Below are 51,018 nucleotides of genomic sequence, written 5' to 3'. Positions count from 1 at the left end.
GGTGTCTCTCCTGGCGTTCGCTGCCCCGGTGTCGTACCCGGGCGCGGCCGCCCACAGGGGGGGGGGGGTGGGCCCGAGGTGGGGCGGCCGGATGGGGGGGCCGGCCCACCCCTCCCTGGTGGCCCTGCCAGCGGCTCACGCTGGCCTGAACGTCGGTCGTCAGCCTACTTCTGGTAGGCCACGACCTTCTCGCCCGCCTGCGCCGCGCCCTCGTGCACAAGCTCCACGGAGGCGAGGTCATCGGTGTTGGTGAGCGCCATGATGACCACGGTGTCGTGGCCTGCGGCGGCGATCTTGGCCTTGTCGAAGCTCAGCAGGGGCTCGCCGGCCGCGACGTGGGCGCCCTTGGTGCTAAAGACCTTGAAGCCGTCGCCGTGCATCTCTACGGTGTCAACGCCCACGTGGATGAGCACCTCGGCTCCGCTGTCATCCACGATGCCGAGCGCGTGGAAGTTTGGCGACCCGATGGCGCTCAGCGTGCCCGAGACGGGCGCGTAGACGACCGAGCCCGTGGGCTCGATGCCACAGCCCTTGCCCATGGCACCGCTGCTGAACACGACGTCGCTTACCTGCGCGAGCGGCACGACCGTGCCATCCACCGGGCAGAGGACCTCCCCCGGCTGCGCGCTCACGGCAAGCGCCTCGGGCTTCGCCGGCTTCCTGAACCTGTCGAACAGACCCATGTGCCCCTCCTTCTTCCTGTGACTGGGGATAGCGTTTCTCCTTGGTGGAACGACCTGTCCCCCAGTCTAGACGATGAGCGCCGGGGGAGCGCAGGGAACGGGTGGCCGGATGGGGCCATCTGTCCCCCTGAGAGCGGTCGGAAGCGTCGGCTCGCAGGCGCGCCCAGCGGCCTCCCTACGCGGGAAAGAACGTCGCCAGGACCTTCTCCATCGTGATGCCGCCAAACAGGCCCCCCCGATTGCATGCCGCTCCAGGACCTCGCGAACGGTATCCCTCCGGTAGGGGCAGCCGACGAGTTCGTCCGTCAGCGTCCCAAGGGGCACCAGGGAGAGGAAGTCGTCGAAGAACCGGATGTCGCCAATCCGCTCCCGTGTGATGGAGGCCTGCACCTCCAGCTCGCCGCCGTTCTGCCAGCTCCTGTTGCGCAGGCCATAGACTGGGGAGCGTCCAAAGACCTATTCCCAGGTGTCGTACTTCTCGGCCTTCAGGCGACGGACCAGGTCCAGCTCCCCATCGTCCAGCTCGTCGGGCACGAGGCCGCCCCCCGCCAGGGCATGTCTCACATAAGCACAGAGTTCGGGGAGGGCTATGTCGCAGCCCTTCCGCGCCAGGCACGCATGGATGTTGCCGATCCTGCCTCGGACGGACTAGGCGCGCTTTGCGCGGAACTTCTGGGGGTCCACCCCCAAGACGCCGGCGATGAGGGACGAATCCGAGTCGAAAAGAAGCGTCCCATGATGGAGGGCCCTTCCCCTAGCCAACCGCTGCGCCGTTCCCGACACCTTTCTCCCATCGACGATGATGTCGTTGCACCCGGAGGCGCATGTGTCGAGGTCCAGCCCGCACAGGGCATCGACGCTGGGCAGGGCGAAGCGCTCCAGCATCAGGTGGCTCGCGTCCCCCGCATCGGCTATGAACGGGTAGTTGAGGTTTCCGAGGTCATGGTAGACTGGCGCCGCTACCCGTCGTGTGACGGGCGATCCCGGTGTCGTGCTCGCGGACGAAGCGTTGGCCGATCTCTGCCTCCGCGCCCTGGTTCTGTTCCAGGACGATGGTGTTGTCGTTCTGCCAGGGCATCAGGTAGGTGGCATCGCGGCGGCTCAGGAGGACGTGCTCCTCAAACGCCAGGTTGAAGTTTGGGTCCACGGATCCCGTTTCGAGGTATCCGACGATGCCGGTCATGGCAGCTCCCCTCTCCTGGTCGTTGCATCCCCCTTCGGGTCCGCAGGCGGGGTCCGTCGAGGGGTGGTCGAGCGCTTCGCGAGACGCCCGTGCGTGGGTGGCACCTGTTCCCCGCAGACCCGCGCACGTTGTGGGGCGGGACCCTGGCGTGGCTAGTCGGCCTTCTGCAGGCGCGCCACGCTCAGGCGCTCCACGAGTTCGAGGTTCATTGAGATGCGTACCGTGTTGCCATCGGTCTTGCCCTTGATGATGTTCGAGAGGCGCTGTACCGCCGTCGCCCCCATGCATTCCTTTGGAACCCCCATCGTCGTGAGGGGAGGGTTGAAGAAGCTGCTTGTGTAGATGTTATCAAACCCCATGACCGATACGTCTTCGGGCACGCGGATGCCATGGTCCTGGAGGGCGCGGATGCAGCCCGATGCAATGAGGTCGTTATCGGCGAAGAACGCCGTGGGCAGCTTGGGGCTGGTGTCAAGGTAGGCAAGCATATCCATGCAGGCGGCATCCATCGTCGGGCCCACGCGCACGATGGTGTTCTGGGCGGGATCCGAGGAGCGCCCTATGTCTCCCATGGCGGAGAGGAATCCCTGCTGGCGCTCGAGAAAATTGCGGATGTCCACCTTCGAGTGGAGGTAGCCGATGTCGGTGTGCCCCATACCGTGAAGGTACCGCACGGCCTCCCAGGCACCACGGCTGTTGTCGATGACGACGGAGTCGAGGTTCTTGGTGGGAAACCAGCTGTCCAAAAGGACGATGGGCACGCCAAGGCGCTCGAACTGCGATACCTCGCGTGCGCGCATCTCGGTCGCAAGCAGCAGTATGCCTGCGCACTTGATGGATTGCAGCGCCTTGAGCTGCTCCGAGGCATGCTCATGCTCATAGAAGTATGAGATGGAGAGGCGGTGGTAGCCGTTGCGGTATGTGGCATCCGAGGCGCCCTTGATGAGGGCCTCGAAGAAGGGCGTCTCCCGCACCACCTTTCCGTGCTGCTTATAGATGATGAACAGGAGGGTGCTCGTCTTGCGATGAGCTCCCCCCGACGCGCGCTCGAGCCCCATCTCCTTCGCAATCCGGAGGACGCGCTCGCGTGTCTGTGCCCCGACGCCTGGCTTGTTTCTCAGTACGAGCGAGACGGTCGCAGGGGAGACGCCTGCCTCGCGTGCCACATCCCGTGATGTCACCCTTGCTGTGCCGGACATGCGCTTCCCTTCGTCGAGATACGGCGGCCAACTCCCGGCGGCACCTATAGTTTAGTACTAAATATTTAGTAAATATTTTTCACTTATTTACTAATCGTTCAAAGAGCATACCATGAATGCAAGCATACGATATCGTGCCGATTCAGTCGGAAGGGTCAGGGAGAGGCATGGACACCATTCGCATCGGATATGCGCCTACCCGCAGGAGCATCTTCTCCGCTCCGGACGCCAGACGGTATCGCACGATCATCGCGGACAGGCTGACCGAGCTAAACGTTGAGTTCGTGGACATCGACGACATCAATGATGAGGGACTCCTCTTCGACGAGGATGACCGCATCAGGGTGCTGGAGAAGTTCCGCGCCGCGGGGGTTGACGGCCTGTTCCTCCCGCACTGCAACTTCGGCACCGAGTTCATCTGCGCGCGCCTTGCCAAGGACCTCGGAAAGCCCGTCCTCCTGTGGGGCCCGCTTGACGAGCGGCCTGAGCCCAACGGCGTGCGCCTGCGTGACACCCAGTGCGGCCTCTTCGCCACGGGCAAGGTGCTTCGCCGCTTCCAGGTGCCCTTCACCTACCTGACCAACTGCCGGGTGGATGACCCCGTCTTCGAGCGAGGCCTGCGCGACTTCCTTGCCGTCTGCAACGTGGTGAGGGCCTTCCGGGCCGCCCGCATCCTGCAGATAGGTCCCAGGCCCTACGAGTTCTACTCCACCATGTGCAACGAGGGCGAGCTGCTGGAACGGTTCAATATCGAGTGCGTGCCTGTGCCCCTCGGCGAGCTCGCGCGTGGCGTGCGGCAGGCCACAGGCGAGGTCACGGGTGACGGCAGCTCTGACGTCGAGGCCCAGCTCGCGTGGATGGGGGAGCACTTCGACCGCGACTGCAGCAGCGAGCAGGCTCAGACCGTGGCCGCCATGGCCGTCGCCATCCGTCGTCTCCTCAAGAGCTACCACTGCACGGCCGGCTGCATCCAGTGCTGGAACGAGCTCCAGCATGAGCTGGGCATCATGCCCTGTGCGGCAAACTCCATCCTCAACGAGGAGGGCACGCCCATCACCTGCGAGACCGATGTGCACGGTGCCATCACCAGCCTGATGGTCGAGGCTGCTGACATGGGCCGCAAGCGCTCCTTCTTCGCTGACTGGACCATCCGTCACCCCGACGAGCCCAATGGCGAACTCCTGCAGCACTGTGGGCCGTGGCCCTGCAGCGTCGCTAGGGAGAGGCCCACGATCACCGTTCCCCTGGCGTTCGATTACAACGGCGCCCTCACGGCCGAGGCCAGGCACGGCAACCTCACGCTGGCGCGCTTCGATGGCGACAACGGCGTATACTCCCTGCTGCTAGGCAACGCCGAGGGCATCGACGGCCCCAAGGGCATGGGCACCTACCTGTGGGTGAGGGTGGACAACATCAAGCGCCTTGAGGCCAAGATCGTCGAAGGGCCCTACATCCATCACTGCGTGGGCATCCACGATGACGTCGTGCCGGTGCTGTACGAGGCCTGCAAGTACCTGGGCATCACACCCGACCTGTACGACCCGATCGAGGAAGACGTCAAGGCATACCTGAGGGGTGAGTAGGGTGGCGGACATTGCCGAGCTGGAACGCCTGCGCTGGGAGCTGCGCCAGGACTGTGTGGACATCATCATGGCGGGTGGCGGCGGCCACATCGGCGGTGACATGTCCATCATGGATGCGCTGCTGGTGCTCTACGCCAATCACCTCAACATCACGCCCGAGACGATGGACGATCCCAATCGCGATCGCTTCATCCTCTCCAAGGGCCATGCAATGGAGGCCTACTATGCGGTCCTCTGCAACCGTGGCTTCCTTGACCTCGAGGACGTCAAGGCCCGCTTCTCCACGTTCGGCTCGCCCTATATCGGTCACCCCAACAACAAGCTGCCAGGCATCGAGATGAACTCTGGATCGCTGGGCCATGGGCTGCCGGTTGCCGTGGGTATGGCGCTTGCCGCTCGGATGGACGGCCGCTCCTATCGCACGTATGTGTTCCTTGGTGACGGCGAGCTGGCCGAGGGTTCCGTGTGGGAGGGGGCCATGAGCGGCGGCAGCTATGCCCTCGACAACCTGTGTGCCCTGGTCGATCGCAACCGTCTGCAGATCTCTGGCTCCACTGAGGACGTCATGCGGCAGGACCCCCAACAGGAACGTTGGGCCGCCTTCGGGTGGAATGTGATCTCCATTCCCGGCAACGACCTCACCGCCCTCGACGCCGCTTTCACCCTGGCTCAGAAGGCCAAGGGCAAGCCGACCGTCATCATCGCGAACACCACCAAGGGCTACGGGAGTCCCGTGATGGAGGACAAGGCCGACTGGCACCACAAGCTGCCCAGCGCCGAGGAGTATGCCCACATATCCGCTGATTTCAAGGCCCGAAGGGAGGCTGAGCGTCATGCCTAACACCGTGCCCAACCGCAAGGTAATTTGTGACGTGCTCATGAGGCACGCAGCCACCGACAAGGACGTTGTGGTGCTCTGTTCCGATTCCCGCGGGTCGGCCTCGCTCACGCCCTTCTTCGAGCGGTATCCGGAGCAGTCTGTCGAGGTGGGCATTGCCGAGCAGGACCTCGTGGGCATCGCCGCGGGCCTCGCTGCGTGCGGCAAGAAGCCCTATGCCGCCAGCCCCGCCTCCTTCGTGAGCACCCGCTCCTACGAGCAGGCCAAGGTTGACTGTGCCTACTCCGACACCAACGTCAAGCTCATTGGCATCTCGGGGGGCGTGAGCTATGGTGCCCTGGGCATGAGCCACCACTCCACCCAGGACATCGCCGCCATGAGCGCCATCCCCAACATGCGCGTGTACCTCCCGAGCGACCGCTTCCAGACGGCACGGCTCTTCGACGCCCTGCTCGAGGACGAGCACCCAGCCTACATCCGCGTGGGCCGCAATCCCGTCGAGGACGTCTATGCCGAGGACTCCTGCCCCTTCCAGATGGATCGGGCCACGGTGGTTCGCGAGGGCACCGATGTGCTGCTTGTGGCCTGCGGTGAGATGGTCCGACCTGCGGTTGTGGCGGCCGATCTCTTGGCTGCGGATGGCGTGAGCGCCACCGTGCTCGACATGTACTGCGTCAAGCCCCTCGACCGCGAGGCCATCATCACGTATGCGCGGGATGCCAAGGTGGTCGTGAGCGTGGAGGAGCATGCGCCCTTCGGTGGCCTGGGCTCGATGGTAGCTCAGGTGGTGGGCGAGGAGTGCCCGAGGCCCTGCGTCACGATGGCACTTCCCGACGCACCGGTCATCACGGGTACCTCATGGGAGGTCTTCGCGCAGTACAACCTGGATGCGCATGGAATCGCCACGCGCGCGCGGGAGCTCCTCGTCAAGGGGGGCTAGTGCCTGGCATCCAGGCTCTTGGTGGGGTGTGAGGCAGGGATGGCCTGCCTGTACAACGAGTTCAGGGGAGGAGCAATCATGAAAGACATTTCGAGGCGCGACTTCTGTAGGGTCTCCGGTGTCATGGGCGCAGGCCTCGGCCTTGCCGCACTGCTTACCGCGTGTGGGGGTGGCTCATCGGACACCTCCCAGCCTGCAAGCTCCGGCTCCGGTGGCGAGCGGGAGGTACTGAAGGGAGGCGGCTCCAACATCATCTATGTCATCACGCCCTCCGTCTCCAACCCCGCCTTCAAGGCCGAGGCCGACGGTGCCACCGACGAGGCGCAGAAGCTGGGCTATGAGGTCAAGGCAAACTCCCACGATGACGACCTCAACAAGCAGTCCGAGCTCTTCGATTCCGCCATCGCCGACAAGGCGGCCGCCATCATCTGTGACAACGCCGGTGCCGATGCGACGGTCGCAGCCGTCCAGAAGGCGGCGGAGGCGGGCATCCCCACCTTCCTGATCGACCGTGAGATCTCCTCGACGGGCGATGCCATCGCCCAGATCATCGCCGACAACAACCAGGGCGCCTCGGACGTGGCCCAGGCCTTCGTGGACGCCATGGGCGAGAGGGGCAACTACGTCGAGCTCAAGGGCAAGGATTCCGACACCAACGCCCATGTGCGCTCCGACGCGTTCCATGCCGTCATCGACCAGTATCCGGACATGAGGATGCTCGATGCCCAGACGGCCAACTGGGAGAAGGATGAGGCCTACAACAAGATGGAGGCCCTCATCCAGACCTATGGCAGCGACATCAACGGCGTCATATCCGGCAACGACACCATGGTCCAGGGCGTCTGCGCGGCCCTCGACTCCGCGGGCATGAGCATCCCCGTCGTCGGTGTCGATGGGTCCGATGAGGTGCGTGACCTCATCAAGCAGGGCAAGGCCACGGCCACCGCGCTCCAGCAGTTCGACGTCATCGCCCGTACCGCCGTCCAGGAGGCCGACGCATACCTCAAGGAGGGTACGATGGGCAAGGATGAGAAGCAACTCATCCCCTGCATCGTCATCACCAAGGACAATGCCGACAAGCTCGACGGCTTCGTCTACACGGAGTAGCGCGACGTCTGCGGCGTCCCTCAGGCAGGTAAGCGGTGGGGACGGGCTCCGTCCGCGGTCCCATCGCCACGGAACCGCGCACGGTGGCTCGTCCCGGCGATGCGGCGTGTCGGCAGGAGAAGGAGAGAAAGATGAGAAGGAGCATGCTCCCGGTCATGGTGAGCGCATTTCTGGTGGGCTCGCTTGCCCTCTTTGGGTGTACGGTAGTGCCCATTGGCCAGGAGGGCACGTACACGGGTGAGTCCACCTTTGATGCCGCGAGCGACATCGACACCCTGTGGAGCGAGAACGTGCAGTCCGAGATTGGTGGCAACGCACAGGACCTCAACGGGCTGCTGAGCGCGAGCAGCTTGGTCGCCGATGACACGGCGAGCCAGTTCGCAGGCAAGAGCCTCTCCACCTCCTCGAGCGCAGCCGGCAATGCCGTGGTCTATGCGGTCAAGGGGACCGGCACCGTCACCGATGTCATCGCGAAGGCAGCCGATTCGGGGGCATCCTCCAAGGGCTACATCACCATCATGCTCGAAGGCTACGATGGGCCCACCGAGGTCGACATCAACGTCGGCCCCGTCATATCGGACACGTCGTTGCGTGACTACCTCAGCAGCATCAACCTCAACGATTACAGGGACACGACCGAGTGGTCACAGGTCTCCAAGGGCCTCAACGACAAGGCTCAGTCCGAGGTCATCGACCCTGCCGACATAGCCACCATCAAGGGCAGGAGGGTCACCTTCGTGGGCGCCTTCACGGCCAACTCGGCGACAATGAGCAAGATCACCATCACTCCTATCGAGATGGTAGTCGAGTAGGGGTCCACGGACGCTTGGGAAGGAAGTGCGTACGTATGTCAGGCTATAGCTGTCCGGATGATGTGTTCCTGCATGCCGATCGGATTTCAAAGGTGTACCCCGGTACCAAGGCGCTCGACAACGTCTCGTTCGACCTGCTCAAAGGTAAGGTCAATGTCCTGATTGGCGAAAATGGCGCCGGCAAGTCCACGCTGATGAAGATGATTGCCGGCATCGAGCAGCCGTCATCGGGCGCCCTGTACATTGGCGATGCCGAGGTGAGCTTCAAGGACACGACCGAGGCCCGCCGCCACGGCATCGGCATCATCCATCAGGAGCTCAGTCTCTTTCCCAATCTCAACGTGTACCAGAACATCTTCATGAACAGGGAGCATAAGCGGGGTCTCAGCCTTGATGACGCCTACCACATGAATGCGTCCAAGAAGGTCCTTGACCTCCTGGAGCATCCCATGGACCCCACCACTAGGGTCGGCAGCCTCCGCGTCGGCCAGCAGCAGATGATAGAGATTGCCCGCGAGCTGGTCGATGACGATCTCCAGGTGCTCATCATGGACGAGCCCACCTCGTCACTGTCGCAGCAAGAGGTGCAGGTCCTCTTCAAGATCATGCGCGGCCTCACGGCTGGCGGCCTCTCCATCGTCTACATCTCCCATCGTCTCGAGGAGGTCATGGAGATCGGCGATCACGTCACCATCCTGCGCGACGGCAGGTATGTGGACGACGCTGACGTCAAGGACATCAGCATCAGCTGGATCGTCCAGAAGATGACCGGTGGCGAGAAGCAGTACCCCAAGCGTGACCGCGTCGTCGATTGGGACGCGCAACCCAAGGTCCTCGAGGTCAGCGACCTCTGCCTGCCCAAGCCTGGCGGGGGGTACCTCGTCGACCACGTGAGCTTCGACCTCAGGAAGGGCGAGGTGCTGGGCATTTACGGCCTTTTGGGCGCCGGACGCACCGAGGTGTTCGAGTGCATCATGGGGCTGCGTCCCGAGCACACGGGAACGATCAGGCTCAACGGTAGGCCCATCACCATCGGTAGCGTCTCGCAGATGATCGACGCGGGCATCTCGCTCATCCCGGAGGATCGCCAGGGGGGCGGCCTGGTCCAGACCTTGGACATCGAGAAGAACGTGTCCCTTGCGGCACTCAAGCGCTACCGGAAGGGGCCGCTCATCGACTCCGTCACGGAGGGCAGGAGGGTCGACGAGGAGATCCGGGACATCCACATCAAGGTCGCCGACAAGCACCTGCCGATCCTGTCGCTCTCGGGCGGCAATCAGCAAAAGGTCGTCATCGCCAAGGGGCTGCTCACCGAGCCACAGATCCTGCTCATGGACGAGCCGTCCCGCGGCATCGACATCGGGGCCAAGACCGAGGTCTACGAGATAATTGACAAGTATGCCAGGCAGGGGCTCTCGATCATCGTCATCTCCTCTGAGCTCGAGGAGATCATAGCCATTTCCGACCGCATTCTCGTCCTCTCGAACGGCAGGCTCACGGGCGAGTTCGCGGGGGGCCACATTGACAAGGATGCGCTGGCGCTCGCTTCCTACAAGGGACACCATGCTGTGAAGGCAGAGAAGGAGAACTAGACATGGCAGCTGAAACTAAGAAGGCCTCGGGGGGTACCAACAACCTGCTGATGGTGCTGCTGAACGGCCGAACCCTCATCGTGCTGGTCGTTCTCATGATCTTCTTCAGCCTTGCCACTCCCAACTTCTTCACGGCAGGGTCGCTCCTCTCCGTGGCCAAGCACGTGGCACTCTATGGCATCCTCGCCATTGGCATGACGTTCGTCATCATCACGGGGGGCATTGACCTCTCGGTGGGAGCGGTGGTCGGCCTCGCCGGCATGGTCTCGGCGGGCTTCGTACAGGAGGGTCTGACCCTCACCTTTGCGGGTGTGACAATCTACTTCAGCGTGCCCGTTGTGGTGCTGCTCACCCTGCTCATGGGTGTCGTGCTGGGGATGCTGAACGGTCTCGTCATCACGAAGCTGGGCGTCGCCCCCTTCATCGCCACGCTGGGCACCATGTACGTCTGGCGGGGCTTCGCCAACATCCGCTCCAATGGGGCGACGTTCTCCAGCATCTCGGGACATGTCGGGCTCGGCAACACGGGATACGGCTTCTTTGCCTCGAGCGTCCTGGGCATCCCCATGGGCGTCATCATCTTTGCGATCTTTGCCGTCATTGCGGGCATCGTGCTCAAGAAGACGGCCTTTGGCTGGCACGTGCTGGCAATCGGTGGCAACCAGAACGCGGCGCGCCTTTCGGGCATCAAGGTCGACCGCAACCTCATCATCGTCTATGCCATCTCGGGCTTCTGCGCCGCCATGGTCGGCATCATCACCACCTCGCAGCTCATGGGCGCCAACCCCTCTACCGGCACCTCTTGGGAGATGAACGCCATCGCGGCGTCCGTCCTGGGTGGTACCTCCATGGCGGGTGGCGTAGGAACCATCCTTGGCACCGTCGAGGGTGCCTTCGTCATCGGCGTCATCAACGATGGTATGGCCATGTGTGGCGTCACGGAGTTCTGGCAGCAGGTCATACGTGGCATCGTGATCATCATTGCCGTCGTCATCGACCAGGTCCAGCGCAACCTTCAGGCGCGCATGGCCCTGCAGGCGCGCAACGAGGGCAAGGGCGACGCGGGTGACGATGGGGCCGTCGGACCCACATCGGCATAGCCACCAGACATCATGCCGCCATGTCCTAGGGGGCATGCGAGCTCCGGGCGGCGTCATGGCCCGCATGTGGCCTCGTGGCACGCCCCGCGTCAAAGGCGTCAAAGGAGGAAGAGCATGAAGAAGAGGGGCATTCTCAACGTCCAGCTTGCCGGTCTGCTGGCCGGCTTGGGGCACAAGGACACCTACATGATTGCCGACGCTGGCATGCCCATCCCGAGGGGGGTCGAGGTCGCAGACCTTGCCGTCATCGGCGGTGTGCCTACGTTTCAGCAGGTCATGGATGCCGTGATGGACGAGTGTGCGGTTGAGCGCTATGTCCTCGCCGAGGAGATCAGGGAGGCAAACCCCCATCTCCATGAGTACATACTCCGCAAGCTCGATGGGGTCGAGCACGACTACGTTGCGCACCGTGACCTCAAGGCAGCAGAGGTCACCTGTAAGTTTGTGATTCGTACCGGCGAGTTCTCCCCCTATCCCAACATCCTTCTGACGGCTGCCTGTGCGTTCTAGGACAGCGTGTCGATAGTGCATGACGCACGATTGGAGAGCCCATGAGGATTCTCGATTTTGGATCCCTCAACATAGACTACGTCTATGGCGTCGACCACATCGTCGCGCCGGGAGAGACGCTCGCCTCGACGCAGCGCAGCGTCTTCCCTGGCGGCAAGGGACTCAACCAGGCCGTGGCACTTGCCCGCGCGGGTGCGCGGGTATGGCAGGCGGGGATGGTGGGTCCCGAGGGGGGTCTGCTGCTGGACGTCTGCAGGGACGCAGGCGTCGACACGCACCTCGTCGGTCACAGCGACGTAGTCACGGGGCATACGGTCATACAGGTGGATGCGAAGGGGCAGAACTGCATCCTGCTCTATGGGGGCGCCAATCGGCAGGTGGACGAGGGTTACGTGGATCAGGTGCTCGCCCAGTTCTCGGCGGGGGACTACCTTGTCCTCCAGAACGAGATTTCATGCCTCGCCTACCTTGTTGATCGCGCGTGTGCCTTGGGCATGAAGGTCATCCTGAACCCCTCGCCGTACGATGACGCGCTACGTGCCATCGACCTGGGCAAGGTGTCACTGTTCGTCCTCAACGAGATTGAGGGGGCACAGATCTCGGGCGGCTCAACGGATCCGGCCGATGTGCTTTGGCGGCTGGGGGAGCAGTACCCCCAAGCCGAGGTGGTGCTCACCCTCGGTTCCAGGGGGTCGGTGTACCAGTGTGGCGGGCATCGCTATGAGCAGGGCATCTTCGAGGTTGAGGTCGTCGACACCACTGCTGCGGGGGATACGTTCACGGGCTACTTCGTGTGGGCGCGAAGCGTTGGCAAGCCGGTGCCGGAGGCCCTGGCGCTGGCCGCCAAGGCGTCTGCGATGGCGGTGTCGCGGCAGGGGGCGGCGCCGTCCATCCCCACGATGGCACAGGTCCGGGCAAGCTCGCTGGGCTAGTGCTTGTGCCTGCGGAGCGGTCTCGACGGGCGGGGGTTGTTGAGGCGTTCCGCCTTGGCGTTGGCGAGCCGTTGTCGGGCGATGCGAAACTTCTCTGCGGCCTCGGGATGCTCGGCGGCCGCCCTGAAGCAGATGACCAGGTAGACAAGGGCGAGTGCGAAGTTGAGGACGGAGAGGTACAGGGCGCCTCCCTCAAGGGAGAAGACGGCCGTGCTACCCGGGACCGTCATGAGCACGATGTCGAGGAAGGTGAAGAGAAGGGGGACGAACGCCCAGCCATGGGACACGCGGGGGAGTCGGCTCGCGTCGACGCCCGCACGGATGTCCTCGATGGCGGTTGCCAGAAACGCCACCAGGCGCACGAGGGACATGAGGGCGTCCGATTGACGGTAGCCAAAGAGGTTCCAGGCTCCATTGCCTGCAGCGAGGTACGCGAACGACCATGCGATCGACAGGGCCGAGGCGACGATCAGCACGTTTTGGAAGCGGGAGCGCGCCGTGTGGAAGAGCACAATGAACCTGCGGAACGACGAGCGGATGCTGGCTGACGAGCGCAGGCCGTTGTCAGTGGCCATGGGTGAGGAGGGAGGCTCAACGCCATCGCCCGTTGCCATGACCCGCTCCCGCTCGAGCGCTCTCGTGGCGCGCAGTCTCCGTCGATGCTTGCGTCTGCTCTGTCGTGACATGAAGGCTCCCTTGGGCGTGGGTCGTGACGCCCTGTGTGTCGGGCGCCGGAGCGGTTGGTTCGATTCTAGACAATTGTGGCACCATCGGGATGACGAACGCGCTCGGACAGGCATGCGCCATGCTGTGTGACAGGGAAGGGACAAGGGAGGGGAAGCCCCATGGCCTCGTACGTTCTTGGCATCGACCAGAGCACGCAGGGAACCAAGTCGCTGCTCTTTGACGAGAAGGGGTCGCTCGTGGCCCGCGCCGACCGGCCTCATCGACAGATCGTGAGCGACCGGGGATGGATCGAGCACGATGCGGAGGAGATCTACGCCAACGTGCTCGCTACCGTGGCCGACGTCGTGGCACGGGCCTCCATCGACAAGGGCGACATCCGTGGCGTGGGCATCTCCAACCAGCGCGAGACGTCGCTCGTGTGGGATGTCGGTGGCGCGCCACTTGCACGCGCCATCGTCTGGCAGGATGCGCGCGCCGAGAACGTGTGCGAACGGTTGCGTCGTCAGGGCATGGCCGAGCTCGTGCGCGTGCAGACAGGCATAGAGCTCTCGCCCTACTTTCCGGCCGCCAAACTCGCGTGGCTCATGAAGAACGTGCCCGCCGCCTCCCATGCGTTGGCCAGGGGGGAGCTACGCCTGGGCACCGTGGACACCTACCTCCTGTATCGCCTGACGGGAGGTGCCGCCTACAGGACGGATTACTCCAATGCCTCGCGCACCGAGCTCTTTGACATCTCCCGTCTGACATGGAGCGAGGAGCTGTGCGATGCCTTCGGTGTGCCTGTCTCCGTGCTGCCTGAGGTCTGTGACTCCGACGCCGCCTTCGGCATGACCGACTTCGAGGGCTACCTCGATGCGCCCATTCCCATCCATGGCATCCTGGGCGACTCGCACGCCGCCCTGTTCGCCCAGGGGTGCATGAGGGCGGGCATGGTCAAGGCCACCTATGGCACGGGCTCGTCCGTCATGATGAACGTGGGCGAGGACCTTGTACGCTCAGGGAGTGGGCTCGTGTCGTCCCTGGCCTGGAAGTTGAACGGTACGGTCAACTATGTGCTCGAGGGCAACGTCAACTACGCTGGTGCCGTCATCACCTGGCTCAAGGACGACTTGGGACTCGTTCGGTCTGCCGATGAGACGGAGGCGCTGGCCCGAGCGGCCACCGAAGGCGACCGTTCCTACCTGGTGCCGGCTTTCACGGGCCTGGGTGCCCCCTACTGGGACAGCGATGCCACGGGCGCGCTCGTGGGCATGACGCGCACTACGCGCAGGGCGGAGGTGGTTCGCGCCGCCCTCGACTGCATTGCCTACCAGATCACGGACGTCCTCAAGGCCATGGAGGCGGACGCCGGCCTGCGAATAGACGATCTGCGCGTGGATGGGGGCCCCACCCACAACGGGTACCTCATGCAATTCCAGAGCGACATTGCGCGCTGTCTCGTTGCCGTGTCACCTACCGAGGAGCTCTCTGGCATGGGGGCTGCCTACGCTGCGGGTTGTGGTATGGGGGTCTATGACGCGGCCACGCTCTTTCGGGGCGTCGAGCGCAGACGCTACGTGCCTCTGCGGGACGAGGAATGGGCACAGGGGCGATATGCGGGCTGGCGGCATGCGGTGTCGAAGGCGCTTTCGGACTCTTGAATTCCCATTGCTAGCGCAACGGCAAAAGGCAAGGCGGTGGTCCATGGGGACCTACAACGGCGCTTGCGGATGCGTTCGTCGGGAGGGGCTGGCATGGGTCGCCACAGCCACCTTGGCATCGCCGGACGGGAGGGCATCATGGCCCGCTGGGGGTATCCCTATAGCTTTGTCAAGCCGCAGCAGGCGGCTTTCCTACATCGCCTGACGGCGGCTCCACATAGGGGATTCCCTGTGCCTGTCGAACCCGCTGTACCGGCGGCCTCTGCCGTCGTCGATGTCGTCGCCCTCTGACTAGTAGCGCGCCACGGTGTGCCGGTTGGTCCCGTAGCGGCGCCCGATGCCGGTGAGGTTGGGCTCTATCCCGAGCTGCCGGTAGGCGTTGGGCTCTCCCACGATGCTCCTCCCTTCCAGTTCCTCGCTCCTTCCGCGTGTCGGCTGCACGTCCAGGAGCTGACTTTCGTTGACGAAACCGGCGGGAGTACGTTGGCGCGGATGGCGCCGCTGATTGGTCGGATTGGCCAAATATATGTGGCCACAATCCCCCCTTGCACAGTGCTGGTACCATGTGGCGTCCGTGGCGGCACGAGCCATGTGATCGGGGGCGGGGTTAGCCGCCAGCGAGAGCGCGCTGGCGGACGACGGGGCTCTCGCGACGTGGCGGTCCTCGGCCCCGCCTCCCGCCGGCGCGGCGAGGACCACCACCCATGGCCGGGGGATGGCATGCTCCCCCCGCGTCCGCGACCGTTGCTCGCGCCTGCCCGGCGGCTCGTCATGGGCGCGCGCAGGGAAGGCGTACGAGAGGCTGCGTCCCGGGGTCTGCGGGGACGCGGAGTTCTCCAACGGCTACGAGCGGGACGCGTGCCCGCTGTGCCGCAGCCCGGACCTGGCGCGCCGGGGGCACGACCGCAGCGGCGCCAGGCGGTGGTGACGCGGGGCGTGCGGGGCGACGCTCGCCCCGGCGACGGGCACGGTCCCCGAGGACCACAGGCTCCCAGTTGCGGCGTGGTCGGAGTTCCTGCTCGAGCCCTTCCCCCACGAGAGCCTGGCGGGCGTGACCCGGCAGAACCGCAGGTCGCCGACCACGCTGCCCCACTAGCTCGCGAGGCTGCTCATGGCCCTGGGCGGAGCCCAGGACGCCTCGGTCCTCTCCGGCAGGGTCCAGGCGGACGAGATGATGCACCCCGTGCCGGCGGTCGACAGGGAGAGCCCCCCACAACGCCGTGGCGGGGGGCGCCACCTCGTCAGCGAGGCCTACGACCTGAGACTCGTTAAAGGCCTGCCGGACAGGGAGGGCCCGTTCGCAAGGGTCAACCGGCTCTGCTTCCTCCTGAGGCTGTCTCTGAACTGCCGCATGGGCTTCGACCGCGCGAGCCTCCCCGGCTGGCTCGGCCTCTTCTCTGTGATGATGAACCCACCCGACAGCAAGATGGAGAAGGCCGAGATGGTCCTGGATTGGGCAATGGCCTTCCCGAACACGCTGAGGCATCGGGACTTCTATAGGGGGAGGCCCAGCTCAGAGGGCCGAGCCCTCCCTAAGCCACCAACACTGTGCAAGAGGGGATTGTGTTGGCATTAGCATCCACGGAATCCGGATGGCGCCGTTCGACTGGCTATTTGCTAGCGTATCCCGCGAGCTTGGAGGCGAGATCGACGAGGTCAAAATCGTTGGCTTTCTGGATTCTGGAGAGCAACCTCGTATATCGCTCGTCCTTCAGATTCGCGAAGGCTCCGACCATGGCGCCGGTGATGGCGGCGACGGTGTCCGTGTCATAGCCGATGTTTACGGCGTCTATAGTGGCCTGGAGCGCATCGTCCATGTTCAGGAGGGCAAGCCCATAGGCGCAGGGGACGGCCTCGGAGATCAGTAGGCCGCTGCCGACGACCTCCGATATCCTCCGGAGCTTCTCCTCCTTAGAGCCAGGGCCGCGGACGATCTCGTTGGCAAGGTGCATGCGCTCGACGACGCTGGCACCCGCCACGTCATGCGAGACGCGCTTGCCGATGGTCTCACCGCGCATTGCTCCGTAGACTGCCGCGCCAAGCGCGTCGCGCATTGTAGCGCCCTCCGCGAGGCCGGCGCTCACTGCGGCGGCCGTGGCGCAGGCGCCCGAAATCGCCAGTGAGTTGTCGTGCGTCACGCGGCAGATGGTGATGGCGTCACGGATAGCACCCTCGACATCGTCGGGGTTCATGATGCCGGCGGGAGAAATCTTCATAGCGGCGCCGTTGGTTGCCTTGCAGGCATAGTCTACGTGTACAGTCCCATACGGTGACTTGACCTCGTGCTTTGGGTCTTTGAGGCTGGCGATGGCACCGCGGGTGGTGGGTCCTGCGAAGCGGTCGTACCACCTGGGGATGTCGGACCACTTGAGGATGGCGCCAACGACGACGCCGCGCGTTATCTTGCCACCTGCCTCGACAATCGCCTGCGAGATGAGGTAGGTCTGCGAGAAGTCGTCGGTGACCTCGCCAGCCTCGTTGCCGAGTGCGAAGGCCGTCTCGCCGGGCTTGCGGAACTCCTGCAGCCCGCCTGGGAACGTCTCGCGGATTTGGTCGAAGGTGAGGTTCTCGGTCACGGAGCCCATCGCGTCGCCTATGGCGCAAGTCCCGAGAACGCCGAGAATCTTGTCGGCCAGTTCCTTGCTCATAATGCTTCCTTTCCTACTGATTTGACGGTGCTTGCTGATAGAGCCGATGGATAACAAGTACTACTTGGTGCGGCCGAACTCCGCCTCCGGATCCTTGATGCCAAACATGAACGTGAGAATCATGCCGACGAAGAAGGAAATCGCGAGGCCGACCACGTAGGCCCAGAGGGTCGGACCCGCGAAGGCGGGGATGGTGGTCAGGCCGCCAAACGCAAAGGAGTAGCCGACGGTCTGGAAGATGCCCATGAACGCCCCGCCGCAGGCGGCGCCGATGCATCCGGCCACGAGTGGGCTGTGGTACTTCACGCCAAGACCGTATATGCAGGGCTCGACGATGCCCGACAGGAAGACGGAGAACATGGCCGACAGTGAGAAGGACTTGAGTTCGCTGTTGCGGGACTTCAGGAAAATGGCGAATGCGGCGCCCGCCATGCCAAGGTTCGCGTTGGCCCCATAGGCGATAAGCTGGGACTTGCCCTCCGCGGCAATCTGCGGGATGATGACGATGGTGTTGGGCGCCCAATGCACGCCGAACATGATCAGTATGTTCCAGATGCCGCCGACCACGGCACCGGTGACAACGGAGTTGATGCCCGTGAGCCAGTTGACGAAGTTGGCGAGCAGGATGCTGATGTACTGGGAGATGGGGCCGATGATGCCGGCTGTCAGAAGAGCCATCACGAAGATGGTGATCATGGGCGTCACGGAGAGGTCGAGGGAGTGGGGCAGGTGCTTCCTGCACCAGTGGTCGAACTTCGAGAGGACCCAGGTGGCGAAGATTGGGGCGAGAACGGAGCTGCTGTAGCTGAACATGGTGATTGGCAGGCCGAACACGCTGATTGTGTTGCCGCCGTTGCCCTTCACGAGTGCAGAGAAGTCGGGCAGCAGCAGTGTGCCGACGATGACGAGTGCCATGATCGGGCTCGTGTCGAAGCGCTTTGCGGTGGTGAAGGCCACGGCGAGGGGAAGGAAGTAGAAGATCGCATTCGTCATCATGTAGAGCATCTCGTACGTCATGCTCTTGGAGGAGAGCCAACCGAGGTTGACAGCGAGGATTGCCAGGCCTCGGATCATGCCGCTTCCCGCGAGGGCTGGCAGCAGCGGTTGGAAGATGCTGACAACGAGTGCAACGAAGGCATCGAGGCCCCTGCTTTTGGGCTTGTCACCTTCGGCGGCCTCGATTGCGGAGCCATTCCCACCCTCTATTGCGGAAGAGCCGGTGGGGAAGAGCTTCACGACCTCGGTGTAGAGGTCGCCGACGCCCAGCCCAACCACCACCTGAAACTGGTTGCCCGACCACTGGCATCCGACGACGCCGGGAAGCTTCTCTGTGCCTTCCGTGTCGACGAGCCCTTTGTCCTTCACCGTGAAGCGAAGGCGGGTTGCGCAGTTCGTCACGAAGCTGACGTTATCGGTTCCGCCGACATGATCTAGAAGGCTGGTTGCCAGCTCTGCGCTACTCATCTTTGCTGACATGGTTATCCACCTTTGATTTGGTTTCTAATGATGGTCAATTACACAATCCTGCTCAGATGGACGAGCAGGTAGAGTTCCTCTGTCTCCGAGATTTCGAACCCCCAGGTCTCCTTGATATGGATGGCGATCTTCGTGACGCACTCGACGCCCCTCGGGAACTTCTCCCGAACGCCCTCGAATGCCTCGAGCTCACTCGATTTGAGACTCGTACCTGCGTGAATCCTCTGGAAGAGGTAGCCGAGGTGCGTGGTGAAGCGGGCGTAGCCGAAGGTGCTCCTGTCGATGGTAGTGTCGAAGACGTCCTCCACGATCTCGGTGATGTCCTCCAGCATCTCCCGCTCGCTATTGGCGAACTCGGTAGTCGAGTCCTCCTTCGGGGCAAGCCGCGAGTTGATGAAGTTCATTGCTATTCCGGCGATCTCGTCATCGTCGAGGATCACACCGAACTTCTTTTTTATCGCCCTGACGGCGTGTCTCCCAATGCGGCATTCGCTCGGGAAACTCTGCTCGATGTCGACAGCAAGGGGCATCGAGACGTGAATCCCTTTCTTGGTACGCTCTATCACGAAGGAGATATGGTCTGCCAGGGTGAACGGAAGATTCGGGCTCAGCTCGTACTTCAGCTCTTCAGCTGCCTGGTCGCTCAGTGAGACCGCAAAGGAGAGAATCTCAGGGGGGCAGTTCGCAATACCGTCAAGATAGCGTGCGTCGACCTCGTAGAAGGAACGCTCGATTGAGGACAGGGGTATGTCATCCGGAAGGACTCCGAACCCGATGCCCTTTCCAGTCGCGACAACCTCGCGGCCCTTGCTGTCGAGGCAGAGGACGACGTTGTTGTTGATTCTACGAAGGGTCTGCACCGTTCCCACCTCCATTCGCCTGCCGCTCGAGACTTTGGGTGGGGAATTCCGGCCGAAAAAAACTCCACCAAGAACTCTGAACAGCAACTACGACTATCCGTACTGCTGGTCATGCTTCGGAGGAGTAACATTCCAGTTCATACCATCGTTCGAGGTGCTATTGCGGTACCTCGAGCCGTTATTAACATACGGTTACGGTTGTGTGATACAGGTATCAAAGATGCGAGAGTGCCTAATTTTCCGGTGAGCGGTATTGAGTAGTCGAATACCATTAAATGTTTGTACCGTGCATCCGACTCTTAAAGTGGCACGTCACTGTTTGCTCACCTGTCATGTGCTTGTTGCCATAGCAATCGCGAATTACAAGCCTTGCCACTACATTGGCGTCACAGTCAGTAGGCCGGGAATGACCCGCTGAACCAGTTCCGATGGCGTGGAGGTGTGCCATAGACGCGCCTACCACACGGCTGCGAAAAGGCGCATCGTCCTTACTGTGTTTGAGACGGGGCGGCCCGGGGCGAGGTTGCGGAGGTACGGCGATGCCTGCTGTTTTACTGAGAACTGGTGCCTAGGGAAAGCAGACTCCCAAATTCAGCAGAGATCTTTCCACATCGGGCAACTTTTTCAAGGGGGCAAGGTCGTAGCCTAAAGATTGGCGCCAACAGATTCGAATGAACTACTCAATAGTTGGAAGCATCATATATCTCACCCCTTCTGGGCATGAATTCGTCCTGTGGCAGCCTTGTCGAGGAGCTCCTTCTGCACGGTCCTCCTGTTGACCCTGAGGAGCCCGCCGACGCGGATGTACGGGAGGGCGTTGATCAGCTGGGAGTTCCTCGTCCTCCCGACGCCGAACACCTCCTGGATGTCCCTCGGCCCGAGCCACTCGGGCCCGTCGCAGAGCGGTGACGTGTCCGAGAGCGACCTCTCGACGGGTCCTGCCGGCTTCCTGCTCATCTCGCGTCCCCCACCAGAAAGGGAGCACAAGCCCCGGGCGACTACACGACACGCAGCATCGCCCCATCCCCGTCTTCGTACCCGACGTCCCCGGGTCCCTCGCCGTCATCTGCTCGGCAATCGTCCTGGCGGCGGACCTCCTCGCGTGCGGGTCGGCGCTCGCGTAGATGTTGAGCGTCATCGCTGCGTTCGCGTGTCCCATGAGAGGGCTCACCGTCTTGATGCCGGCCCCCGCTGCGACGAGGTAGGTCGCGTGCGTGTGGCGGCGCATCGCCCCCCTGGCTGCCGACGCTGACCCAGACGACCGACAATCGTAGCCTCCGGACGTGCGCCACACCCATAAGCTGGCGCCATGTTGTTGCACTCAGAATGCTAATCTACCCCTTTAAAAAACCACTGTGCCACTCGCATTACGGACACCACCGCTTGCAGATTGGACGCCAAAGGGGGCTGGCTCCTCTGAAATACTCGCTCCTAAGGTGATTCCACGCGGAGGGCGTGGACGTCCTCAATGGGAGAGGGGCAGAAAATGAAGGTGACCAACAAGAACCTTTCACGTCGCATGTTCCTTGGAATGTCCGGTAGTGCTGCAGTGCTCGCCGGTCTTGCTCTTGCTGGCTGTGGCGGCTCACAGAGTACGACCGACAGCGGCTCCACCACCGCGACCTCCACCTCTGGCAGCGAGGGCGGCGGCACCATCTCTTACGGCTCGGCATACTCAACTCAGAACTACGATCCCTCCTCAACGTCCTCTGCGCTCGCCCTCTCGGCAAACTGGAATGTCGTCGAGGGGCTTTACGAGCTCGACTACCATGACTACTCCACCTACAACGGCCTTGCCGCGGGTGATCCCGTCAAGGTGGACGACACCACGTTCGAGGTCTCCCTTCGCGATGGGGCCAAGTTCTCGGATGGCAGCGACGTGACGCCGGAAGACGTCATCGAGTCCTTTAACCGGGCCACCGCCGAGGGCAACATCTACGTTTCCATGCTTGCTCCCATTTCTTCCGTCGAGAAGAAGGACGAGAGGACGGTTACCGTGAAGACGGCGGTCCCCAACTTCTCGCTGCTCAAGAACCGCCTTGCCATCGTCCGCGTCATCCCGGCCTCTATGTCCAAGGAAGACCTCACCCTGAAGCCGGTTGGCTCTGGCCCTTGGAAGTACGACGAGATTTCCGATTCGTCGCTCACCCTTTCGCCCAATGAGAGCTACAACGGGGACCACCCTGCAAAGGACAACCAGATTCGCATCGATATCCTGAAGGACGCCACGGCACGCGTGACCGCACAGCAGGAGGGCACGACGCTCATCTCCGAGTCCGTCCCCGCGGACTCCATCGACATGCTGAAGAGCGCTGGTTGCAACATTGATACCGTCCAGGGCTTTGGCACCCGCTTCATGATGTTCGACGTCGCCAAGGCCCCCTGGGACAACGTCAAGGTCCGTCAGGCCGTCATGTATGCCCTGAACTACGACCAGATGATCAACAATGCGCTTGCTGGCAAGGCCGCCGCGCCGACGAGCTATCTGCCCGAGACCTTCACGAACTACCACAAGGCAAGCACGGTCTACACCTATGACCAGGAGAAGGCAAAGTCCCTCATCAAGGAGGCCGGCATCACCCCGGGCGACATTGAGCTGCGCACCACCGACAACGACCAGGTCGTCGCGATGGCCACCCAGGTCAAGAACGACCTTGACGCCCTCGGCTTCAACGTCTCCATCAAGACCGACACCTCCGCTGCCACCTATGCTGCCATCGACCAGGGCGACAACACCTACGACCTGCTCCTTGCCCCTGGTGACCCGTCCTGCTTCGGTGCCGACCCCGACCTCCTGCTCAACTGGTGGTACGGCGACAACGTCTGGATGAAGACCCGCTGCCCCTGGAACGGGTCCGATGAGTACAAGCGGCTCCACGCGAAGATGGACGAGGCCCTCTCCGCATCGGGCGACGCCCAGCAGAGCGCATGGAACGACTGCTTTGACATCCTTGCCGAGAACGTCCCCCTGTATCCCGTGCTCCAGGTCCAGACATCAACTGCATCCTGGACAGATGCGGCAAACGCCGAGGGCGTCAAGGTCAAGGGCTTCTCGGGTATTGGCACCACCGGCGTATCCCTGACTGACGTCACTACGGTCAAGTAGCGCCACCTTCTTCGATGGCGTTACCGGTGAGCCCGTTCATGCGTGACTGGGTGATGGGGCCCGTACGTTGCTCCGCTACGTCCGGGCCCCCGGCATGCCACGTTCCTGTCGTCGATGAAAAGAGAGGAGAATGGCGGCGTGAATAACCTTCTGCGCCTTATCGGACGTCGTCTGATAGCCCTGCCAATCATGGCACTGGGCGTCACGATTCTCGTCTTCTTCCTCATGTCGTTTTCGAAGGTAGACCCTGCCTATAACGCCTTGGGCGAGAGTGCGACCCCCGAGGCTGTGGCCCAGTATCACGAGGAGCACGGCCTTGATGACCCCCTACCGGTCCGCTACGTGAGGTACATGGAAGGGCTCCTCCACGGCGACCTCGGGACCTACGGGGCCGCAAGCTACTCGGTAGGAGAGCGCGTGGCAAAGGCCCTGCCCGTCACGATGCAGCTGACCTTCATGGGCCTGCTCATAGGCGCGATACTCTCGTTTGCCCTGGGCGTCCTGGCGGCGCTATACCGTGACAGATGGCCCGACCAGGTTATTCGCGTCATCTCCATTGCGGGAATCGCGACTCCGTCCTTCTGGCTCGCTGTCCTCATGATTCTGGTCTTCTCGTCCTATTTGCATGTCCTGCCCGCCTCGGGTCCCCTGCCCAGTCCTGCCCAGAACTTTGGCGGGTACATGGCTCGCATGATCTTGCCTTCCGTCGCGCTTGCTTTCCCGCTTACGGGACAGATGACGCGCATCGTGCGCACTGCGATGGTCGAGGAACTCGATAAGGACTACGTCAGGACCGCCAAGGGAGCAGGGCTCCCCAACGCCGTTATCGTCGGGAAAAACGTCTTGCGCAACGCCCTCATCACACCGGTTACGACGCTGGGGCTGAAGATCGGCTACCTCATGGGAGGTGCCGTGGTCATCGAGACGATCTTCAACCTTCCTGGAATGGGCATGGCGATCCTCGAGGGGATCCAGGGAAACGAGACCATGCTCGTCCAAGGGGTAGTCATTGTTGTCGCACTGTCATTCATCGTGATCAACATCGTGGTCGACATGCTCTACCTCCTTATCAACCCCAGGATTAGGACGGTGTAGAGATGCTGACCCAAAGAAGAGGGCAGTCGCGTCAGCTTGAGGCTGCGGCATCCCGCGGGCTTCACCTAGGCGGGTGGAGAAAGATGAGCGCTGCGTCCAAGGCGGCCGTTGTCATCCTGGCCTTGGTCGCGCTATCCGCAATCCTTGCGTCTGTGATTGCACCCTACGATCCCGTTGAGATCTTCATGGCACGCCAGGCTCCGGGCAATGGGTTCTTGTTTGGCACCGATGACAAGGGGCGTGATATCCTCTCGCGCATGCTCTATGGCGGGCGCTACTCGCTGGTCATTGGCTTTGGCGCTACCGGCATGGCCCTCGTTTGCGGCTCCATCATCGGCGCGATAGCTGCGGTGTCGAGCAAGGAGGTCTCTGAGGTCATCATGCGCATCCTGGACATCATCATGTCCTTCCCAGGCATCGCGCTCGCGGCCGTGTTCGTGTCGATCCTCGGCAACTCCGTACCCGCCATCATCTTCTCGATCGGCTTCATGTACACGCCGCAGATTGCGCGCATCGTGCGCGCGAACGTTGTCTCCGAATACGGCGAAGACTATGTGCGGGCCGTCATTGTCTCTGGTGCCCGTGCCCCGTGGGTTCTCTGGCGGCATGTCCTCAGAAACTGCATCGCCCCAATCATGGTCTTTACGGTTACGCTTGTGGCCGACGCGATCATCTTCGAGGCCTCGCTGACGTTTCTGGGTGCCGGCATCACCGAGCCCACTCCAACTTGGGGAAACATCCTCGCCGACGCTCGTGCGGGCGTTCTGTCGGGCCGTTGGTGGCAAGCCCTTTATCCTGGCCTCGCCATCATGATTACCTGCCTTGCCCTGAACGTCCTCTCTGAGGGTCTGACTGATGCCATGGCGGCCGCACCGGGTGCCCCTGTTGAGTCCGAGAGTTCCGAATCCCGTCGACAAGACGACCTTCTCGCCACAGACCCTGTCCGCGCCTACAAAGAGCAGGCGGCACCTCTTGCCCGCAGGCTCGCGGAGCTGCGCAAGGTGGAACTTGTGCGTGGGGATCGACATGCCCCGGACTATTCGGCCCCTCCGCTGCTTGAGGTCAAGAATCTCTCCATCAGCTTCGAGTCTCATGGTGATGTGGCCGTGGTCGATAACGTCTCGTTCAGCGTACGTCCCGGTCAGTGCATGGCGCTTGTCGGCGAGTCTGGCTGCGGAAAGTCCATCACTACCAAGGTGATCATGAACCTCGTCGACCCCAAAGAGACGGTTGCAGGAGAGGTGGTCTACAAGGGGCAAGACCTGCTGAAGATGACCCCTGAGCAGCATCGCAAGCTCTTGGGGACCGAACTGGCCATGGTGTATCAAGATGCCCTCTCATCCCTCAACCCGTCCATGCTCATCTCCGCTCAGATGAGGCAGCTCACAGATCGCGGCGGCACACGCAGTGCCGAAGAGCTTCTCGAGCTCGTTGGCCTGGATTCCAGGCGCACGCTCGAATCCTATCCCCATGAGCTCTCCGGTGGACAGCGCCAGCGCGTGCTTATCGCCATGGCCCTCACCCGAGACCCGTCGCTCGTAATCTGCGACGAGCCCACCACGGCGCTCGACGTGACCGTCCAGAAGCAGGTCATAAAACTCCTGAATGACCTGCAGTCAAAGCTTGGCTTTGCCATGATCTTCGTGAGTCATGACCTGGCGCTCGTCGCCGAGGTGGCGAGTGAAATCACGGTCATGTACGCCGGCCAGGTTGTCGAGCAGGCTCCAACCAAGGAGCTGCTCACCAACCCAATCCACGAGTACACGAGGGGGCTGCTCGGCTCGGTGCTCTCGATCGAGGAGGGTGTGCGCGTGGGAAGCCGACTCCACCAGGTTCCCGGCACGGTCCCCTCACCGGAGGACTTCCCCAAGGGCGATCGCTTTGCTCCGCGCTCCAGCCACCCCGCGCTTGGCGCGGATGTGCACCCGCAGCTCAAGGGCCTGCCAGGTAACAGGCACCACCTTTTCTCAGAGCTTCCTGATGACTATCTCAGGGAAAATGGCATCACCCCATACCTGGGCACCATCAAGGAGGTGGGATAGATGGCTACCTGCGAGACACCAGCCACCGAGCCCATCATCTTTCTCGATGACATCTCGGTGACCTTCAAGACCCGAACCGGCTCCCTCCTCCATCCCAACATGGTCCAGGCCGTGAAGGACGTCACCATCAAGCTCATGCCGGGAGAAACGATCGGCATCGTAGGCGAGTCGGGCTGCGGCAAGTCAACGACAGCCAACGTTATGTGCGGCCTTCAGTCGCCAACGTCGGGAAGGGTCTTTTTCCAGGGAAAGGATGTGACCAAGCGGACGGCTGACATGCGCAAGCAGATCGGCCGCGTGGTCTCGGTTGTGTTCCAGGACCCTGCCACGGCCCTCAACCCGCGCATGGTTGTGCGCGATCAGCTTCTCGACCCGCTGCTTGTCCACAACGTTGGCAACATCGCCGAGCGAGAGGCGCGCATCAGGGAGCTGGTCGAGTTGGTGGGGCTCCCCAAGAGCACCCTGCGCGCGCTTCCGGGACAGCTTTCCGGTGGCCAGCGCCAGCGTGTCGCCATTGCTCGCGCGATGTCACTCAACCCGGCGGCAATCATCGCCGACGAACCTACGTCTGCCTTGGATGTCTCGGTCCGTGCCCAAATCCTCAACCTCCTCACGGACCTCAAGAACGAGATGGGCCTCTCGATGATCTTCATCAGCCATGACATCCAGACGGTCCGCTACATCTCCGATCGGATCATCGTCATGAACCATGGGAAGATCATGGAAGAAGGCCCGGCTCAGCAGGTCTTCAATGGGCCCCGCGATGACTACACCAAAACCCTGCTTGCCGCGGTCCCGTCGCTTCTTCACCCCGACCTTGGCAGATAGGGGAGACGCTTTCCGAGGCCCTCTGCATTCCGGGCGGTACGCCGCTCTGCGCCTAACGAGTAAAGGAGAAGACCACCTATGTCGTCGTTCAAGATCTCGGGTGTCGTGCCCCCCGTTGTCACGCCCGACAACCCCGACTTCAGCGTAGACGTCGCATCGTTTGAGCGCCTGATCAATCGCATGCTTGGCGCGGGTGTCGACGGCTTGTTCTTCCTGGGCTCAACTGGCGAGGTTGCGTTTGCCAACGATGCCCATAGGGGCCAGATTGTGCGAGAGGGGATCCGCATCACGGCCGGCCGCGTTCCCGTGCTGGTGGGCTGCATCGACACGGAGACGGACCGCGTGATCGAGCATGCCAAGCGCGCTCGTGAGCTTGGCGCGGATGCCATTGTGGCCACGGCCCCGTTCTATGCACTCGGTGGCCTGGCAGAGGTCGAGGAGCACTTCCGTATTCTGCATGAGGAGATTGACCTGCCAATCCTTGCGTATGACATCCCCGTCTGCGTACACACCAAGATTCCTTGGAGGCTTGCCCTTAAGCTTGGCGAGGACGGCGTTATTGCGGGCGTCAAGGACTCCTCGGGAGACGACGCCGGCTTCCGCTACCTCGTTCAGGAAAACGAGAAGGCCGGACACCCCCTGAGCCTGCTCACCGGTCACGAGATCGTGGTGGACGGTGCCTACCTGTCCGGTGCCGATGGCTCCGTCCCCGGGCTTGCCAACGTGATCCCAGAGCCTTACGTTGAGCAGTACAAGGCATATCGTGCCGGCAACTGGTCTCGCGTCAGGGAGCTCCAGAATCAGATTAACGAGGTCTCACATATCTTTGATGTCACTGCGGGTGTTCAGGGGTATGCGGGTGGCGTGGGAGCATTCAAGACCGCCCTCAACCTCATGGGCATCTTCGACCACGACACCATGCCACGGCCAGTGAAGTCGCTTGCGGGGGCCAACCGAGAGGCAATCAGGAAGGTCCTCGTCGATACCGGTGTCATAACCGAATAGGAGGCAGGCCATGACAGGCAGAGCGCTAAGGGTCGTTGCCATCGACATTGGTGGAACCAAGGTGGCGTCTGCCCTTGTGACCTTGGGAGATGGTCAGGTGCCCCGCGTGGAGGGCTACGGGAAGCTCCCTACCGAGGCAAAGCTGGGCGGCAAGCATGTTCTCGAGGTTGTCATCGAGTCTGTGAGGCGCATCGTAGAGGTCGCTGGTGGCAAGGTCGATGGCATTGGCGTCTCCACGGGAGGGGTCGTAGACCCCCTTACGGGTGACATCACCTATGCCAACGAGATGATGCCCGGCTGGGGAGGGACCCATCTTGGCGCTAAGCTTAACGCCGTGTTCGGCGTTCCCGTTCGCGTCATGAATGACGTCCACGCCCATGCCTTTGGCGAGGCGAGCTGGGGCGCCGGGCGCGGCATGGGCAGCGCATTCGTATGCGCGGTGGGAACCGGCATCGGCGGCGCATTCGTCGACCACGGGCGCCTCCTCCTGGGGGCCCATGGCGCAGCCACGAACATTGGGCACGTCACGTGTACCGATGCCGCAGGGGTGCCCTGCCAGTGTGGCGGCATGGGGCATGTGGAGACCATCGCATGCGGCCCAGGCATCCTCGCGCGATACATCGAGCTTGGGGGAGACCCGCTTCAGCCCGACGGCATGCCCACAGATGGTGCAGACATCAGTCGCCTTGCGGAGGAGGGTGACGAGGCCGCCAGGACAGCGGAGGCCCGCTCCGGCCATGCCTTGGGGGAGGTGCTTGGCTCTATGGTCAACATGTTTGACCCGGAGTGCGTGATCCTTTCGGGTTCGGTGGCAAAGTGCGGGCCCGTCTGGCATGCTGCGCTCAAGAGCGGTTGGGACGAGGCGGTGATGCCACCCCAGGCATCCACTCCCATTAGGGACGGATCCCTGGGTGACGATGCGCCGCTTATCGGTGCTGCACAGAATGTCGTGAGCTCGGCGTACGTCGGCCTGCAGGCTGTGTGCGCATCCCCCTCGACTGGTGCGCAACACCATTGATGCCCTAGCATAGGCATGCGAAGCAATGTCATCGACATGCGGAAAGGCTGAATGACATGGATATTTCCCCGCTTGTCCAGTCCCTCAGGGGAAGGCTCATCGTAAGCGTTCAGGCGTATCCTGGCGAGCCGATGCGCCATCCCGAGACCATGGCCCAGATTGCCCGTGCCTGCGAGCTGGGCGGCGCTGCGGCAATTCGCTGCCAGGGCCTCTCGGATATTGCGGCTGTCAAAGGTCGCGTCGAGATTCCCGTCATCGGCCTTTGGAAGGAGGGGCATGACGGCGTGTATATCACGCCCACGCTGCGCCATGCCATCGCGTGCGTCAACGCTGGCGCCGACGTGGTGGCCCTTGATGCGACCGCCCGCCCGCGTCCAGATGGTCGCACGTTCGAGGAGACCGTCCGCGAACTCCGTGCCCAATGCGACACGCTCGTCATGGCTGACTGCATGACCATTGGGGACATCCGCCGCGGTGTTGCCTGCGGCTGTGACATTGTGTCGACCACGCTCTCGCATAACAAGGCCGCCATCGATACCACCCTCGAAGATGGCCCCGATATCGCTTTGCTCGCGCAGGCGGCCAACGAGTTCCCTGGGTTCCCCATAGTATGCGAGGGTCACATCCACACGCCGGCCGACGCCCGCGCCGCCATTGACGCGGGCGCGTGGGCCGTGGTCTCAGGCACTGCGATTACTCACCCCACGAGTATCACGAGCTGGTTCAAGGCGGCACTTGAGGCGTAGCGACAAGAGAGGGGAAGCACATGGCAGAGGGCATTGTTCCCGAGAAGGCAGCGCCACTCGATGCGGCAGCGGCTGCAAAGGAGGCGCTCAACGAGGTCGAAGGCGAGCCCTTCCCCGCTGACATCTACGTCGCACCACGGCTCACCTGGGCGGTTATCGGCTGTGGCGCGATTGCTAACCAGATGGCAGCCTCGCTTGCGCTCTCGGGGCGCCACATCTACGGCGTGGCCAACCGGACACGCGAGAAGGCCGAGGCCTTCGCAGCCCGCTACGGTGTCGAGCGCGTGTATGGCACGGTCGAGGAGCTCTACCGGGACCCGCGCGTGGACGCCATCTACATCACCACGCCGCACAACACGCACATCCGCTATCTGCGCGGAGCGCTCGCGGCAGGCAAGCACGTCCTCTGTGAGAAGTCCATCACGCTCAACTCCGAGGAGCTCGACGAGGCACGCGCACTCGCCCACGAGAGCAGCGCAGTCCTCATGGATGCCACGACCATCCTGCACATGCCACTTTACCAGGAGCTTCTCCGCCGTGCCAACACGGGAGAGTTTGGCACCATGAACCTGGCCCAGCTCAACTTTGGCAGCTACAAGGAGTACGGCGACCTCACCAACCGCTTCTACAACATCGGCCTTGCGGGTGGTGCCATGCTCGACATCGGCGTCTACGCGCTCTCGCTCATGAGGCTCTTCATGGCAAGCCAGCCCACGGAGGTTGTTTCTCTCGCCAACCTCGCCTCGACCGGTGTCGACCAGACCTCGGGCATCGTGTGCAGAAACGATCGGGGCCAGATGGGCGTCCTGTCGCTCACGCTCCACTCCAAGCAGCCCAAACGCGCGGTTTTGAGCTTCGACAACTGCTACGTCGGGGTCACGGACTATCCGCGTGCGGACACCGCGACCATCGTATGGACGGCGGACGGACGCCGCGAGGAGGTGCATGCGGGCCGATCCGGGTACGCCCTTTGCTACGAGATTGCCGACCTCGAGCGCGCGGTTGCAGGGGATGCCCAGGCCGCCGGCCTTCTCGACTACGCGGCCGATGTCATGCAGATCATGACGCGCCTGCGCCGCGAGTGGGGCGTCGTCTATCCCGAGGAGCGTGCGTAGGGCGCCGCGACAGGTGCCACCTGCGCTCCGATTGTGTTGCGGCGCGCAACGCAATCGTCGGCGAATCTGTTGCGACCTGCGCGCGTCACACAATCGTTTCCGAATGTGTGACGCGCGTGGGGTGCTGCTCTGCGGCAATCCCTATACTTGAAGCGACTCGAAAGCAGAGGAGGGCCGAATGCCAGACGAGAGCACAGGACAGACCATGCGTGATGCCGAGAACCGCGACCGCGTCCCCGATATCGTGATCATTACGGGCATGTCGGGTTCGGGCCGCACGCAGGCACTCCATTGCTTCGAGGACATGGGCTACTTCTGCATCGACAACCTCCCCCCGCGCCTGGTCCCACAGCTTGCGGATCTTGTGGGCATCAACTCGGGCGTAGGCCGCCACCTGGCCGTCACCTGCGACCTGCGCAGCCAGGGCCTCTTTGACGAGCTTACGGACACCATCCGTCAGCTGGGCGAGCACGAGCTCTCCTGCAAGCTCCTCTTCCTGGACGCCTCCGACGAGGTTCTCGTGCGCCGCTACAACGAGAACCGCCGCCGCCACCCGCTTGCCGTTCACGGCGAGACCGTCGGGCATGCCATCAAGCGCGAGCGCCGGCAGCTCAAGGACGCACGCACAATGGCCGACCTCGTCATCGACACGAGTCGCATGCGCACCTCGACCCTAAGGACCCGCCTCAACACGGCCTTCTCGGAACTCACCGAGCAGCAGCTCCTCGACGTGAACGTCTTCTCGTTTGGCTTCAAGCACGGCATGCCCTCCGAAGCAGACCTCATGATCGACGTCCGCTTCCTGCCCAACCCCTTCTATGACCCTGAGATGCGCCACCTCACGGGCAATGACGAGAAGGTCGCCAACTTCGTGCTGGGCAACAAGATCGCACGCGACTTCATGGATGCCTGGCTGCGTCTTCTTGACGTGGCCATGCCGGGCTACGTCGCCGAGGGCAAGGCACGCCTTTCCATCGCCGTGGGTTGCACGGGCGGCCAGCACAGAAGCGTCGCCATCGCCAACGCGACGGCCGCCCACCTCAAGGCGCAGGGCTACCGCGTCAACCTCTTCCATCGCAACCTTCCCGAGGCGCTCTCCTCAGCCGCCTCGGATGTCGCGACGGACCAGAGGTAGCCCATGTCCTTTACGGCTCAGGTCAAAGACGAGCTTTCGCGTGTCGAGCCTACGATGCGCATGGCCGAGCTTGCCCAGCTCTCGGCTCTTGTCCGCGTTTGCGGCACCATGAGCTTCCACGGCTCGGGGCGCTACTCCATTCGCATTGCCACCGAGACGGGCGCCGTGGCGCGCACGGTCATCAAGCTTACGCATCGCGTGTTCGACCTCGAGACCTCGCTCACCGTGCGACGCTCGGTGCTCCACAAGACGAGAAACTACCTCATCGAGATGCCCGAGCAGGACCGTCTGGCAGATGACCTCGCGAGCCTGGGCATTCTCGTCCCTGGTCACGGCATTGCGCTCGGGGTGCCTGAAGGCCTCCTCAAGACGCAGGAGGCGCGGGCAGCCTTCGTGCGCGGCGCCTTTATGGCGGGTGGGTTTATCGCCGACCCGCGAGGTGACTTCCACCTGGAGATTGCGGTGACAGGGGAGGAGTTCGCCCACGGCCTAGCCGACGTGATTTCCACCCTTGGTGTCTCCGCGCGCATCAACAGACGCCGTGGGGCCTATGCGCTCTACCTCAAGAGCTTCGACGATGTGCTGCGTCTCCTGCGCGCGATGGGGGCCCAACGCATGGCGCGTGTGGTCGAGGTTGCGCGTGCGAGGAAGTCGGTCAAAAACGATGTGAACCGCCGCGTCAACGCAGAAGTCGCCAACCAGGCGCGCTCGTCCTCTGCCGCGGTGGCCCAGCTTGACCTCATCGACCGGGCAGACGAGCTCTTAGGCCTCAAGCATCTCCCGCCGGCCGTCCGCGAGTTCTGCGCGGCGCGCAGGGAGCACCCCGAGCTGTCGCTTGCGGCGCTGGGCGAGACCTTCGACCCTCCCGCCTCAAAGTCGGCCATGTACCACCGCCTGCTCAGACTGGAGCAGCTTGTGGGGGCCGAATCTGGGACTGAGAACGTTTCCACATCAGAAAATCGATGATATCTGACATAAACATGCAGGTAGGCTGTATCACATACTATATTTTGTGCAAAAATGCGTCCACAATTTTGCCAGCGTTGCGGATTGCTCGCTTTAGAACGGCAAACGTGCGGTAGAATAGCCCTAGCAATGGCGTTTCGGCGTTGTTACAAGGTCCGCCGGGGGGAGGCCCCGTCGGCCACTCGAAAGGAGATAGCATGGCAGTTAAGGTTGCAATCAACGGCTTCGGTCGCATCGGTCGCCTGGCGTTCCGCCAGATGTTCGGTCATGAGGGCTCCGAGATCGTCGCCATCAACGATCTCACCTCTCCCGAGATGCTTGCCTACCTGCTGAAGTATGACTCCACGCAGGGCAACTACTCCCGCGATCACGAGGTCACCGCTGGCGAGGACTCCATCACCGTCGATGGCAAGACCATCAAGATCTACAAGGAGGCCGACGCCAACAACCTGCCTTGGGGCAAGCTCGGCGTCGACGTCGTCCTCGAGTGCACCGGCTTCTACACCTCCAAGGCCAAGTCTCAGGCCCACCTCAACGCTGGCGCCAAGAAGGTCGTCATCTCCGCTCCTGCGGGCTCTGACCTCAAGACCATCGTCTACAACGTCAACCACGAGACGCTGACCGCCGCCGACGACATCATCTCCGCCGCCTCCTGCACCACGAACTGCCTCGCTCCCATGGCCAAGGGCCTGAACGACTACGCCCCCGTCGTCTCCGGCATCATGACGACCATCCACGCCTACACCGGCGACCAGATGATTCTCGACGGCCCGCAGCGCAAGGGCAACTTCCGTCGTAGCCGTGCTGGCGCAGAGAACATCGTCCCCAACACCACCGGTGCTGCCAAGGCTATCGGCCTCGTGCTTCCCGAGCTCAACGGCAAGCTCATCGGCGCTGCCCAGCGTGTCCCTACGCCCACCGGCTCCCTCACCAACCTCTACGCGGTTGTTAACAAGGAGGTCACCGTCGAGGGCGTCAACGCTGCGATGAAGGCCTTCTCCGAGAGGATTCCCGAGACCTTTGGCTACAACGAGGACCAGATCGTGTCCCGCGACATCGTCGGCATGACCTACGGCTCGCTCTTCGACGCCACCCAGACCATGGTCAACCCGCTCGGCAACGGCCAGAGCCTCGTCCAGGTCACCTCTTGGTACGACAACGAGAACTCCTTCACCTCTCAGATGGTCCGCACCATCAAGTACTTCGAGAAGTTCGTTGCCTAGTTCGACGCTTCGGTGAGGTGACTATGGGGCGCGGTTTGCAGCTTTCGGGCCGCGGCCGCGCCCCTGTTTTCTGCACGCATCGACAATAAGGAGTGAGCATGGCTTTCACCAAGAAGACCGTTCGCGACATCGACGTCGAGGGCAAGCGCGTCCTCGAGCGCGTCGACTTCAACGTGCCTCTGAAGGATGGCGTCGTCACCGACGACACGCGCATCCGCGCTGCCATCCCCACCATCAAGTACCTCAAGGAGCACGGCGCTGGCATCGTGCTCATGAGCCACCTCGGCCGCCCCAAGGGCGACGGCCCCGAGCCCGAGCTCTCGCTCAAGCCTGCTGCCGAGAAGCTCGCCGAGCTCACCGGCTACGATGTCAAGTTCGTGGACGACACCTACGGCGAGAAGGCCACCGAGGCCGTCAACGCCGTCAAGCCGGGTGACATCCTCGTCCTCGAGAACGTCCGCTTCGACAAGCGCGAGAAGAAGAACGATCCCGAGATTGCGAAGAAGCTCGCTTCCTACGGCGACATCTTCGTGCTCGACGCCTTCGGTACCGCTCACCGTGCGCAGGGCTCCGTCGTTGGCCCCACCGCCTATATCCCCGCCGTGGCCGGCTTCCTGCTCGAGAAGGAGGTCGACACCCTCACGTCGATCTTCGCCGAGCCTGAGCGTCCCTTCGTCGCAATCGTTGGCGGCTCCAAGGTCTCCAGCAAGATTGGCGTCCTCGACCACCTCATCGATTCTGCCGACACCCTGATCATCGGTGGTGGCATGGCCTATACGTTCTTCCTTGCCAAGGGCTACACCGTTGGTACCTCCCTCAAGGAGGAGGACTGGGTCGAGCGGGCTGGCGAGATGCTCAAGAAGGCCGAGGAGAAGGGCGTCAAGGTCCTGCTCCCGATCGACAACATTGTCGCTGACCACTTTGGCGAGGACGCCAAGGGCGAGTCCGTGAACTCCGACAACATCCCCGACGATCGCATGGGCATGGACATTGGTCCCAGGACCGAGGCCCTCTTTGCGGACGCCATCAAGGGTGCCAAGACCGTCTTCTGGAATGGTCCCATGGGCGTCTTCGAGTTCGACCAGTTCGCGCACGGCACTGAGGCCGTTGCGCGTGCGGTTGCCGAGGTCAAGGCCAACGGCGGAACCTCCATCATCGGTGGTGGCGACTCCGTGGCCGCAATCAACAAGTTTGACCTTGCCGACAAGATGAGCTGGATTTCCACGGGCGGCGGCGCCTCGATGGAGCTTGTTGAGGGCAAGGCCCTTCCTGGAGTGGAGGCGCTGCTCGATGCGTAACAGGATGATCGCTGGCAACTGGAAGATGAACAAGACCTATGACGAGGGCGTTGTTCTCGCACAGGGTCTGGTCGACGAGCTCAAGGACGGCACTGGTTCGGTGGACGTCGTTGTCTGCCCGCCCGCCATCGATGTCAAGGGCGTGGCCGAGGTCATCCAGCAGGCCAACGCTCCCATCGCCGTGGGCGTCCAGAACGTCTACTGGGAGGATAAGGGCGCCTACACGGGCGAGACCGCTCCCGACATGATCACCGCCGTGGGTGCCACCTACTGCATCATCGGCCACTCCGAGCGTCGCGGCTACTTTGGCGAGACTGACGAGGATGTGAACAAGAAGGCCAAGGCCCTCATGGCTCACAGCATTGTCCCCATCTCCTGCTGCGGCGAGTCCCTCGAGGTCCGCGAGGCCGGCAAGCACGTCGAGTTCGTGGTCGACCAGATCAAGAAGGACACCGAGGGCCTCGTGATCGACGACCCCTCCAAGTACGTCATTGCCTACGAGCCCATCTGGGCCATCGGTACCGGCAAGACCGCTACTGCCGATGACGCCGAGGAGGTCTGCGGCGCCATCCGCAAGACCCTGGCCGAGGTCTTCGGTCAGGAGACGGCCGACGGCATCCGCATCCTCTACGGTGGCTCCGCCAAGCCCGAGAACGTCGGTGGCTTCCTCGAGAAGGAGGACGTCGACGGCGCGCTCGTCGGTGGCGCCTCGCTCAAGGCCGACAGCTTTGCCGCCATGGTGAGGAGCGCCATGACGTAGGGCCTGCCCATATCGTTGTCCGCTGGGAATGCGCGACTCGTGGTCCCGCACCCGCTTGGGTGCGGGACCATGTCTTGGGGTTCCGAGCACGGACCTCCTGTCACGGATTGACGGTTGGTGGCAGTTTGCGGCAAATTCTTTATGTGAAACCGCTGCAGTCGTAAATCCCTGACCTGCGGTTGATCAATGTTCGAACCGGTTGATACTTGGGGCGACCCTGTAAAACTGCCACCAACCGCAAGAACGCGCCATCCGGCGCCCCCCATGCGCAGCAAGGCCCCATCCAGGCGGCACCTGGGATCCTCCGGTTCCCGCCGAATGGCACAGATTTGCGGTTGGTGGCAGTTTTTGGTGGCATCCCCGAGTAGCAAGTCATTCGAGTTTTGATGGTTCGCAGGTCAGCGAATTGGCACCAGGCAAACCACACATCAAGAATTTGCCGCAAACTGCCACCAACCGTCAATTTGGTGTTTGGGATTGGACTCCTGGATGGGACCCAATCCGCAGGGCCTATGTAGACGGGTAGAGCGGGGTGCCCAATCCGTGCGCCTATGCTATCCTACATTCTGACTGTATCTGCGATCTCTGTACTTAAAGGAGCCCCTGTCCCATGACCGTCCTCAACGTCATCCTCCTTGTCCTGCTCTTCCTATCCGGCATCCTCACGGTAGCGCTGGTGCTCATGCACTCCGGCAAGGGGACGGGTGTCTCGGATATGATCGCATCGTCTCTCTACAACGCTTCGGCAGGGTCCGGCATCTGGGAGAAAAACCTCGACCGGCTGACCGTCATCACCACCGCAGTCTTTATCGTGTGCGTCATTGTCATGGCCATCACGTTCCCCACGGCCACGCTGGGCGTTTCGGTAGGATAGAACTGCAGAGCACATATCGTATTTTCTGGCAGCGGGGTGCCTTGGCATCCCGCCTTCTCTATGGGCTTGCAGCACGTTCATTAGTACAAATGCCCATTAATAACGTAGCAATGGTTTGTTACTGTTTGTTTCAGATTGTGACGAAAGCTTTCCATACGGTTACAACAGCTAGCAAGCTTTGGTTCTTCACTAGTATCCATCCGATTCAAAGCCTAATGTTTACAGTGAAGAGGTAGGGGATGGGACCTTACCACAAAGGACGGTGGCCGCGCATGCTGCCGCCGTTGGGGACTTAGGAGGAGACGTATGACTCAGTCAAGTGTGACAAGGCGCGGCTTCGTGAAGGGCGGCCTTGCCGCAAGCGCGCTCGTTGCCCTCGCGGGCTGCGGCAAGAAGGGCGACTCCGGCTCTGCCGGGACGGACTCTTCGCCGAACAGCGGCTCGGCTGCGTATGATGACAGCGCAACCGTCAAGTACTACATCAGCAATCCCGATTGCATCGACCACTACAACCTGAACGAGGACCAGGGCACGCAGGTCGGCTACATGGTGTTCGACTCGCTAACCGACTACGACTTCAAGGCCAAGTCGCTCGTCCCCAAGGCGGCCGAGTCCTGGGAGTCCAACGATGATGCCACCGAGTTCACGTTCCACCTGCGCCAGGGTGCCACGTTCCACAACGGCGACCCCGTCACCTCGAAGGACTTCAAGCGCGGCTGGACCCGTGTTGTGAGCCCCAGCTTTGCCGTCAAGTCCGCGGGCACGCTCGACTACCACCTGGGCCTCGTGAAGGGCCATGACGAGGTGCTCGCTGGCACCACGAACGACTTCTCCGGCCTTGAGTGCCCCGACGACTATACCCTTGTCGTCAACCTGACCTCGTCCTATGCAGACTTCCCCTATGTCTGCTCCCACCCTGCATTGGCCCCTGCCCCCAAGGCAGCCGAGGATGACCCCGACTCCTTCTACACGGCCCCCATCGGCAACGGCCCCTTCCAGATGGACGGCTCCTGGGCCGACGGCCAGTACATCAACCTGAAGCGCTTCGACAACTACTACGGCGACAAGCCGACGGTTGCTGCCATCCAGTACAACATCCAGAAGGATGTCGCGACCGCGTACCGCGAGTACCAGGCCGGCAACTATGACATCTGCACGGTGCCCTCCGCCCAGATCTCGGACGCAATCAGCCAGTACGGCCAATCCGACGACGGCTACACCGCAACACCCAACAAGCAGATCATGACCGGTGCCGAGCTTGCCACCTACTACATCGTCTTCAACGTCAATGACGAGGTCCTTCAGGACGCCGACGTCCGTCGTGCCATCTCGCTTGCCATCAACCGCCAGGCCATCGTCGATACCCTCTTCAGCGGTATCCGCCAGACTGCCTCCGACATCCTTCCTCCCGCAATGGACGGCTATGTCGAGAACTCCTGGCCTTACGCGCACTATGACAAGGACGCCGCGACCGCGCTCCTCGACAAGAACCACCCTGCCGACGCCTCTGGTAGCCGTGGCATCTCCATCCAGCTCTCCTACAACCCCGAGGGTGACCACAAGTCCATCATGGAGATGGTCCAGGCCGACCTCCAGGCTGTGGGCATCGACGCCACCTCCGACACCCGCGAGTGGTCGACGATTCTCGACGACTACCGCAAGGGCAACTACCAGTCCGGCCGCCTCGGCTGGACGGCCGACTACCCCATCCCCGACAACTTCCTGTACTCGCTCTTCCGCTCTGGCTCGGGCGACAACATGTCGGGCTTCTCCGATGCGGACGTCGACGCCAAGCTTGATGCCGCCCGCACCACGGTCGATGACGACAAGCGCATCACGGCGATGAAGGAGGTCGACGCCATCATCGGCGAGGCGTGTCCGTGCGCGCCGATCATGTACTACTCGCACCTCACCGCCACGTCGAGCAGCATGCTCTCCTACTACTTCGATGCTGGCCGCCGCAACCACGTCGAGAGTGCCCAGAAGTCGAAGTAGCGCTCTTTAGCGCTCCTCCCGCATGGTGCATCCCACATGCTCCAAACAGGGCGGGACGTCCGGAAGGGCGTCCCGCCGTCGGTGGGGGAGAGCGCTCGGCGCAAGCGAGGGAATCTGGCAGGTAGACAACGGGAGTCCAAACATGGGCAAGTACATAGTCAAGCGAGTGCTTCAGTTCATCCCCGTCTTCCTGGGCGTCACCATCATCATGTTCCTGCTCCAAAACGTCGTCCCTGGCGATCCCATCAAGCTCATCGCTGGCGACAGGGCCATGTCTCCCGAGACAGAGCTGGCCATCAAGGCGCAGCATGGCCTCATTCTCACCAACGATGACGGGACGCCCAAGCTAGACGAGAACGGCGAGGCAACCCCCACGCCGCTCATCCAGCAGTACGGCACCTACCTCTGGGACCTTCTCCACGGCGACCTGGGCACGTCGTACAAGCGCTCCCTTGCGGTGAGCGACATTCTCTCCCAGAGGTACCCATACACGGTGAGGCTCGCCATCGTGGCAATCATCCTCGAGGCGGTGGTGGGCATAGGCGCGGGCATGATATCCGCAATCAAGCGCTACACGTTCTGGGACGTGTTCGTGACGCTCTTTACCTCGATAATGGTCGCCATGCCGGCATTCTGGCTCGGCATGCTCCTGCAGCTCCTCTTTGGCATCTGGATGAAGGGGTGGACGGGCGGAGCGTGGTATCTGCCCATCTCCGGCGCTGGTGGCGTCAACGGGGAGTTCGAGGACTGGGTGTACTACATCCTGCCTGCCATCACGCTCGCCTCGGTCTCCACGGCATACGCCGCGCGCATCATGCGTTCGCAGCTGCTCGAGGTCATGAGCCAGGACTACATTCGCACGGCGCGTGCCAAGGGTTGCTCGCGTAGGCATGTCATCTTCCACCATGCCCTCAAGAACGCGCTCATACCTGTCGTGACCTACATCGGCATCGACTTTGGCACCATGCTCTCCGGTGCCATCCTCACCGAGACGGTCTTCAACTGGCCGGGCGTTGGCAACGAGATATACCAGGCGATCACGCAGCGAGACTGGCCCATCGTCATGGGCGGCGTCACCGTCATCGTGATCGTCGTCATGGTCATCAACCTCGTGGTCGACATCAGCTACGCCTTCCTGGACCCCCGGATCAGGTTTGGCGCACCCAAGGACAGGGCGTAGGGAGGTGGGTGACATGGAGAGCAAGGATATGGAGCCTGAGAAGGTCGTTGACAAGGATGCCGCCGGCGAGGGCACAGGGACGGACGCGCCGTCCCGCACGCTCTGGAGCGATGCCTGGCACCGTCTGCGCAGGAACAGGCTCGCCGTCATCGCCATCATATGGATATCCATTATCGTGGCCATAGCCATCACAGCAGACCTCTGGGTCCCGCAGTGGCTCGGCTCGCCCACCGACACCGATACCACGATGAGCTCTACGATGTCCAAGCTTCCCCCCTCGGCTGAGCATCCCTTTGGTACGGACGCCCTTGGCCGTGACGTCTTGTGCCGCGTCATCTACGGATCGAGGATCTCCCTCGCCGTCGGCGTGCTCGCAACGGCCATCTCGACGGTGCTGGGGCTTATCATGGGCGCCCTGGCTGCGTATTATGGCGGCATATGGGACACCATCATCATGCGCCTGGCCGATATCTTCCTCGCCTTCCCGTACACGCTCTTCGTCATCGTGCTTCTGGCGGTCATAGGTCAGGGCATCCAGAACGTGTTCATAGCCATTGGCATCCTGGGGTGGCCCTCCATCGCCCGCGTGTTCCGCTCGGCAATCCTCTCGGTCAAGGAGAACGACTACGTCGACGCCGCGCGGGCCATGGGCGCCTCTGACGCCCGCATCATCGCACGGCACATCTTCCCCAACTCGGTAGCGTCCATCGTCGTCTACGCCACGATGAACATCGGCGGCGCCATCCTCACCGAGGCGGCGCTCTCGTACCTGGGCATGGGCGTCACGCCCCCCAACCCTTCGTGGGGCATCATGATTCAGGATGGCCAGCAGTACCTCGCCACCCAGCCTTGGCTCATGCTCATGCCGGGTCTTGCGATCCTCACAACGGTGCTCGCCTTCACCCTCCTGGGCGACGGCCTGCGCGATGCCCTCGACGTCAAGATGAAGGACGCATAGCCATGTTCAAGAAGAAGACGCGGGTGCAGATGCACCTCAAGGAGCAGCCGGTCCCCGAGGGAGAGCACCTCCTTGAGGTCGATGACCTCAAGATGTACTTCCACACCCAAGATGGCGTGGTCAAGGCCGTCGATGGCGTTTCCTACACGCTCGATAGGGGCGAGACCCTCGGCGTGGTGGGGGAGTCTGGCTCGGGAAAGTCCGTCACGCACCTCACCATCATGGGCCTTGTCGACATGCCCCCAGGACGCATCGAGGGCGGCGACGTGCGCTACCGCGGCCAGTCGCTCCTCAAGATGAGCGAGGAGCAGATGCAGGACATCCGCGGCAACGACATCGCCATGATCTTCCAGGACCCCATGACGTCGCTCAACCCGGTCTACACCATTGGCCGGCAGCTGGGCGAGGGACTGCGCCTGCATCGCGGCTACTCAAAGGAGGAGGCCCTCAGGCGCTCCGTCGAGCTGCTTGACATGGTGGGCATCCCCAACCCCGAGCAGCGCGTGAAGGACTACCCGCACCAGTTCTCAGGCGGCATGCGCCAGCGCGTCATAATCGCCATGGCCCTTGCCTGCGACCCCGACATCCTCATCGCCGACGAGCCCACCACGGCCCTCGACGTGACCATCCAGGCGCAGATCATCGAGCTCATGCGCGAGGCGCAGGAGAAGAACGGCAACGCCATCGTCATGATTACGCATGACTTGGGCGTGGTGGCCGACGTTGCCGACAAGATCATGGTCATGTACGCAGGCCATCCCGTTGAGTTTGGTCCCGCCGACCAGATCTTCTATCACTCCTCGCACCCCTATACCTGGGGTCTCATCCGCTCGATCCCCGACCCGGTCATGACCGAGAAGCACCCGCTCACCCCCATCAAGGGCAACCCGCCCTCGCTCGTGAGGCTCCCCTCCGGCTGTGCCTTCTCTCCGCGCTGCCCCTATGCCACGGAGCGCTGTCGCACCGAGAGGCCTGGGCGCATCGAAGTGGCGCCGGGACATTATGCGAGCTGCCACTTTGCTGCCGACCCAGGCTTCGTAGCGAGAAATGCGCCCAAGACGGGCCATGCCGCAGCTGGCAATGCCGTTGGTCCGAAGGGAGGCGAGGCCTGATGGCAGAGCCGCTTCTCAAGGTCGAGCACCTTACCAAGGAGTTCCCGGTGGACTCAAGCGTCTTCTCCCGTGAGAGGCGCAAGGTCTCTGCCGTTAGCGACGTGAGCTTCGAGATCTATCCCGGCCAGACCCTTGGCCTTGTCGGCGAGTCTGGCTGCGGCAAGTCCACAACCGGTCGCTGCATCATGCGCCTCATCGAGCCAACCCTTGGCTCGATCACCTTTGACGGCCAAGACGTCATGAAGATGGGCCGCAAAGGGCTCAAGGCCATGCGGCGCAACATGCAGTACATCTTCCAGGACCCCTACGCCAGCCTCAACCCGCGTATGACCATCGGCGAGATCGTGTCGGAGCCGCTCCAGATCCACGGCCTCATGCCCGACAAGGCCGAGCGAACCAAGTATGTGGCGTCCCTTCTCGACATGGTGGGCCTCAACCCGGAGCACATCAACCGCTACCCGCACGAGTTCTCGGGCGGCCAGCGCCAGCGCGTGGGGATTGCGCGCGCCTTCGCCATGAAGCCCAAGCTCATCATCTGTGACGAGCCGGTCTCGGCACTCGACGTCTCCATCCAGGCCCAGGTGCTCAACCTCCTGGCCGAACTCCAACAGGAGTTTGGGACTGCCTATCTCTTCATCGCGCACGACCTCTCGGTAGTCCAGCACGTCTCCAACCACGTGGCCGTGATGTACCTGGGCAACCTCATGGAGTACGCAGACTGGAAGGGGCTCTACGAGAAGCCCTGCCATCCCTATACGCAGTCGCTCCTCTCGGCCGTCCCCGTGCCCGACCCCGACATCCAGCACTCGCGCAGGCGCGTCATCCTTGCCGGAGACCCGCCGTCGCCCATCGACCCGCCCACGGGCTGCCGCTTCCATACCCGCTGCCCCCTTGCTACGGAGAAGTGTTCACAAGAGCATCCGAAGCTGGCGGACCTCGGGGAGGGGCACCTCTGCGCCTGCCACTACGGCAGGCCGTTCCCCATCAAGGATTCGTCGATCGAACTCTGAGGGAGCATCAAAGCTCAAGGCCCTCTGCCCCGCGGCGCCACCGGGTGCGCGCCGCGGGGCGTTTTGGTCGTTTGGTTTACACCTCGTTTTCCATTGTGTAACCAGACCGAGGTGCTAGACTACCTCATATTGTGTCGTGCCGCGTCAGACCCATGTGGCGTTGCGTGGCACGCGGCACATGGGTGGCTGTTCGGTGGCTTTTGCGTCCCCCTTTGTTGTGCCAGGGGGACATTCGCTCCGTATGGCCCGGGCGAGCGGAACCCCCAAGGGGGACGCGTGGGCCTTGCGCCCTGCTTCCCTGCGGTTGCGCGAACGGCACAAAGGAGTCTCGATGGCACGATTTCTAGGGTACCTGGCCAAGAGGGTCGTCAACTACATTGTGATGATCTTCGTTGCGACCTCGCTTACCTACTTCCTCGCGTGCGCCTTCATGAGCCCGCGCTCGAATTTCGAGTCGCGCACGCCCCGGCCGTCCCAGGAGTCCATCGAGGCCTCCCTGGACAAGGCCAACTTGAACGACAGGACCCCTGTCACGGAGCGCTACCAGCGCTGGCTCTCCGGCATCGTGACCGATTGGAACTGGGGCCTCTCTCCTGTGGGCGGCTCGGTGAACAACGAGATTGCAGGCCGCATCGGTGCCTCGGTCAAGCTCATGCTTCTCTCCACGATCCTTTCGATCGCGATCGGCGTGAGCCTGGGCGTCTACACGGCGCAGCGTCAGTACCAATGGCAGGACCGCTTTTGGAGCGGCCTGGCGTCAGTGTTTCTCGTCATCCCTACGGTCGTTCTGGCCATCCTTATCGTGTTCTTTGCCATCGAGATAAACCAACAGACGGGACAGCGCATCTTTTACGTCACGGGCCTCTCGAGCTATGACGGACCCAACGTCTTCGTCGCGCTCATCGACTTCCTGCAGCACATCCTTCTGCCCACGATCGTCCTTACCATCATCAGCGCCGTGGGCTACCACCTCAACCAGCGCACCTACCTCCTGGACGAGATGCACGCGGACTACGTGCGCACGGCGCGCGCCAAGGGCCTCACCAAGAAGCAGGCCATCCGCAAGCACGCCCTGCGTGCCAGCCTTATCCCCACCTCGGTGAACGTGGCCTTCTCCATTGCGAGCATCTTCACCGGTGCCGTCATGACGGAGAAGATCTTTGCCATCCATGGCATGGGCGAGTACTTCATCAACTGCATCAATAACAACAACATCAACGGTGCCGTCGCGGTCGCCGCCTTCTCTGGCGCCTGCACGCTCGTGGGAGCCCTTCTCGCGGACCTCTTTGCCGCGGCCCTGGACCCCCGCATCAAGATGGGCTAGGGGGATGGCAATGGAAGAGCAGGACAGCAAGGACACGCAGCTCACCAATGCCCAGCTCGAGCTCCAGGCCGGCGCTGCCGGTCCAGGCGAGGTCAGGCGCATTAGCTATGCGGGCCTTATCGCACGCAGGTTCTTTAGGCAGAAGAGCGCCGTGGTTGGCCTTACCATCCTGGGCATCCTCGTGCTTCTGGCCGTCTTTGGCCCGCTCATCTGCAAGTACGACTACACCGACCCAGACTTCACGGCCATCAACGTGGCGCCCAACGCAAGGCACTGGTTTGGTACCGACGGAGGCGGCTTTGACCTCTTCGCCTGCGTGGTTCACGGCCTGGGCCGCTCGCTCGTGATTGGTCTTACCTACGCCATCCTCACGACCGCCATCTCGGCTATCGTGGGCACGGCCATCGCTTACGCGCGCGGCTGGGGCGAGAAGATCGGCATGTGGTTTCTCGACATGCTTCTCGTCATCCCGAGCTTCCTCTTGGTGGCCATGATCGTGCGCGCCGCCTCGGGCACGCAGGGTTGGCTCATGCTCATCCTAGGCCTTACGGCCTTTGGCTGGATTGGCTATGCGAGGACGCTGCGCACCATGGCGCTCTCGCTGCGCGAGCGTGACTACGTTCGCGCTGCCAAGTACATGGGCGTACCCTCCTTCAAGATCATCATCCGCCACCTGATTCCCAACCTGGGTTCGATCCTGATCATCGATACGGTCCTCGGCGTCATCAGCGGCATCAACTCCGAGACGGCCTACAGCTTCCTGGGCCTAGGCATCAAGGCGCCTGACACCTCGCTGGGCTACATCCTCTCCCAGGGCTCTTCGGCCATGCTCTCTGCCCCGTGGATCGTCCTCATCCCCTCGGTCGTCCTCATCATCCTGTGCGTGAGCATGCAGCTCATTGGCGACGGGCTGAGGGACGCCTTCGACCCCTACTCCCGCGCCGCGGGCGAGGTGGCCGACGAGGAATCCAAGAAGGACGAGGCCAAGAGGGCCGCCGCGACCGCCGCTGGCGTCACGGCTGGGTCCGACCACGAGTAGACGGAGACGTACGCATGTCTGACACCAACAGCACGAAGACCATGGACGACACGCTCCGCTACGAGCTGCTCGAGGCCAACGGCCCCAAGGGCGCGCCCATCGGTGACCCCATCATGGGCGTCCGCAACCTGCACGTCTCCTTCAACACCGAGGCAGGTGTGGTCCACGCCGTGCGCGACGTGAGCTTTGACCTCTGGGGCGGGCGCACGCTGGGCATCGTAGGCGAGTCCGGCTCGGGCAAGTCTGTCACGGCCCTCTCGCTCATTGGGCTTCTCGACGACAACGCGCATGTCACAGGCTCGGTCAAGCTCAATGGCGAGGAGCTCATCGGCAAGAGCGACGAGGAGATGTCCAAGATTCGTGGCGCGCGCATCTCGATGATCTTCCAGGACCCGCTCTCGGCGCTCACGCCCATGTTCTCGGTTGGCGACCAGCTTGCCGAGGCACTGCTCATCCACGATCCCGACATGCACAAGGATGAGGTGCGCAAGCGCTGCATCGAGCTGCTCGCCCTCGTGGGCATCACCGACCCCGAGAGGCGCCTTGACGCCTATCCGCACGAGTTCTCCGGTGGCATGCGCCAGCGTGTGGTCATCGCCATCGCCATTGCGAACGACCCCGACATCATCATTGCCGACGAGCCCACCACAGCCCTCGACGTGACCATCCAGGCGCAGATCCTGGACATCTTGAAGGTTGCCCAGAAGGAGACCGGTGCCGCCGTGGTGCTCATCACCCACGACCTTGGCGTTGTTGCCGGCACGGCAGATGACGTGATGGTCATGTATGCAGGCCGCGCAGTCGAGCGCGCGAGCATCGACACCCTGTTCGACCGCCCCTCCCAGCCCTATACCATGGGCCTTCTCGGTGCCGTTCCCAAGCCGCACATGCCGGCCGAGCATCGCCTGGTGCCCATCAAGGGCAACCCGCCCTCGCTCGCTGCCATCCCGGCAGGATGCCCCTTCTCGCCGCGCTGTCCCATGGCAACCGACGAGTGCCGCGTGACCGAGCCTGACCTCCTCCCCATCGAGGCAGGGGAGGGCCACCTGGTCTCCTGCCATCACATGGACAAGATCCACGACGGCAACCTCACCTACGTAGACGTCTACCCCGCGCTTGAGCCCCTGGTGCCCAAGTGGGCCGACGTCCCCCGCGACCAGCGTCCCGTGGTGCTCGAGGTGAAGGACCTGGTGAAGACCTTCCCCATCCAGAGCAAGGGCCTCATCCGCAGGAACAGGGGGACCATGACGGCCGTCGACCACGCCTCCTTTGCCATTCATGAGGGAGAGACGCTGGCCCTGGTAGGCGAGTCCGGCTCGGGCAAGTCCACCACGCTCATGCAGATCATGGACCTCGTGGTGCCCGAGGGGGGCTCGATTACCGTCCTTGGCAAGGAGACCTCTGGGCTGAGAAGCGCTCGCGACCGTCGCGAGCTGCGCCGCAACCTCCAGATCATCTTCCAGGACCCCATGAGTTCGCTTGACCCCCGTATGCCCATCTACGACGTGCTGGCAGAGCCCCTCGAGGCCCAGGGCTGGGACAAGTCCAAGATCAACAAGCGCATCGGCCAGCTCATGTACCTCGTGGGCATCAACCCCGATTACGTCGACCGCTTCCCGTCGCAGTTCTCGGGCGGCCAGCGCCAGCGCATCGCCATTGCCCGTGCCCTCGCCACGAGCCCCAAGCTGCTCCTTCTCGACGAGCCCATCGCGTCGCTTGACGTCTCGATCCAGGCCGGCATCATTAACCTCCTCGAGGACCTCCAGGTCCAGCTCAAGATCTCCTACCTCTTCGTTGCCCACGACCTCGCCGTGATTCGCCACATCTCCGACACCGTGGCCGTCATGCACCTGGGCAAGATCGTGGAGTACGGCGATACCGAGGAGGTCTTCACCAACCCCCAGGACCCCTACACCAAGGCGCTCCTCTCGGCCATTCCCATCCCTGACCCCAAGGTCGAGCGCACGCGCGAGCGCCTCGTCTACAGCGACGGCAAGCTCATCCCCGCCTCGAGCCTCATCCCCACGTCACTGAGGTAGCGTCCGGGGGCCGTCCCGGCCACAGCTGGTGCAGATCGAGACGGGCCTGGATGACCGGGCCCGTCCCCATGCCTGGTGGCCGAGCAATTGTGTTGGAACGATTACACCAAGGTTTCCAAAGGCCCCGCAGGATCATTTCGATTCAATTACACAGCACCGGTCTGATACCATCCTTAATGGTTCGCCATGAACCGGTATCAGCCGAGAGAATGGGAGAGAACATGTCCGTTTCCAACCTTTCGCGTCGTGCCTTCCTGGGCATGAGCGGAAGCGCCGTCGCGCTCGCGGGGCTGGGACTCGCTGCTTGTGGGTCCGACTCCTCGTCCAGCCCTGACGCCAACGCCACCGGCACCGCCAACAGCACCGACGTCACCGGCGTCGAGCCCCAGAACGGCTCGCCCGCGACCACGCCGCTTGACCAGCTGCCGCTTCCCGAGAAGGGCAAAGTCTACAACAACCCGCTCGACCGCGACCAGATCCAGGACGGCGGTACCCTCACGCTCCCCTCTGGCGAGATTGGACCCAACTGGAACTACCTCTCCGTCGAGGGCAACACCACGGAGATGCACAACATGTGGGACTGGTACATGCCCACCAACCTCTTCATCTCCGACGCCACCGCCTCGAAGTTCGAGCCCAACCCCAACTTCGTGGCCAAGGCCGAGACCACCGACCAGGGAGGCAAGCAGGTCCTGACCCTCGACCTCAACCCCGACGCCAAGTTCAACGACGGCACCCCCATCGACTACCGTGCCTTCCAGGCCGTGTGGACCGTCATGAACGGCACCAACCCCGACTACACCCCTGCTGTCACCGACGGCTACGACCGCATCGAGTCCGTCGAGAGGGGCACCTCTGACAAGCAGGTCGTGATCACCACCTCCAACCCGGTCTATCCTGCCGAGGCCCTCTTCGACCTCGTCATTCACCCCGATGCCGCCGACCCCGAGGTCTTCAATAACGGCTGGAACAACAACCCCCACGCCAGTGACTGGGGCTATGGCCCCTACACCGTGGACTCCGTCGATACCACACAGGTCACCTTCGTCCCCAATCCCAACTGGTGGGGCGACGCCCCCAAGCTCGAGTCCGTCACCTACAAGCAGATGGACTCGCAGGCGCTCTTCAACGCCTTCAAGAACGGCGAGATTGATGCCACCGGCCGGCCGCAGAACGGCTCCCAGGAGATGCTCTCGAACTTCTCCAGCATGGACAACGCCGAGATCCGTCGTGCCAACGGCATCGCCATCGCCAACATCGAGATCAACGCCACACGCGGCGTCCTTGCTGACATCGCGGTACGCAAGGCCTTCACGCAGTGCCTCGACATCCCGACGCTGCGCTCCGTCGTGTTCCAGGGCGTGAACTGGGAGGAGGAGATTCCAGGCTCGCTTCTCACCCCCGTGTGGGCCGATGGCTACGAGAACAACATGCCGGGCGACATCACCAGTCTCACCACTGCCGACGAGCGTACCGCTGCGGCCAAGAAGACCCTCGAGGACGCGGGCTACGCGCTTGACTCCGACGGCTACTACGCCAAGGACGGCACCGAGGTTGCGTTCTCCTTCACCACGTTTGGTGACTCCAATACGGTGAAGAACCGTGCCGCCGCCATCATCAAGATGGCCAAGGACGCCGGCATCAAGATCGACCAGGACGCCAAGCCCTCCTCGGAGTTCTCCACGACGCTCAGCAGCGGCTCTTGGGACATCTGTCTGTTTGGTTGGGTCTCCACACCCACGTCGATCTGGAACGGGCCCCAGATCTACGGTTCTGACTCCGCTTCCAACTTCACGCACCTCGGCAGCGCCGACCTTGACGCCGAGCTGGCCAAGGTCATCTCGATCGAGGACCACACCGAGCAGATGAAGGCCCTGAACGCGGCCGAGAAGAAGGCGCTCGAGTCCTATGGCTTCATCCCCCTGTACGCTGGCCCCGACGTTGTCGTGACCAAGCAGGGCCTCGCCAACTACGGCCCCTGCCTGTTCCTCACCGTCTCCAACGAGAGCATTGGCTGGGCAAAGTAGGGTAGAGCCTCTCTCATCCTAGGTTTTGGCGGACGCCGCCGTTCGGGTGACCAGGGTGGCGGCGTTTCGCGTGCAGGGGGCGGGTTCTCAGCTTCTGCGCGAGTTGTGCGCGCTGGCGAGAAAAACTTGCAATTCGTGCTTGCCACCGTGCGGCTGTGTGATAAGATACTCCTCGCGTTCAAGGCGCATGTCGGAGTGGCGGAATTGGCAGACGCGCTAGCTTGAGGTGCTAGTGACTGACTAAAAGGTCGTGCGGGTTCAAGTCCCGCCTCCGACACCACGAGCGTTCGCGGGTCCCCGGAGACGGGGACCCGCTTTTTGTCAACGGAGGGCCTGCGCAAACGGGCCTTGCTACGATGCCGCACTCGCTCGGGCCGCGGGCACGGAAGGCTCTGGTCTGCCCTATGGGTTGTCAATCAACCTCCATCAAAGGGCTTGATGGCAAGCAGAAGACGCGCCAGCAGAAAAACACCCTTTGAAAAAGGGCCCTTCGAGACTTCTGGTGGGTAACACGCCGAGGGGCTAGGCCGCCACGGCTCCGCCGAACGGTACGATTGTCGCATCTGACGGACGACGGCGATCGGAGCCGAGGGTGGACGCACAAGCCGGGATGCTCGCACGGCTCTTCGAGAGGTCGATGGGGCTCGGGCCCGAGTGGAGAGTCGAGGACGTCTGGTTCGAGGAGCGCGACGGCGCCCCGGACGAGCTCCACGTGAGGGTCGGGCGCGTCCCCGGGCAGGCCGTGGGGTGCCCGGTCTGCGGCAGGCCCTGCGGCGCCTGCGACACGCGCGGGCGCACCTGGCGCCACCCCGGCATCTGGCAGTGCGAGACGATCGTGCACTGCGCCGTGCCCAGGGCCGACTGCGGGGAGCACGGCAGGAGGACGGTGCCCATGCCCTGGGAGGTGCGCCCCAACTCCCACCTCGCCGCGCCCTTCGGGGCGCAGGCCCTCGTGATGGCCCTCTCCGGCATGGCCGTCACCTCGATCGCGCGCTGGGTCCGCGTCTCCGGCCGCAGGGTCTGGTACATGCTGAACAGAGCCGTCGGCGGGGCCAGGGGGGAGGCGGACTGCTCCGGCACCGCCCGCGTCGGGGCCGACGACACCGCCAGGAGGCGCGGCCAGGACTACATGTCGACCATGGCCGGCCTCGACGGCAGACGCGTCGTCGCCGTCACCGAGGGCAGGGACAGGGGTGCGATCTCGGAGCCCTGCGACCAGCCCGAGGGGCACGGCGGGAGCCGCGGGGCCATCGCCGAGGCCGCCTGCGACATGTCCGAGTGTTAAAGTCAACCCTAAATCTGCCAATCAGGGCAATACATCTGCACCGACCGG

44 protein-coding genes, 1 tRNA gene and 2 pseudogenes are annotated in these 51,018 nt (G+C 62.9%); 36 read left to right on the top strand and 11 right to left on the bottom strand.

All coding sequences use genetic code 11. The features are described from left to right. Positions 1-164: 164 nt before the first annotated feature. The 5 genes and pseudogenes from ACO59D_RS07455 to ACO59D_RS07435 form a co-directional block, all read right to left on the bottom strand. Entirely contained in the window at positions 165-683 is a 519-nt protein-coding gene (locus ACO59D_RS07455; protein WP_485126450.1) for a PTS sugar transporter subunit IIA, read from the bottom strand. 66 nt (positions 684-749) lie between these two features. Beyond that, a pseudogene (locus ACO59D_RS07450) lies at positions 750-1,115 on the bottom strand (lipoate protein ligase C-terminal domain-containing protein); the annotation flags it as partial. Between the two features lie 216 nt (positions 1,116-1,331). After that, on the bottom strand, positions 1,332-1,598 hold the full coding sequence (locus ACO59D_RS07445; RefSeq protein ID WP_485126454.1) for a lipoate--protein ligase family protein: 267 nt from the start codon (positions 1,596-1,598) through the stop codon (positions 1,332-1,334). 25 nt (positions 1,599-1,623) lie between these two features. Then, positions 1,624-1,866 carry a lipoate--protein ligase family protein gene (locus ACO59D_RS07440; RefSeq protein ID WP_165443661.1) on the bottom strand — a complete coding sequence of 81 codons (243 nt, stop codon included), beginning with the start codon at positions 1,864-1,866 and terminating at the stop codon, positions 1,624-1,626. 152 nt (positions 1,867-2,018) lie between these two features. Further along, complete coding sequence (locus ACO59D_RS07435) at positions 2,019-3,065, bottom strand: substrate-binding domain-containing protein (RefSeq protein WP_485126449.1); 1,047 nt, start codon at positions 3,063-3,065, stop codon at positions 2,019-2,021. A 167-nt stretch (positions 3,066-3,232) separates the two neighbouring features. Here ACO59D_RS07435 and ACO59D_RS07430 point away from each other — a divergent pair, with 167 nt between their 5' ends. The 9 genes from ACO59D_RS07430 to ACO59D_RS07390 all read left to right on the top strand — a co-directional run bounded on the left by ACO59D_RS07430 (position 3,233) and on the right by ACO59D_RS07390 (position 12,479). Beyond that, complete coding sequence (locus ACO59D_RS07430; protein ID WP_485126448.1) at positions 3,233-4,648, top strand: L-fucose/L-arabinose isomerase family protein; 1,416 nt, start codon at positions 3,233-3,235, stop codon at positions 4,646-4,648. Then, the gene (locus tag ACO59D_RS07425) at positions 4,641-5,489 is read left to right on the top strand and encodes a transketolase (protein ID WP_485126447.1); all 849 of its coding nucleotides are present in this window, start codon (positions 4,641-4,643) and stop codon (positions 5,487-5,489) included. The genes ACO59D_RS07430 and ACO59D_RS07425 overlap by 8 nt, the downstream gene beginning before the upstream one ends. After that, positions 5,482-6,426: a transketolase family protein gene (locus tag ACO59D_RS07420; protein ID WP_485126446.1), complete on the top strand. Its 945-nt coding sequence runs from the start codon at positions 5,482-5,484 to the stop codon at positions 6,424-6,426. Before ACO59D_RS07425 ends, ACO59D_RS07420 begins: the two co-directional genes overlap by 8 nt. A 78-nt stretch (positions 6,427-6,504) precedes the next feature. Further along, entirely contained in the window at positions 6,505-7,533 is a 1,029-nt protein-coding gene (locus ACO59D_RS07415; RefSeq protein WP_130812425.1) for a D-ribose ABC transporter substrate-binding protein, read from the top strand. 131 nt (positions 7,534-7,664) lie between these two features. After that, the gene (locus tag ACO59D_RS07410) at positions 7,665-8,345 is read left to right on the top strand and encodes a DUF2291 domain-containing protein (protein ID WP_485126445.1); all 681 of its coding nucleotides are present in this window, start codon (positions 7,665-7,667) and stop codon (positions 8,343-8,345) included. A gap of 35 nt (positions 8,346-8,380) precedes the next feature. Beyond that, positions 8,381-9,937 (top strand): sugar ABC transporter ATP-binding protein, encoded by a 1,557-nt coding sequence (locus ACO59D_RS07405; protein WP_485126444.1) that lies wholly within the window; start codon positions 8,381-8,383, stop codon positions 9,935-9,937. Between the two features lie 2 nt (positions 9,938-9,939). After that, positions 9,940-11,037 (top strand): ABC transporter permease, encoded by a 1,098-nt coding sequence (locus ACO59D_RS07400; protein ID WP_485126443.1) that lies wholly within the window; start codon positions 9,940-9,942, stop codon positions 11,035-11,037. Positions 11,038-11,151: 114 nt separating this feature from the next. Then, positions 11,152-11,547 carry a D-ribose pyranase gene (gene rbsD, locus ACO59D_RS07395; protein ID WP_130812421.1) on the top strand — a complete coding sequence of 132 codons (396 nt, stop codon included), beginning with the start codon at positions 11,152-11,154 and terminating at the stop codon, positions 11,545-11,547. Positions 11,548-11,588: 41 nt separating this feature from the next. Next, positions 11,589-12,479 carry a ribokinase gene (locus tag ACO59D_RS07390; RefSeq protein WP_485126442.1) on the top strand — a complete coding sequence of 297 codons (891 nt, stop codon included), beginning with the start codon at positions 11,589-11,591 and terminating at the stop codon, positions 12,477-12,479. Here ACO59D_RS07390 and ACO59D_RS07385 read toward each other — a convergent pair. Beyond that, positions 12,476-13,093 carry a hypothetical protein gene (locus tag ACO59D_RS07385; RefSeq protein WP_485126441.1) on the bottom strand — a complete coding sequence of 206 codons (618 nt, stop codon included), beginning with the start codon at positions 13,091-13,093 and terminating at the stop codon, positions 12,476-12,478. The two genes, ACO59D_RS07390 and ACO59D_RS07385, sit on opposite strands and share 4 nt — an antisense overlap. Before the next feature lie 231 nt (positions 13,094-13,324). On the opposite strand from ACO59D_RS07385, the gene ACO59D_RS07380 reads away from it, so the two are divergent. Both ACO59D_RS07380 and ACO59D_RS07375 read left to right on the top strand, forming a co-directional pair. Next, a complete protein-coding gene (locus ACO59D_RS07380) occupies positions 13,325-14,806 on the top strand; it encodes an FGGY-family carbohydrate kinase (RefSeq protein WP_485126440.1) in 1,482 nt (493 codons plus the stop codon). A gap of 1,111 nt (positions 14,807-15,917) precedes the next feature. Further along, complete coding sequence (locus tag ACO59D_RS07375) at positions 15,918-16,382, top strand: hypothetical protein (protein WP_485126439.1); 465 nt, start codon at positions 15,918-15,920, stop codon at positions 16,380-16,382. 34 nt (positions 16,383-16,416) lie between these two features. On the opposite strand, the gene ACO59D_RS07370 is transcribed toward ACO59D_RS07375, so the two are convergent. From ACO59D_RS07370 to ACO59D_RS07350, 5 genes and pseudogenes are all read right to left on the bottom strand, one after another. Next, positions 16,417-17,454, bottom strand: coding sequence for an ADP-ribosylglycohydrolase family protein (locus ACO59D_RS07370; protein WP_485126438.1), 1,038 nt, complete (start codon positions 17,452-17,454; stop codon positions 16,417-16,419). 60 nt (positions 17,455-17,514) lie between these two features. Then, a complete protein-coding gene (locus ACO59D_RS07365) occupies positions 17,515-18,930 on the bottom strand; it encodes a PTS transporter subunit EIIC (protein WP_485126437.1) in 1,416 nt (471 codons plus the stop codon). Positions 18,931-18,968: 38 nt separating this feature from the next. Then, positions 18,969-19,805, bottom strand: coding sequence for a PRD domain-containing protein (locus tag ACO59D_RS07360; RefSeq protein WP_485126436.1), 837 nt, complete (start codon positions 19,803-19,805; stop codon positions 18,969-18,971). A gap of 690 nt (positions 19,806-20,495) precedes the next feature. After that, on the bottom strand, positions 20,496-20,747 hold the full coding sequence (locus ACO59D_RS07355) for a hypothetical protein (protein WP_485126455.1): 252 nt from the start codon (positions 20,745-20,747) through the stop codon (positions 20,496-20,498). Between the two features lie 163 nt (positions 20,748-20,910). Next, positions 20,911-21,084, bottom strand: a pseudogene (locus ACO59D_RS07350) (tyrosine-type recombinase/integrase); the annotation flags it as partial. 192 nt (positions 21,085-21,276) lie between these two features. On the opposite strand from ACO59D_RS07350, the gene ACO59D_RS07345 reads away from it, so the two are divergent. From ACO59D_RS07345 to ACO59D_RS07225, 25 genes are all read left to right on the top strand, one after another. Further along, complete coding sequence (locus ACO59D_RS07345; protein WP_485126435.1) at positions 21,277-22,896, top strand: ABC transporter substrate-binding protein; 1,620 nt, start codon at positions 21,277-21,279, stop codon at positions 22,894-22,896. Positions 22,897-23,034: 138 nt separating this feature from the next. Next, on the top strand, positions 23,035-23,991 hold the full coding sequence (locus ACO59D_RS07340) for an ABC transporter permease (RefSeq protein ID WP_485126434.1): 957 nt from the start codon (positions 23,035-23,037) through the stop codon (positions 23,989-23,991). A gap of 2 nt (positions 23,992-23,993) precedes the next feature. Next, a complete protein-coding gene (locus tag ACO59D_RS07335; protein WP_485126433.1) occupies positions 23,994-26,033 on the top strand; it encodes a dipeptide/oligopeptide/nickel ABC transporter permease/ATP-binding protein in 2,040 nt (679 codons plus the stop codon). Further along, positions 26,034-26,861 carry an ABC transporter ATP-binding protein gene (locus ACO59D_RS07330; RefSeq protein ID WP_485126432.1) on the top strand — a complete coding sequence of 276 codons (828 nt, stop codon included), beginning with the start codon at positions 26,034-26,036 and terminating at the stop codon, positions 26,859-26,861. 78 nt (positions 26,862-26,939) lie between these two features. Beyond that, complete coding sequence (locus tag ACO59D_RS07325; RefSeq protein ID WP_485126431.1) at positions 26,940-27,866, top strand: dihydrodipicolinate synthase family protein; 927 nt, start codon at positions 26,940-26,942, stop codon at positions 27,864-27,866. A 10-nt stretch (positions 27,867-27,876) separates the two neighbouring features. Continuing rightward, positions 27,877-28,884 (top strand): ROK family protein, encoded by a 1,008-nt coding sequence (locus ACO59D_RS07320; RefSeq protein ID WP_130812408.1) that lies wholly within the window; start codon positions 27,877-27,879, stop codon positions 28,882-28,884. A 56-nt stretch (positions 28,885-28,940) separates the two neighbouring features. Beyond that, positions 28,941-29,630, top strand: coding sequence for an N-acetylmannosamine-6-phosphate 2-epimerase (locus ACO59D_RS07315; protein WP_485126430.1), 690 nt, complete (start codon positions 28,941-28,943; stop codon positions 29,628-29,630). A gap of 20 nt (positions 29,631-29,650) precedes the next feature. Next, positions 29,651-30,745: a Gfo/Idh/MocA family protein gene (locus ACO59D_RS07310; RefSeq protein ID WP_485126429.1), complete on the top strand. Its 1,095-nt coding sequence runs from the start codon at positions 29,651-29,653 to the stop codon at positions 30,743-30,745. A 178-nt stretch (positions 30,746-30,923) separates the two neighbouring features. Continuing rightward, entirely contained in the window at positions 30,924-31,880 is a 957-nt protein-coding gene (rapZ, locus tag ACO59D_RS07305) for an RNase adapter RapZ (RefSeq protein ID WP_485126428.1), read from the top strand. Positions 31,881-31,883: 3 nt separating this feature from the next. Beyond that, entirely contained in the window at positions 31,884-32,846 is a 963-nt protein-coding gene (whiA, locus tag ACO59D_RS07300) for a DNA-binding protein WhiA (protein WP_485126427.1), read from the top strand. Positions 32,847-33,043: 197 nt separating this feature from the next. Next, positions 33,044-34,069 (top strand): type I glyceraldehyde-3-phosphate dehydrogenase, encoded by a 1,026-nt coding sequence (gap, locus tag ACO59D_RS07295; RefSeq protein WP_485126426.1) that lies wholly within the window; start codon positions 33,044-33,046, stop codon positions 34,067-34,069. A 98-nt stretch (positions 34,070-34,167) separates the two neighbouring features. Continuing rightward, the gene (locus tag ACO59D_RS07290; protein ID WP_485126425.1) at positions 34,168-35,367 is read left to right on the top strand and encodes a phosphoglycerate kinase; all 1,200 of its coding nucleotides are present in this window, start codon (positions 34,168-34,170) and stop codon (positions 35,365-35,367) included. Beyond that, positions 35,360-36,127, top strand: a complete 768-nt coding sequence (gene tpiA, locus ACO59D_RS07285; RefSeq protein ID WP_485126424.1) for a triose-phosphate isomerase — start codon at positions 35,360-35,362, stop codon at positions 36,125-36,127. Before ACO59D_RS07290 ends, tpiA begins: the two co-directional genes overlap by 8 nt. A 610-nt stretch (positions 36,128-36,737) precedes the next feature. Next, positions 36,738-37,001 (top strand): preprotein translocase subunit SecG, encoded by a 264-nt coding sequence (gene secG, locus ACO59D_RS07280; protein WP_130812401.1) that lies wholly within the window; start codon positions 36,738-36,740, stop codon positions 36,999-37,001. A 306-nt stretch (positions 37,002-37,307) separates the two neighbouring features. Next, positions 37,308-38,996, top strand: a complete 1,689-nt coding sequence (locus ACO59D_RS07275) for an ABC transporter substrate-binding protein (protein WP_485126423.1) — start codon at positions 37,308-37,310, stop codon at positions 38,994-38,996. Between the two features lie 142 nt (positions 38,997-39,138). Continuing rightward, positions 39,139-40,176 carry an ABC transporter permease gene (locus tag ACO59D_RS07270; RefSeq protein ID WP_485126422.1) on the top strand — a complete coding sequence of 346 codons (1,038 nt, stop codon included), beginning with the start codon at positions 39,139-39,141 and terminating at the stop codon, positions 40,174-40,176. Between the two features lie 28 nt (positions 40,177-40,204). Then, complete coding sequence (locus ACO59D_RS07265) at positions 40,205-41,134, top strand: ABC transporter permease (RefSeq protein WP_485126453.1); 930 nt, start codon at positions 40,205-40,207, stop codon at positions 41,132-41,134. 2 nt (positions 41,135-41,136) lie between these two features. Then, entirely contained in the window at positions 41,137-42,246 is a 1,110-nt protein-coding gene (locus tag ACO59D_RS07260; RefSeq protein ID WP_130812397.1) for an ABC transporter ATP-binding protein, read from the top strand. Beyond that, positions 42,246-43,256 (top strand): ABC transporter ATP-binding protein, encoded by a 1,011-nt coding sequence (locus ACO59D_RS07255; RefSeq protein ID WP_485126421.1) that lies wholly within the window; start codon positions 42,246-42,248, stop codon positions 43,254-43,256. The genes ACO59D_RS07260 and ACO59D_RS07255 overlap by 1 nt, the downstream gene beginning before the upstream one ends. A gap of 331 nt (positions 43,257-43,587) precedes the next feature. Beyond that, positions 43,588-44,580 (top strand): ABC transporter permease, encoded by a 993-nt coding sequence (locus ACO59D_RS07250; protein WP_485126420.1) that lies wholly within the window; start codon positions 43,588-43,590, stop codon positions 44,578-44,580. Between the two features lie 10 nt (positions 44,581-44,590). Beyond that, complete coding sequence (locus tag ACO59D_RS07245) at positions 44,591-45,619, top strand: ABC transporter permease (RefSeq protein WP_485126419.1); 1,029 nt, start codon at positions 44,591-44,593, stop codon at positions 45,617-45,619. Positions 45,620-45,633: 14 nt separating this feature from the next. After that, positions 45,634-47,658, top strand: coding sequence for a dipeptide ABC transporter ATP-binding protein (locus ACO59D_RS07240; RefSeq protein WP_485126418.1), 2,025 nt, complete (start codon positions 45,634-45,636; stop codon positions 47,656-47,658). Positions 47,659-47,879: 221 nt separating this feature from the next. Continuing rightward, positions 47,880-49,685 carry an ABC transporter family substrate-binding protein gene (locus ACO59D_RS07235; protein ID WP_485126417.1) on the top strand — a complete coding sequence of 602 codons (1,806 nt, stop codon included), beginning with the start codon at positions 47,880-47,882 and terminating at the stop codon, positions 49,683-49,685. Between the two features lie 189 nt (positions 49,686-49,874). Next, a tRNA-Leu gene (locus ACO59D_RS07230) sits at positions 49,875-49,965 on the top strand. 312 nt (positions 49,966-50,277) lie between these two features. After that, positions 50,278-50,970 carry a transposase gene (locus tag ACO59D_RS07225; RefSeq protein WP_485126416.1) on the top strand — a complete coding sequence of 231 codons (693 nt, stop codon included), beginning with the start codon at positions 50,278-50,280 and terminating at the stop codon, positions 50,968-50,970. Positions 50,971-51,018 lie beyond the last annotated feature (48 nt).

The sequence above is a fragment of the Tractidigestivibacter sp. genome (genome assembly GCF_057241865.1).
Note: the sequence above shows the minus strand (reverse complement) of the source record. Positions and strands in the feature narration are given on the sequence as shown.

What these genes read in the sequence shown, in the direction of transcription:
- ACO59D_RS07240 (WP_485126418.1), top strand. Translation starts at nt 45,634, where the DNA reads ATGTCTGACACCAACAGCACGAAGACCATGGACGACACGCTCCGCTAC.
- ACO59D_RS07265 (WP_485126453.1), top strand. Translation starts at nt 40,205, where the DNA reads ATGGAGCCTGAGAAGGTCGTTGACAAGGATGCCGCCGGCGAGGGCACA.
- ACO59D_RS07245 (WP_485126419.1), top strand. Translation starts at nt 44,591, where the DNA reads ATGGAAGAGCAGGACAGCAAGGACACGCAGCTCACCAATGCCCAGCTC.
- rapZ (WP_485126428.1), top strand. Translation starts at nt 30,924, where the DNA reads ATGCCAGACGAGAGCACAGGACAGACCATGCGTGATGCCGAGAACCGC.
- ACO59D_RS07290 (WP_485126425.1), top strand. Translation starts at nt 34,168, where the DNA reads ATGGCTTTCACCAAGAAGACCGTTCGCGACATCGACGTCGAGGGCAAG.
- ACO59D_RS07400 (WP_485126443.1), top strand. Translation starts at nt 9,940, where the DNA reads ATGGCAGCTGAAACTAAGAAGGCCTCGGGGGGTACCAACAACCTGCTG.
- ACO59D_RS07235 (WP_485126417.1), top strand. Translation starts at nt 47,880, where the DNA reads ATGTCCGTTTCCAACCTTTCGCGTCGTGCCTTCCTGGGCATGAGCGGA.
- ACO59D_RS07375 (WP_485126439.1), top strand. Translation starts at nt 15,918, where the DNA reads ATGGCCCTGGGCGGAGCCCAGGACGCCTCGGTCCTCTCCGGCAGGGTC.
- ACO59D_RS07330 (WP_485126432.1), top strand. Translation starts at nt 26,034, where the DNA reads ATGGCTACCTGCGAGACACCAGCCACCGAGCCCATCATCTTTCTCGAT.
- ACO59D_RS07440 (WP_165443661.1), bottom strand. Translation starts at nt 1,866, where the DNA reads ATGACCGGCATCGTCGGATACCTCGAAACGGGATCCGTGGACCCAAAC.
- ACO59D_RS07430 (WP_485126448.1), top strand. Translation starts at nt 3,233, where the DNA reads ATGGACACCATTCGCATCGGATATGCGCCTACCCGCAGGAGCATCTTC.
- ACO59D_RS07255 (WP_485126421.1), top strand. Translation starts at nt 42,246, where the DNA reads ATGGCAGAGCCGCTTCTCAAGGTCGAGCACCTTACCAAGGAGTTCCCG.
- ACO59D_RS07365 (WP_485126437.1), bottom strand. Translation starts at nt 18,930, where the DNA reads ATGTCAGCAAAGATGAGTAGCGCAGAGCTGGCAACCAGCCTTCTAGAT.
- ACO59D_RS07355 (WP_485126455.1), bottom strand. Translation starts at nt 20,747, where the DNA reads ATGAGCAGGAAGCCGGCAGGACCCGTCGAGAGGTCGCTCTCGGACACG.
- ACO59D_RS07455 (WP_485126450.1), bottom strand. Translation starts at nt 683, where the DNA reads ATGGGTCTGTTCGACAGGTTCAGGAAGCCGGCGAAGCCCGAGGCGCTT.
- ACO59D_RS07310 (WP_485126429.1), top strand. Translation starts at nt 29,651, where the DNA reads ATGGCAGAGGGCATTGTTCCCGAGAAGGCAGCGCCACTCGATGCGGCA.
- ACO59D_RS07390 (WP_485126442.1), top strand. Translation starts at nt 11,589, where the DNA reads ATGAGGATTCTCGATTTTGGATCCCTCAACATAGACTACGTCTATGGC.
- ACO59D_RS07385 (WP_485126441.1), bottom strand. Translation starts at nt 13,093, where the DNA reads ATGGCAACGGGCGATGGCGTTGAGCCTCCCTCCTCACCCATGGCCACT.
- rbsD (WP_130812421.1), top strand. Translation starts at nt 11,152, where the DNA reads ATGAAGAAGAGGGGCATTCTCAACGTCCAGCTTGCCGGTCTGCTGGCC.
- ACO59D_RS07315 (WP_485126430.1), top strand. Translation starts at nt 28,941, where the DNA reads ATGGATATTTCCCCGCTTGTCCAGTCCCTCAGGGGAAGGCTCATCGTA.
- ACO59D_RS07405 (WP_485126444.1), top strand. Translation starts at nt 8,381, where the DNA reads ATGTCAGGCTATAGCTGTCCGGATGATGTGTTCCTGCATGCCGATCGG.
- ACO59D_RS07325 (WP_485126431.1), top strand. Translation starts at nt 26,940, where the DNA reads ATGTCGTCGTTCAAGATCTCGGGTGTCGTGCCCCCCGTTGTCACGCCC.
- ACO59D_RS07415 (WP_130812425.1), top strand. Translation starts at nt 6,505, where the DNA reads ATGAAAGACATTTCGAGGCGCGACTTCTGTAGGGTCTCCGGTGTCATG.
- ACO59D_RS07345 (WP_485126435.1), top strand. Translation starts at nt 21,277, where the DNA reads ATGAAGGTGACCAACAAGAACCTTTCACGTCGCATGTTCCTTGGAATG.
- tpiA (WP_485126424.1), top strand. Translation starts at nt 35,360, where the DNA reads ATGCGTAACAGGATGATCGCTGGCAACTGGAAGATGAACAAGACCTAT.
- ACO59D_RS07380 (WP_485126440.1), top strand. Translation starts at nt 13,325, where the DNA reads ATGGCCTCGTACGTTCTTGGCATCGACCAGAGCACGCAGGGAACCAAG.
- ACO59D_RS07260 (WP_130812397.1), top strand. Translation starts at nt 41,137, where the DNA reads ATGTTCAAGAAGAAGACGCGGGTGCAGATGCACCTCAAGGAGCAGCCG.
- ACO59D_RS07335 (WP_485126433.1), top strand. Translation starts at nt 23,994, where the DNA reads ATGCTGACCCAAAGAAGAGGGCAGTCGCGTCAGCTTGAGGCTGCGGCA.
- ACO59D_RS07275 (WP_485126423.1), top strand. Translation starts at nt 37,308, where the DNA reads ATGACTCAGTCAAGTGTGACAAGGCGCGGCTTCGTGAAGGGCGGCCTT.
- ACO59D_RS07370 (WP_485126438.1), bottom strand. Translation starts at nt 17,454, where the DNA reads ATGAGCAAGGAACTGGCCGACAAGATTCTCGGCGTTCTCGGGACTTGC.
- ACO59D_RS07420 (WP_485126446.1), top strand. Translation starts at nt 5,482, where the DNA reads ATGCCTAACACCGTGCCCAACCGCAAGGTAATTTGTGACGTGCTCATG.
- ACO59D_RS07250 (WP_485126420.1), top strand. Translation starts at nt 43,588, where the DNA reads ATGGCACGATTTCTAGGGTACCTGGCCAAGAGGGTCGTCAACTACATT.
- ACO59D_RS07270 (WP_485126422.1), top strand. Translation starts at nt 39,139, where the DNA reads ATGGGCAAGTACATAGTCAAGCGAGTGCTTCAGTTCATCCCCGTCTTC.
- gap (WP_485126426.1), top strand. Translation starts at nt 33,044, where the DNA reads ATGGCAGTTAAGGTTGCAATCAACGGCTTCGGTCGCATCGGTCGCCTG.
- ACO59D_RS07360 (WP_485126436.1), bottom strand. Translation starts at nt 19,805, where the DNA reads ATGGAGGTGGGAACGGTGCAGACCCTTCGTAGAATCAACAACAACGTC.
- whiA (WP_485126427.1), top strand. Translation starts at nt 31,884, where the DNA reads ATGTCCTTTACGGCTCAGGTCAAAGACGAGCTTTCGCGTGTCGAGCCT.
- secG (WP_130812401.1), top strand. Translation starts at nt 36,738, where the DNA reads ATGACCGTCCTCAACGTCATCCTCCTTGTCCTGCTCTTCCTATCCGGC.
- ACO59D_RS07435 (WP_485126449.1), bottom strand. Translation starts at nt 3,065, where the DNA reads ATGTCCGGCACAGCAAGGGTGACATCACGGGATGTGGCACGCGAGGCA.
- ACO59D_RS07410 (WP_485126445.1), top strand. Translation starts at nt 7,665, where the DNA reads ATGAGAAGGAGCATGCTCCCGGTCATGGTGAGCGCATTTCTGGTGGGC.
- ACO59D_RS07320 (WP_130812408.1), top strand. Translation starts at nt 27,877, where the DNA reads ATGACAGGCAGAGCGCTAAGGGTCGTTGCCATCGACATTGGTGGAACC.